General features: G+C 43.8%; 46 protein-coding genes and 1 tRNA gene (2 of these 47 cut by a window edge). 18 read left to right on the forward strand and 29 right to left on the reverse strand.

Annotated features, from left to right (window positions below):
* From thrS to VQ048_RS03005, 4 genes are all read right to left on the reverse strand, one after another.
* Positions 1 to 248, reverse strand: the beginning of a protein-coding gene (thrS, locus tag VQ048_RS02990) for a threonine--tRNA ligase (protein WP_327610201.1). It extends 1,699 nt beyond the left edge of the window; only the first 248 of its 1,947 coding nucleotides appear in the window; its start codon is at positions 246 to 248; its stop codon lies off the left edge, out of view.
* Positions 249 to 326: 78 nt separating this feature from the next.
* A complete protein-coding gene (locus VQ048_RS02995) occupies positions 327 to 2,072 on the reverse strand; it encodes a DUF4153 domain-containing protein (RefSeq protein WP_327610202.1) in 1,746 nt (581 codons plus the stop codon).
* A gap of 3 nt (positions 2,073 to 2,075) precedes the next feature.
* Complete coding sequence (locus VQ048_RS03000) at positions 2,076 to 2,561, reverse strand: BlaI/MecI/CopY family transcriptional regulator (RefSeq protein ID WP_327610203.1); 486 nt, start codon at positions 2,559 to 2,561, stop codon at positions 2,076 to 2,078.
* A 3-nt stretch (positions 2,562 to 2,564) separates the two neighbouring features.
* Entirely contained in the window at positions 2,565 to 3,197 is a 633-nt protein-coding gene (locus VQ048_RS03005) for a phosphatase PAP2 family protein (protein WP_327610204.1), read from the reverse strand.
* A gap of 96 nt (positions 3,198 to 3,293) precedes the next feature.
* Between VQ048_RS03005 and pdhA the strand changes: the two genes are divergently transcribed.
* The 5 genes from pdhA (at position 3,294) to VQ048_RS03030 (ending at position 12,981) form a co-directional block, all read left to right on the forward strand.
* Entirely contained in the window at positions 3,294 to 4,295 is a 1,002-nt protein-coding gene (pdhA, locus tag VQ048_RS03010) for a pyruvate dehydrogenase (acetyl-transferring) E1 component subunit alpha (protein ID WP_327610205.1), read from the forward strand.
* Between the two features lie 93 nt (positions 4,296 to 4,388).
* A complete protein-coding gene (locus VQ048_RS03015) occupies positions 4,389 to 5,996 on the forward strand; it encodes a dihydrolipoyl dehydrogenase family protein (protein ID WP_327610206.1) in 1,608 nt (535 codons plus the stop codon).
* 203 nt (positions 5,997 to 6,199) lie between these two features.
* Positions 6,200 to 10,609 carry a T9SS-dependent choice-of-anchor J family protein gene (locus VQ048_RS03020; RefSeq protein ID WP_327610207.1) on the forward strand — a complete coding sequence of 1,470 codons (4,410 nt, stop codon included), beginning with the start codon at positions 6,200 to 6,202 and terminating at the stop codon, positions 10,607 to 10,609.
* Between the two features lie 136 nt (positions 10,610 to 10,745).
* Positions 10,746 to 12,137: a dihydrolipoyl dehydrogenase gene (lpdA, locus tag VQ048_RS03025; protein ID WP_327610208.1), complete on the forward strand. Its 1,392-nt coding sequence runs from the start codon at positions 10,746 to 10,748 to the stop codon at positions 12,135 to 12,137.
* A gap of 73 nt (positions 12,138 to 12,210) precedes the next feature.
* Positions 12,211 to 12,981 (forward strand): patatin-like phospholipase family protein, encoded by a 771-nt coding sequence (locus VQ048_RS03030; protein WP_327610209.1) that lies wholly within the window; start codon positions 12,211 to 12,213, stop codon positions 12,979 to 12,981.
* Between the two features lie 10 nt (positions 12,982 to 12,991).
* Here VQ048_RS03030 and VQ048_RS03035 read toward each other — a convergent pair whose 3' ends face one another.
* Positions 12,992 to 13,825: an ion transporter gene (locus tag VQ048_RS03035; RefSeq protein WP_327610210.1), complete on the reverse strand. Its 834-nt coding sequence runs from the start codon at positions 13,823 to 13,825 to the stop codon at positions 12,992 to 12,994.
* 64 nt (positions 13,826 to 13,889) lie between these two features.
* On the opposite strand from VQ048_RS03035, the gene VQ048_RS03040 reads away from it, so the two are divergent.
* Together VQ048_RS03040 and VQ048_RS03045 are read left to right on the forward strand one after the other, a co-directional pair.
* On the forward strand, positions 13,890 to 14,987 hold the full coding sequence (locus VQ048_RS03040) for a Nif3-like dinuclear metal center hexameric protein (protein ID WP_327610211.1): 1,098 nt from the start codon (positions 13,890 to 13,892) through the stop codon (positions 14,985 to 14,987).
* Between the two features lie 3 nt (positions 14,988 to 14,990).
* The gene (locus VQ048_RS03045; RefSeq protein WP_327610212.1) at positions 14,991 to 15,770 is read left to right on the forward strand and encodes a zinc ribbon domain-containing protein; all 780 of its coding nucleotides are present in this window, start codon (positions 14,991 to 14,993) and stop codon (positions 15,768 to 15,770) included.
* 92 nt (positions 15,771 to 15,862) lie between these two features.
* Here VQ048_RS03045 and VQ048_RS03050 read toward each other — a convergent pair whose 3' ends face one another.
* The 4 genes from VQ048_RS03050 to VQ048_RS03065 all read right to left on the reverse strand — a co-directional run bounded on the left by VQ048_RS03050 (position 15,863) and on the right by VQ048_RS03065 (position 18,751).
* Positions 15,863 to 16,477, reverse strand: coding sequence for a DUF4230 domain-containing protein (locus VQ048_RS03050; protein ID WP_327610213.1), 615 nt, complete (start codon positions 16,475 to 16,477; stop codon positions 15,863 to 15,865).
* 9 nt (positions 16,478 to 16,486) lie between these two features.
* Entirely contained in the window at positions 16,487 to 17,050 is a 564-nt protein-coding gene (locus VQ048_RS03055) for a TlpA family protein disulfide reductase (RefSeq protein ID WP_327610214.1), read from the reverse strand.
* A 4-nt stretch (positions 17,051 to 17,054) separates the two neighbouring features.
* Positions 17,055 to 17,522 carry a pyrophosphohydrolase domain-containing protein gene (locus tag VQ048_RS03060; RefSeq protein WP_327610215.1) on the reverse strand — a complete coding sequence of 156 codons (468 nt, stop codon included), beginning with the start codon at positions 17,520 to 17,522 and terminating at the stop codon, positions 17,055 to 17,057.
* An 86-nt stretch (positions 17,523 to 17,608) separates the two neighbouring features.
* The gene (locus VQ048_RS03065; RefSeq protein WP_327610216.1) at positions 17,609 to 18,751 is read right to left on the reverse strand and encodes an acyl-CoA dehydrogenase family protein; all 1,143 of its coding nucleotides are present in this window, start codon (positions 18,749 to 18,751) and stop codon (positions 17,609 to 17,611) included.
* Positions 18,752 to 18,957: 206 nt separating this feature from the next.
* On the opposite strand from VQ048_RS03065, the gene VQ048_RS03070 reads away from it, so the two are divergent.
* From VQ048_RS03070 to pheT, 7 genes are all read left to right on the forward strand, one after another.
* Positions 18,958 to 20,211 (forward strand): pyridoxal phosphate-dependent aminotransferase, encoded by a 1,254-nt coding sequence (locus VQ048_RS03070; protein WP_327610217.1) that lies wholly within the window; start codon positions 18,958 to 18,960, stop codon positions 20,209 to 20,211.
* 19 nt (positions 20,212 to 20,230) lie between these two features.
* Positions 20,231 to 20,980 (forward strand): 3-deoxy-manno-octulosonate cytidylyltransferase, encoded by a 750-nt coding sequence (gene kdsB / locus VQ048_RS03075; protein WP_327610218.1) that lies wholly within the window; start codon positions 20,231 to 20,233, stop codon positions 20,978 to 20,980.
* A 96-nt stretch (positions 20,981 to 21,076) separates the two neighbouring features.
* Positions 21,077 to 21,739, forward strand: coding sequence for a histidine kinase (locus VQ048_RS03080; RefSeq protein ID WP_327610219.1), 663 nt, complete (start codon positions 21,077 to 21,079; stop codon positions 21,737 to 21,739).
* Between the two features lie 19 nt (positions 21,740 to 21,758).
* Complete coding sequence (locus tag VQ048_RS03085) at positions 21,759 to 22,334, forward strand: glutathione peroxidase (RefSeq protein ID WP_327610220.1); 576 nt, start codon at positions 21,759 to 21,761, stop codon at positions 22,332 to 22,334.
* Positions 22,335 to 22,359: 25 nt separating this feature from the next.
* A complete protein-coding gene (locus tag VQ048_RS03090; protein WP_327610221.1) occupies positions 22,360 to 23,250 on the forward strand; it encodes a 3-hydroxybutyryl-CoA dehydrogenase in 891 nt (296 codons plus the stop codon).
* Between the two features lie 217 nt (positions 23,251 to 23,467).
* Positions 23,468 to 24,595 carry a DNA polymerase III subunit beta gene (gene dnaN, locus VQ048_RS03095; RefSeq protein ID WP_327610222.1) on the forward strand — a complete coding sequence of 376 codons (1,128 nt, stop codon included), beginning with the start codon at positions 23,468 to 23,470 and terminating at the stop codon, positions 24,593 to 24,595.
* A gap of 233 nt (positions 24,596 to 24,828) precedes the next feature.
* Entirely contained in the window at positions 24,829 to 27,231 is a 2,403-nt protein-coding gene (gene pheT, locus VQ048_RS03100) for a phenylalanine--tRNA ligase subunit beta (protein ID WP_327610223.1), read from the forward strand.
* 62 nt (positions 27,232 to 27,293) lie between these two features.
* Here the strand turns inward: pheT and VQ048_RS03105 are convergent, their stop codons facing one another.
* The 6 genes from VQ048_RS03105 to VQ048_RS03130 form a co-directional block, all read right to left on the reverse strand.
* Entirely contained in the window at positions 27,294 to 27,797 is a 504-nt protein-coding gene (locus VQ048_RS03105) for a hypothetical protein (RefSeq protein ID WP_327610224.1), read from the reverse strand.
* Positions 27,798 to 28,102: 305 nt separating this feature from the next.
* Positions 28,103 to 28,345 (reverse strand): DUF8828 family protein, encoded by a 243-nt coding sequence (locus VQ048_RS03110; protein WP_327610225.1) that lies wholly within the window; start codon positions 28,343 to 28,345, stop codon positions 28,103 to 28,105.
* 166 nt (positions 28,346 to 28,511) lie between these two features.
* Positions 28,512 to 28,583: transfer RNA gene (locus tag VQ048_RS03115), tRNA-Arg, on the reverse strand.
* A gap of 19 nt (positions 28,584 to 28,602) precedes the next feature.
* Positions 28,603 to 30,378 carry a TonB-dependent receptor gene (locus VQ048_RS03120; protein ID WP_327610226.1) on the reverse strand — a complete coding sequence of 592 codons (1,776 nt, stop codon included), beginning with the start codon at positions 30,376 to 30,378 and terminating at the stop codon, positions 28,603 to 28,605.
* 60 nt (positions 30,379 to 30,438) lie between these two features.
* Entirely contained in the window at positions 30,439 to 33,402 is a 2,964-nt protein-coding gene (locus VQ048_RS03125; RefSeq protein ID WP_327610227.1) for a tetratricopeptide repeat protein, read from the reverse strand.
* A gap of 208 nt (positions 33,403 to 33,610) precedes the next feature.
* Positions 33,611 to 37,174, reverse strand: a complete 3,564-nt coding sequence (locus VQ048_RS03130) for an FIDD domain-containing protein (protein WP_327610228.1) — start codon at positions 37,172 to 37,174, stop codon at positions 33,611 to 33,613.
* A 269-nt stretch (positions 37,175 to 37,443) separates the two neighbouring features.
* On the opposite strand from VQ048_RS03130, the gene VQ048_RS03135 reads away from it, so the two are divergent.
* Positions 37,444 to 39,114 carry an APC family permease gene (locus tag VQ048_RS03135; protein ID WP_327610229.1) on the forward strand — a complete coding sequence of 557 codons (1,671 nt, stop codon included), beginning with the start codon at positions 37,444 to 37,446 and terminating at the stop codon, positions 39,112 to 39,114.
* A gap of 137 nt (positions 39,115 to 39,251) precedes the next feature.
* Entirely contained in the window at positions 39,252 to 39,410 is a 159-nt protein-coding gene (locus tag VQ048_RS03140; protein ID WP_327610230.1) for an RNA-binding protein, read from the forward strand.
* 116 nt (positions 39,411 to 39,526) lie between these two features.
* Here the strand turns inward: VQ048_RS03140 and VQ048_RS03145 are convergent, their stop codons facing one another.
* From VQ048_RS03145 to era, 4 genes are all read right to left on the reverse strand, one after another.
* Positions 39,527 to 40,882 carry an MATE family efflux transporter gene (locus VQ048_RS03145; protein WP_327610231.1) on the reverse strand — a complete coding sequence of 452 codons (1,356 nt, stop codon included), beginning with the start codon at positions 40,880 to 40,882 and terminating at the stop codon, positions 39,527 to 39,529.
* Positions 40,883 to 41,001: 119 nt separating this feature from the next.
* Complete coding sequence (locus tag VQ048_RS03150) at positions 41,002 to 41,439, reverse strand: hypothetical protein (RefSeq protein WP_327610232.1); 438 nt, start codon at positions 41,437 to 41,439, stop codon at positions 41,002 to 41,004.
* A gap of 181 nt (positions 41,440 to 41,620) precedes the next feature.
* Positions 41,621 to 42,052: a DoxX family protein gene (locus tag VQ048_RS03155; protein ID WP_327610233.1), complete on the reverse strand. Its 432-nt coding sequence runs from the start codon at positions 42,050 to 42,052 to the stop codon at positions 41,621 to 41,623.
* A gap of 64 nt (positions 42,053 to 42,116) precedes the next feature.
* A complete protein-coding gene (gene era / locus VQ048_RS03160; protein WP_327610234.1) occupies positions 42,117 to 42,992 on the reverse strand; it encodes a GTPase Era in 876 nt (291 codons plus the stop codon).
* A gap of 243 nt (positions 42,993 to 43,235) precedes the next feature.
* Between era and dgt the strand changes: the two genes are divergently transcribed.
* Together dgt and VQ048_RS03170 are read left to right on the forward strand one after the other, a co-directional pair.
* Positions 43,236 to 44,585, forward strand: coding sequence for a dGTP triphosphohydrolase (gene dgt / locus VQ048_RS03165; protein ID WP_327610235.1), 1,350 nt, complete (start codon positions 43,236 to 43,238; stop codon positions 44,583 to 44,585).
* Positions 44,586 to 44,640: 55 nt separating this feature from the next.
* Positions 44,641 to 45,540, forward strand: a complete 900-nt coding sequence (locus VQ048_RS03170) for an SPFH domain-containing protein (protein WP_327610236.1) — start codon at positions 44,641 to 44,643, stop codon at positions 45,538 to 45,540.
* A 71-nt stretch (positions 45,541 to 45,611) separates the two neighbouring features.
* Here VQ048_RS03170 and VQ048_RS03175 read toward each other — a convergent pair whose 3' ends face one another.
* The 10 genes from VQ048_RS03175 to glgB all read right to left on the reverse strand — a co-directional run.
* On the reverse strand, positions 45,612 to 46,112 hold the full coding sequence (locus VQ048_RS03175) for a hypothetical protein (protein ID WP_327610237.1): 501 nt from the start codon (positions 46,110 to 46,112) through the stop codon (positions 45,612 to 45,614).
* A 136-nt stretch (positions 46,113 to 46,248) separates the two neighbouring features.
* Positions 46,249 to 47,349, reverse strand: coding sequence for a glycosyltransferase family 4 protein (locus VQ048_RS03180; protein WP_327610238.1), 1,101 nt, complete (start codon positions 47,347 to 47,349; stop codon positions 46,249 to 46,251).
* A 28-nt stretch (positions 47,350 to 47,377) separates the two neighbouring features.
* Entirely contained in the window at positions 47,378 to 48,043 is a 666-nt protein-coding gene (locus tag VQ048_RS03185) for a glycosyltransferase family 32 protein (protein ID WP_327610239.1), read from the reverse strand.
* 26 nt (positions 48,044 to 48,069) lie between these two features.
* Positions 48,070 to 48,882: a 2,3,4,5-tetrahydropyridine-2,6-dicarboxylate N-succinyltransferase gene (locus VQ048_RS03190; protein ID WP_327610240.1), complete on the reverse strand. Its 813-nt coding sequence runs from the start codon at positions 48,880 to 48,882 to the stop codon at positions 48,070 to 48,072.
* A 178-nt stretch (positions 48,883 to 49,060) separates the two neighbouring features.
* Entirely contained in the window at positions 49,061 to 50,293 is a 1,233-nt protein-coding gene (gene odhB, locus VQ048_RS03195; RefSeq protein ID WP_327610241.1) for a 2-oxoglutarate dehydrogenase complex dihydrolipoyllysine-residue succinyltransferase, read from the reverse strand.
* Between the two features lie 45 nt (positions 50,294 to 50,338).
* Complete coding sequence (locus VQ048_RS03200; RefSeq protein WP_327610242.1) at positions 50,339 to 53,110, reverse strand: 2-oxoglutarate dehydrogenase E1 component; 2,772 nt, start codon at positions 53,108 to 53,110, stop codon at positions 50,339 to 50,341.
* A 113-nt stretch (positions 53,111 to 53,223) separates the two neighbouring features.
* Entirely contained in the window at positions 53,224 to 54,261 is a 1,038-nt protein-coding gene (locus VQ048_RS03205) for an SRPBCC family protein (protein ID WP_327610243.1), read from the reverse strand.
* Positions 54,262 to 54,345: 84 nt separating this feature from the next.
* On the reverse strand, positions 54,346 to 55,617 hold the full coding sequence (locus VQ048_RS03210; protein WP_327610244.1) for a glucose-1-phosphate adenylyltransferase: 1,272 nt from the start codon (positions 55,615 to 55,617) through the stop codon (positions 54,346 to 54,348).
* A 27-nt stretch (positions 55,618 to 55,644) separates the two neighbouring features.
* A complete protein-coding gene (locus VQ048_RS03215; protein WP_327610245.1) occupies positions 55,645 to 57,054 on the reverse strand; it encodes a glycogen synthase in 1,410 nt (469 codons plus the stop codon).
* 71 nt (positions 57,055 to 57,125) lie between these two features.
* Positions 57,126 to 57,671, reverse strand: partial view of a 1,4-alpha-glucan branching protein GlgB gene (gene glgB, locus VQ048_RS03220; protein WP_327610246.1) — the 3' end only. The gene runs 1,377 nt beyond the window's last position; only the last 546 of its 1,923 coding nucleotides appear in the window; its start codon lies off the right edge, out of view; its stop codon occupies positions 57,126 to 57,128.

Genomic DNA, 57,671 nt, shown 5'->3' on the forward strand with positions numbered 1-57,671 from the left:
ATGGATTGAGCCAAAAGGTGGGCGGAAGAATGCCAAAAGGCCTTTTTTCCAAGATCGTCATTCCAGGTTAGCAGTTGCACCGTTGCATCTTGGGTGATAGGCGTAGTGACTTCGACCTGATTGCCGTTGACCACGGCAGAAATCGTGTTTCTGGCCAAACCATCGCTGATGGATTTAGCCACATCCATCGCTGTGATGGGTCCCTCAAATGTCTTGATGCTTCCGTCCGGAAGAGTGATCTTAATCATAGGTTGTTAAGTGAAAATTATAAAGTGCAAAAATAATAATTTTTTCGTTTCGATGCCATGCTGTAAAGCGATGGATTTTTACTCCACCAAAATATAACTTACGCTAATGCTAAAGTCTGGATCCACGTTTCTGCCGTCTGCCGCCTCGAAGTAAGATAGGCGACTCAATCCTACTTTTATTTTTCGGTTATTGGAACGAAGAATCTCTAAAAAGAGGTTTTCGGCGATTTGGTCTTCGTTTCGACGGCGGTACAAATCTTCTAAATAAGGCTTGAGAGCAATGGTTTCTTTACCGTCAATGAGGATGACTTTGGCGGTATCATCCAATACGAAAACTTCAGAGCCTACCGTGATGGGAGTGTTTATATCCATCGGAGACAGAAAATAGCGGTAATTCTTTATTTCGACGGCGAGTTGAGTGCTATAAATAGATTTGTAAACTTTGGACGGAGTGCTTTCTTCGTTCATGAAAAACTCTTCTACGAAGGCATAGGAACTAAAATAAGGGTCGTTTTTTATTTGGTTATATTTTTGGGCTTGGCTATTTGGAAGGATTTCAAGAAGGGGTTCATGGAAAGAACGGTCTCTGAAAAAAACTATTTTTTCAGCAAGGGCGGACGAAGTTTCGTAGTCGATGGTTTTGTGGGGGATAAGTTTGCCGTTTTTTACTAATCTTTCTTCTGATAAAAAACGTTGAAATGCTTCTTTTTGGCTTCTTTTTGTTACACTGAAAGCATTAAGATAGGGGAACGAGACGGCGAAAAGTCCTCCGGCAAGCAGCGTTATGGGAATGAGTTTTATCGAAGGATTGGAAGACAAGAGATGGTAGCCCGTTATGAATGCAAGCCAAATCGCCAATACTAATGTGAAATAACGCATTTCGGTATAGCCGTAGGCATACAATCGGGTTGAAATGGCAATGAAAAGAAGAATAAGTAAAGGAATTAGTGAAAAGTAAAAAACGCGATTGAACAGTTTGACCCAGGCGGTTGTTTGAGTTTTGGTGAGAGGGTAAATCAATAGTTGGGCAAAAATACCAAGGGTTCCGTAGGTTAAAATAAGGACGGAAACCCAGCCTTTGGGCAAGCGCCATGCAAATAAAATTTTTGCTGCATAGAAGTAAAGGATAGCGCCGTAAACTAAGAGAAGAGGAATGAGCACAAACTGGGTGAAAAATTTCAGATATTGAGGATAGGATGTCTTTTTTTTCAGGTCGGAAAGCCCTTGTCCACAAAGCAGAAGAAAAGCATAGCAGCTTCCCAATATGGAGAAAGTACAAAAGGTACGGATAAAGATGGAGTTCTCCAGACGGGCATTGAACAGTTGGTCGATGGTTAAAAGTGCAAACAGCACGCCGACGGTAAGAATCCCGGTGAATACCAGCGCTGAGATAAATCGTAGGAATAGGGAGATGTTATAGTTCCAAAAGGTGTTTTTGTCGCTTTTTCCAATAAAAGGCAGTACTACGACCAAGAGGTTGCAAAGGATAAAACAAGGAATTAAAACTAAGGCGTGTATTTTGAGGTAGCTCTCTTTGTCTTCAGGCAAGAGGTTCCATAATAGTCCCAGTAGAAGTAAACTGGCAATTTGGATGGGGATCTCTTTACCTATTCTTTGGGATAGCATTTTGGCGGCGAAGGTCAGAGGGATGCCGAAAAAAGCCGTGAGCAGGGAGTTGTAGATTTTAAGATCTTTGGTGCCGAAGCTGTTGCCGCTGACCAAAATCATGGCAAAGGTGGCTATAAGGGCAAAGGCTAAGACCATTGGATAGCGTTGAAATACGCGTCCAAAGTTTTCCGAAATGGCTTTGAATTTTTGAGGCATGGGTTATTTCTTCTTTTTCTTTTTTTTGTTTTTTTTCTTTTCTTTTTTGGTTTTGGGTTGAATGATTTTTTCGATGAATTTCGCAATATCCGAAGGTTCGGAGATAGGAGTTTTTACCGAAACCAAGGGGGTGTCGGAGGAAATTTTGAGGCTTTGGATTGCTTCTTCGGGGGTTAGGAGTTTTTCCTTGATCATCATTTGGATCAGGCAGGAAGGTGAATTTTCGAAGTATTTAGAAATTAAATCTTTAAGTGTTTTTTTTCTGAAATCTTCTGCGGAGATGGCAATGTGGTATTGGAATATTCGTCCGACTTTGACGGGGGAAAGAAATTCTTTTTCGGTTAGAATTTTCAGATAGGTCGATACGGTATTTTGATGGGGTTTAGGTTCGGGTAGGGCTTCCATGATGTCTTTCATGAAAGGGGTTTGGAGGGTCCATAAGACCTGCATGAGCTGTTCCTCTGCGGGAGTGAGGGTGTTAATTTTCATAAGTTACAATATTGGAGTATTGAAATGGATGTAAAGGTAAATAAATGAAATTACCCCTGCAATCAGCGTGCCTGCACCTACTTCCTGCGGGGTGTGTCTTTTTAGCAGAATTCTCGAAACGGCGACCAAAAGGGCAATCCCCAGCCAAAAGAGGCCAATGGAGGGGGTAATGGCGAAAAAAAGAGCGGCGGTAAAAATATTCAATGCGGTATGCATGGAACTTTTGATGGTGTAGTTGCTGATCTGAAGAGCGATGAGGAGCAGAAGCAGAAAGAGGATGGGGCGATCTCCGTTTCCGTTTTTCCAATAGGTGAAAATCCAATAAAGTGAAAGTACGACCTCCACAAACACATACAGGGATTTTCTTTGGTGCCGGTCGGAGACGTCCATGTTGCTGTAACGTCTTTTTTTAACGTTCCACGTGATCCATGCAACAATGGGCAGAACCACGATTAAAAGCAGAGGGGAAAGTTCGGCTGCGATTTCTTTACGGGTGTAGTGGGTGTAACAGAAATAAAGGTAATAGGCCAACAGAGAAACGATGGGATTGAAAAGATTGGACAAGACTCTCGCACCGCTTAGGACGAATGATTTTTGAGGGGTTGTTTGGGGCATATTTAGGAATATCAATTTCAAAAATAAGCTATTTTTGGGACAAAATGGTCAAAATGATTTTTGCTTCATCGGGAAACCAAGTTTTTTTTCTATTTTTGCATCATAATTTCAAGGAAAATGAAGGAATTTAATAAAGAGGTTTACCTGAAGTGGTATGCTGATATGACGATGTGGAGAAGGTTTGAAGACAAATGCCGTTCTCTTTATCTGAAACAGAAAATCAGAGGTTTTTTGCATCTTTACAATGGTCAGGAGGCTATTCCTGCGGGGTTCACGCACGCGATGGATTTAACGAAAGACAGTATGATTACGGCTTACCGTTGTCATATTCATCCTATGGCGATGGGGGTTGATCCTAAGCGAATCATGGCGGAACTTTGCGGTAAGGCTACGGGAACTTCCGGTGGTATGGGAGGGTCTATGCACATTTTTAGCAAAGAGCACCGTTTTTATGGTGGACACGGTATTGTTGGAGGGCAGATTCCTTTGGGCGCGGGGATTGCGTTCGCGGATAAATATTTTGACAGAAAAGCGGTTAATATTTGCTTTTTTGGCGATGGGGCGGCGAGACAAGGGTCGCTTCATGAAACCTTTAATATGGCGATGAACTGGAAGCTTCCCGTTGTTTTTGTGGTGGAAAACAACCAGTATGCGATGGGAACTTCGGTGGAAAGAACGGCTAACCATGAAGACATCTATAAGTTGGGGCTTGGTTACGAAATGCCATGCATGCCGGTGGATGCTATGGATCCGGAAAAGGTAGCGGAAGCTGCTTACGAAGCGATTGAGAGGGCAAGACGAGGGGATGGGCCTACGTTTATAGAAGCGCGGACTTACCGTTACAGGGGGCATTCTATGTCGGATGCGGAGCCTTACCGAACAAAAGAGGAGGTGGAACTTCATAAGAAGGATGACCCGATCGAATTGGTGAAACAAAGAATTTTGGCGAACCAGTGGGCTACGGAGCAGGAGTTGGAGGAATTGGACAACCGTTCTCGTGCTTTTGTGGAAGAATGCGTGGAGTTCATGGAGAATTCACCGTATCCTGATGCGGAGAAAATTTACGAGTATGTTTATGCTCAAGAAGATTATCCGTTCCTTGATAAATTAGAAAATTAAAAATGATTCCGTTTGGTAGTTTGAGATTTTGCTGTTGAGTTTTTTAACGTTGCTTAAGGGATTTCAAAATACCAAATTTCAAAAGAAATATTTATGGCAGAAGTAATTACAATGCCCCGTTTATCGGACACCATGACCGAGGGGAAAGTGGCCGTGTGGCACAAGAGAGTTGGTGATGTAGTCAACGAAGGCGATGTCATTGCGGAAATTGAAACCGATAAGGCGGTTCAGGATTTCGAATCCGAGATTAAAGGGGTTCTTTTGTACATTGGTGTAGAAGAAGGAAATGCTGCACCTGTGGATAGTGTTTTGGCGATTATTGGCGAGCAGGGAGAGGATATTTCATCCCTTACGGGGGGGGCTTCAATCAAAGAAACTTCTTCAAGCGAGAAACCTGCGGTAACCGAGGGTGAAACGGTACAAACTCCCGTTTCGGCGGAACTTCCTGAAGGAGTGGAGGTAATTAATATGCCTCGTCTTTCCGACACGATGACGGAAGGTAAAGTGGCCAAATGGAATAAAAATGTGGGCGACAGCGTTAAGGAGGGAGATATTATTGCCGAGATCGAAACCGATAAGGCGGTTCAGGATTTTGAGTCCGAATTTAACGGGACACTCCTTTACCAAGGGGTTGCCGAGGGTGATGCGGCGCTTGTGGACACCATTTTAGCGATTATAGGCCCTGCGGGAACGGATGTTTCTGCGGTGGTAGCAGGTGGAGGTAAACCGACGCCAAAAGCGGCTTCTGAGGCTCCGACTTCGAAGGCAACCGAGGTGGCGGTCGTTGTTCGTGAGGCCGAAGTGAAGGCCTCGACTTCGGACGAGCGGATTGCCATTTCGCCATTGGCTAGAAAGATGGCCGAAGAAAAAGGCATTGACATTGCTCGTCTTCAGGGGAGTGGCGAGAATGGCCGTATCGTGAAGAAGGATGTGGAGAATTATACACCGGTAGCATCGAAGTCCGAGTCCAAAGTGGCTGTTATGCCAGCTGCGGCTCAGCAGGCCCTTCATTTTGTAGCTGGAGAAACCACGGAGACCCCAAACTCTCAAGTCCGGAATGTCATTGCCAAAAGGCTTTCTGAAAGCAAGTTTTCTGCGCCTCATTACTACCTTATGGTGGAAATTAATATGGATAAGGCCATTGCAGCCAGAAAAGAAATTAATTCGCTTCCGGATACGAAGGTTTCTTTCAACGATATGGTGATCAAAGCGACGGCAATGGCGCTTCGCAAGCACCCTCAAGTTAATTCATCTTGGGCTGGCGATAAGATTGTTCATCACGGAAATATTAATATCGGGGTGGCTGTGGCTATTCCGGACGGATTGGTGGTTCCGGTGCTTAAAAATACCGATTATATGACCTACAATCAGATTTCGGCTTCGGTTAAGGATTTGGCTTCCAGAGCGAAATCTAAAGGGCTTAAAGCCAACGAGATGGAAGGTTCTACTTTCTCTATTTCCAATTTGGGAATGTTTGGGATAGAAACGTTCACTTCGATTATTAACCAGCCAAATTCGGCTATTCTTTCGGTTGGAGCCATTGTGGAAAAACCGGTGGTTAAAGAAGGACAGATTGTTGTTGGAAACACCATGAAGCTTTCCTTGGCTTGCGACCATAGGGTTATTGACGGCGCTACGGGAGCCGAATTTTTACAAACTTTAAGGACCTATTTGGAGCAACCGTTGACACTGTTACTTTGAGTAAACCGTTCAACAGATAAATATTGGGCTTTTCTTTAAAGAAGAGCCTTTTTTATTGGGAGTGCATTGGTGAAAATTCATTGGTTTTTCGTTTGTTGTATTTGAATTTTTAACTATTTCGTTTTTTATTTGTTTTTTTTAAATAAAATGAATAAAATTGCTTTCAATTTTTAAAAGTAATATTTATGAAAAAAACTATTTTTTTGAAACAGATCTTTCGGCCTAAAAAATTATTCCCTGTTGCAGCAGGATTTTTGTTAGCGCCTCATTTTTTTGTATATGCACAGGATTCACAGCAAGTGGGTAAGATTAGGGCTTCTTCAGATTTGAGACAGCTAAATATACTTAAAAAAGGAATTTCTAAATCCACCATGAGTGTTAAGGAGCTTCAATCGAAGGCGAAGGCTTTGGATATTCCATTTTCGGGTGAGTTGGATGGAAAATATTATCAGCTTAAAGGATTTACGAAGAAAGGCCAGCCTCTATATTATGTAACTTATAACTCTGATGCTGCTAAAGGGACGGGAACAAATAAATTGAATCCTGAATCAGGCTTTTTCAATTTGGAGGGAGAAGGAATGCAAGTTTACGAATGGGATGGTGGCGCTGTGCGTGTCGGCCATCAGGAATTTGGAGGACGGGTCACACAGCGGGATACGCCTTCTGGATATAGTGATCATGCGACGCATGTGGCGGGAACAATGGTGGCTTCTGGAGTGAATGCTTTGGCTAAGGGGATGGCGCCAAAGGCTTTGTTAAATGCTTACGATTGGACGGATGATGAGAGCGAGATGATTTCTGCTGCTTTGGAGGGAGCGTTATTATCCAATCATTCTTACGGTTACGTGGGAGGCTATGCTTGGGGAAATTGGTCAGGCAAGGCCGGCTGGCATTGGATGGGAAATGATGAAGACACAGAGTATAAGGGGTATGGAGTTTACTCACCATACGACCAATCATGGGATTTAGTGGCACTGAATGCTCCGTATTATTTACCTGTTAAGGCGGCAGGTAATCCGCGTGGAGGAGGTCCCGAGCCGGGAGGGCTTCACTATGTGAATTCTGGTGGAAAGTGGATAGAATCCAAAAAAATAAGGCAAAAAAATGGTGGGGTTTACGGCTTTGATTGCATTATTTTTGGAGCGACGGCCAAAAATATATTAGCGGTTGGAGCAGCAGGCAAGTTGCCGAATGGTTATCGTAGAGCTTCGGATGTTGAAATGGGGAGCTTCAGCGCGTTTGGTCCTACAGACGATGGGAGGATAAAGCCGGATATATCGGGTGTAGGTGTAGGATTGTATTCTGCGTTGACGGGATCGGATAATGCTTATGGTTCTATGAGTGGGACTTCTATGGCTTCGCCTAATGTAACGGGATCATTGGTGCTTTTGCAAGAGCATTATTCCAAGTTAAATAACAAAAAAATGATGAAAGCGGCAACTCTGAAAGCGCTGGTTATTGCCACAGCGAATGAAGCAGGAGCAGCTTCAGGACCGGATTATAGTTCGGGCTGGGGGTTGCTTAACGCTTTTGAGGCGGCCAAGACCATTTCATCAGAAGGAAAATACAGCCTGATTCAAGAAGAAGTTTTATCCAATGGTCAGGAAAAACGTTATGAAGTTACAGCTTCAGGAAAATCTCCTCTGAAAGTAACAATTGCTTGGACGGATCCTGCACCCGAAAAAGTAACGGATTGGAATATTCTTAATGATCGGACGAAGATGCTGGTTAATGATTTGGATGTCAGAGTTTTTAAAGGAGGAGAGGAATTCTTTCCTTGGAAACTAAATCCCGCTTCCCCCGCTTCCCCCGCAGCCAAAGTAGATAATGATGTGGATAATGTGGAGCAAGTGCTTATTGAATCTCCCGAAGCAGGGGCGGTTTACACCATTGTAGTTAAACATAAGGGAGAATTGAAAAAAAATACAGTAACTACGGATGCCGATGGTAATGTTCAGGTGGGTTTGGTGCCTGCTTCAGAGCAGGCGTACTCGATGGTTGTGACGGGAATTAATCATGGGGTTAACGTGGATTTATCCGTTGAGAAAGTGGAAATTAAAGCGGGGGTTGCAGATTATACCGAATCTACTCCGGTTGAAATTACGGTAGTAAATCAAGGAAAAGAGCAGGTGGATGGAGCAAAAGTGGTTTATAAGTTGATTAATAAGGATGAAGCGGGAAAAGTGGAATTTATGGGAGAGCTTCCTGTCTCTAAAATTGAAGCGGGGCAATCGGAAGTCGTTAAAGCTACGGTGAATTTATCGAAGTCGTTTATAAATTACGGAGTCTTGGCAGAAGTGGTTTATGATCGGGATGAAGTGGAGGCAAATAATAAGGCTGGTGCGGAGGCTTATGGCGTTGTTGCGAATCTTTATCCCGACCAAGCATCTCATGAGTTTGGCTTTGAGGCGGATTTGATTAAAAATGGATGGACAACGGAGGATGCCGATAAAAATGGGAGCACTTGGTTGAGGTACGATGAGGCAGTGCTAGCGAGGACAGGCAATAGTTTTGCCTTGAATTTCCCTTATAATAAGATGAATATCAATGATTGGTTGTTTTCTAATCCTTTAAAACTTAAGGCTAATGTAAAGTATCGGGTTGTCTTTCATGCTCGAAAATTCGAAAAGATTACCGAAACCCTTGGAGTTTACTTGGGGAATTTGGCTAAAAGTACAGCAATGTCGAAAGTCATTGCCCCCTCTATCACGGCTGACGCCGACGGTCAGTACCATCGTTATGCTTATGAGTTTACAGTGGATACGGATCAGGTGGCCTATTTGGGATTCAACCATAAGGTTACAGGTAAGAATTTAGCATATGCATTTGCCATTGATGATGTGAGAGTTGAGTATGCCGTGACCAAACCCGATCCTTCCTTTAAAGCAAGTAAACTAAGGATTAATTCGTACGAAGTGATTGATTTGATTAACGAAACGGATGCGCCTGAAGCTTATCCTGTGACGTCTTGGGAATGGAGTTTTACACCGAGTACTGTAACGTTTAAGGAAGGGGATGCAACAGCCAAGTCTCCGAAGGTTACTTTCGACAAAAATGGGAAGTATAGTATTACGTTGAAGGCTGTTAATGTTTTGGGAGAGAGAAGTTACACTAGAACAAACTATGTAGATGTGCTTAATGTTCCTACCGTAGCAGATTTTAGAACCAGTACGCCAAAGATATATGAAGGGGAAGCAGTGGTGTTTACTAATTCGTCTTCGGGGTATCCGGCTCCTACAGCGTTTTCGTGGGAGGTTACGCCCAGCGACGGGGTGGAGTTTTTATCACCTGAGGGTTCTTTGGCTCGAAATCCGAATGTAAGGTTTGGTAAGCCGGGGAAATACCAGGTGGCTTTAACGGCGAAATCTGTACATAACGAGCATACGGAAACGAAAGCGAATTATATTGAGGTGGTTTCTTATCATCCGGAGGTCAAGAATTTGAAAGGGTACTTTGATGAAGTTTCAAGAAAAAATCAGTTGGTATGGGAGCGGCCGAGTATGAATCCTACATATGCGGAAGGGTTTGAGGCCAATGGTAGCATACCGGGGGATATAACCACGGTGGATCATAATAGTGACGGTTATCGTTGGCTGCTGACTGGTTATGAGAAAAATTCGGGGCAGTATGCCATGATGAGTTATTCTTATCCTTACGGAACACGGGGAGTGGATGTGGATGACTGGTTAATCACCCCGAGATTGAGAAAAGGAGCAGAAGTCTTAAAGTTTGCCTATAAGAATGATTATCCTGAGCGATTTGATGTGTATGTGGTGGAGGCACCGGCGGATGGTAGTGTTCCTACGGTGGAACAGATTAGGATGGGGGCCAAGGTTTACACCAATGAACTTAAGGGCGCTCAGCCCAGATTCGCGACTGTTTCCAATAATGTGAAAGAGTTAGTAGCGGATAAGGACTTTTTTGTAGCCTTCCATCACAGGACAACTAAGGCGGATATGGGCTTTGCCCTTTATTTGGATGATATTGAATTAGGATATGAGAATAAGGAGTCTAAAAAAACGACCTCTCTTGTAAATGAGGAGGTTAAAGATTCGTCAGAAGTGCTTTTGAAGAGTGCCGAACGATTGGCTCATGCGGTTTCGGATGTGGAAAAGAGCATGACGACGGCAGAGCCTTCCCCGATAAACTTTGGCATTACGTCTTATCCTCGTTTGGTTGGATATGAAGTTTTTAGGGATGGTCAGTTGTTAGGAAGCATATCAGACTATAATTCATTGTCTTATAGGGATGGGGTTACTGAGAATGGACGTTTTGTTTATGACGTTTACGCGGTTTATTCGGACGGGTTAAAATCAGATAAAAAGACGGTGGAGATTGATATTACGACTCTTTCTTCTTCTGATTTGGCCTCGAGTGGTGTATTGAAGGTTTATCCTAATCCTTCCAATGGACATTTTACGGTTGAGCTTCCTTCCAGTGTGTCTGCTTTGAAGGCCGGGGTTTATGATATGTCGGGGCGTCAGATTTTATCCAAGTCTTATGATGGGCATAAATTTGATTTGGACTTAACACCTTACGCTAAAGGCGTTTACCTACTGAATTTAGTAGACAATCAGGGAGGTAAATATACTGTGAAACTGATTGTTCGTTAGAGGTAGCGTATTGAGTTTTTGGGATGGCCGATTCAAGCATTGCTTTGAATCGGCTATTTTTTTGGAAAAGATAGTGTTGGGTAAAGCCGTTATACTTCCAAAAAAAAACGTAAATTTGCTACAAAATATAAAATCAATGAACTACGATATTATTGTCATCGGTAGTGGTCCCGGAGGATATGTTACGGCGATCAGAGCGGCGCAGCTGGGTTTTAAGACGGCAGTTGTGGAAAAAGAGAACTTAGGCGGTATTTGCTTAAACTGGGGGTGTATTCCTACTAAAGCCTTATTGAAATCGGCACATGTGTTTCATTATCTTCAGCATGCGGAAGACTATGGGCTCAACAAAGTGGAAAATCCGGGGTTTGACTTTTCCAAGGTAATTCAGCGTAGCCGCGGTGTGGCTCAGAAGATGAGCGGGGGCATTCAGTTTTTGATGAAGAAAAACAAAATTGATGTCATCATGGGAACCGCAAAGGTTAAACCAGGGAAGAAGATTGAGGTAACGACTGCAGAGGGGCAAACCACCGAGTATTCGGCTCAGCATATTATTTTGGCAACAGGGGCTCGTTCTCGAGAGCTTCCTAATCTTCCGCAGGATGGCAAGAAGGTTATCGGGTACCGTCAGGCTTTGGCGATGCCACAGCAGCCCAAATCTATGATTGTTGTTGGTTCGGGAGCGATAGGTGTGGAGTTTGCCGATTTTTACAATACGATGGGCACTAAGGTAACGGTAGTCGAATTTATGCCGAATATCGTTCCGGTGGAAGACGAGGAAGTTTCTAAACATTTGGAAAAATCTTTGAAGAAAGCGGGAATTGAGATCATGACCGGTGCTTCTGTGGAATCGGTGGATACTTCGGGAGAAGGCGTTAAGGCTAAGGTGAAAACCAAGGACGGCTATGTGACTTTGGAAGCAGAGGTATTGCTTTCGGCGGTTGGAATTACGGCTAATATTGAAAACATAGGCTTGGAGGAAGTTGGTATTCAGACGGATAAGGGGCGTGTTTTGGTTAACGAATGGTATGAGACTTCGGTGCCGGGGTATTATGCGATAGGGGATATTATCCCGACTCAGGCCTTGGCTCACGTGGCGTCGGCGGAAGGAATTACCTGTGTAGAAAAAATCAGAGGACTTCATGTGGAACCGATTGACTACGGAAACATTCCTGGATGTACGTATTGTTCTCCGGAGATTGCTTCGGTGGGACTTACGGAGAAGCAGGCGAAAGAGCAGGGGTATGCCATTAAGGTGGGTAAATTTCCTTTGTCGGCTTCGGGTAAAGCTACGGCGAATGGAAATACCGACGGTTTCATCAAAGTTATTTTTGATGCGAAATATGGCGAATGGTTGGGATGCCATATGATTGGTGAAGGGGTTACCGATATGGTAGCCGAAGCTGTGGTAGCGAGAAAATTGGAAACGACAGGGCATGAAATCATCAAGTCCATCCACCCGCACCCGACGGTATCTGAAGCTATAATGGAAGCTGTGGCTGCGGCTTACGGTGAAGTGATTCATATTTAAGGGGATTCAGATAAATATTGAAAAACCACACTGAATTAGTGTGGTTTTTTTATTTTTACACAAAATAAATTCAATGTATGATTTAGGATTGGCCTTGTCCGGAGGAGGCTCTAAAGGTATTGCTCATGCGGGAGTGCTTAAGTTTTTGAACGAAAAAAATATTGTTCCGGATGTATTGGCCGGGACTAGTGCGGGGGCTATTGTGGCGGCATTGTATGTTAGAGGAAAGACGCCGGAGGAAATTGTATCGTTCTTCAAGTCGGTTTATTTTTTTAGATGGACGCATTTTGCATTGACTAAACCGGGCGGGTTTATCCATTCGGATGTTTTTAAGAAATACCTTCTTCCTGTGTTTGGGGATATGGTTTTGGACGATTTGGAAAAACGGGTTTATATTACGGCAACCAATATGATTAGCGGGAAATTGGAGATTTTTGGAGGGGGGATTAAGGTGGTGGATGCTATTATCGCTTCGTGTGCAGTGCCTATGGTGGCTACTCCTTACAAAATCGGGACGCAGTTGTATAGTGACGGGGGGATTCTTAATAATTTTCCTGCGGATGTTCTGAAATACCGTAGCCGAAAAATTATCGGGGTTTATTTTTCTCCGCAGAAGAAGGTTCAGGCTTCGGAACTTAAAAACATGGTGGATATTACTTCTCGGGCGTACGATTTAATGACCACACAGGCGGAAATTGGTAAGTCAATTTATTGCGATTGGTTTATCAATCCTAAAGATTTGGCCAAATACAACCTTTTTGAAACGCGGAAAACGCGGATGGATGAAATTTTTAATATTGGTTATCAGACGGCGGCTCAATCGTTTCGAGAGGGGATTGTTTAATTTGGTAAGGTTAATAATTTTCCAAACGTTCGCCACAAGTTTTGCAGTAGCGGGCATCGGAGTCGTTTTCGCTGTTCCCGCAGCGTTTGCAGATTCTTGTTTTGCTATTGGAGCGTTTCATTTGGGAGGTGACGATGCCGGTGGGGACGGCGATAATGCTATAACCGCAGAGCATGAGCATCACGGAGATAAATTTCCCCAAAGGGGTTACGGGAGAAATATCGCCGTAGCCTACGGTGGTGATGGTTACTACGGCCCAGTAGATGGAGGTGGGAATGTCGGTGAAGCCGTTCTGCCCGTGCTCTACGACGTACATTAGTGAGCCCAAAATGGTCACGAGAATCATGATGAAGAGCAGGAAAATATAGATTTTTCGGGAACTGTTTTTTAGTGCTTGTACAATGAACTGGCCGTCATTCATATAATCCATCAGGTTGAGGATGCGAAATACGCGCAGGATTCTCAGCAATCGGATGATGCTTAGGAACTTGGTGAATGGGAATAAAAGGCTTAAAAAGAAAGGAAGGATGGACAGAAAGTCGATAATCCCCATAAAACTGAAGATGTAATCCTTTTTGTTTTTGACGATGGCGATCCGCACGGCGTATTCGATTGTGAAGAGGATGGTGATGAGCCATTCGATGTGCACCAGTGTTTTATGGTAACGCACATCGACCTTGGGCATGCTTTCCATCATCACGAGCAAGGTGCTCATGGTAATTAAGCCTAAAAGTGAGATGTCAAAGAGTCTTCCGGCGGGGGTGTCAGCGAAATAGATGATGCGAAAAAGTTTTCTTTTCCAAGGGGCTTTTTCGGGGATCAGGTTGTGTTCTCTTTGTGGCATACTCGGGGTTATGGAGGCGACAAAATTAAATAAAAATTACTAATTTGCCCGAAATTTTGATTTTATGATTCTTAAAGATTTCGTGCAGGGGATCGAGGGGTGTTGGGCGATGGCTCAGGCGGAGGATTTTGATAATGTGGGGTTGTTATGCGGTAATCCGGAACGGGAAGTGACGGGGGTTTTGGTTTGTCATGATGCTTTGGAAACGGTGGTGGACGAGGCTGTGGCGAAAGGAGCGAATGTGATTATTTGCTTTCATCCGATTATTTTTTCGGGGCTTAAGAAACTGACCGGAAAAACCTATGTGGAGAGGGCGGTAATGAAGGCTATTGAAAATAAAATTGCCATTTATGCGGTGCATACGGCGTTGGATAACGATTATTTTGGGGTTAATTACCGTATTTGTGAAGCGTTGGGGCTTAAGGATCAAAAGGTGTTGATGCCCAAGCGGAATAATTTGCTTCAATTGGCGGTTTATGTTCCGGGGTCGCATTTGGAGGCGGTTCGGGAGGCCTTGTTTTCGGCGGGAGCAGGGCGGATTGGCTTTTACGACGAGTGTGGCTTTTCGGTGACCGGAGAGGGAACGTTTCGTCCGTTGGAGGGTTCTTCTCCTTTTTTGGGGCGTCAGGATGAGCGGACGGCTGCGGAGGAAGTTATGTTGACGGTTGTTTTTGAGGCTTACCGTCAAAATTCCGTGGTGGCAGCGATGAAGCAGGCGCATCCTTATGAGGAGGTGGCTTATCAGGTGGTGCGTTTGGAGAACGACCATGCTTATTCGGGATTGGGGCGTTACGGCGAACTGCCCGAACCTATGGCGGAGCAGGACTTTTTGGCTTTTGTGAAGTCGGTTTTCGGTTTGGCGGTGATTCGTCATTCGGGACAAGAGGGGCGGATGATCCGTCGGGTCGGGGTTTTGGGCGGAAGTGGGGCGAGTGGCATTGCGGCGGCAAAATCGGTTGGTTGCGAGGCTTATCTTACGGGGGACCTCAAGTACCACGATTTTTTTCAGGCGGAGGGGCGTATGCTTCTTTGCGATATCGGACACTTTGAATCCGAGCGGTTTGTGGTGGAACAAATGTTTGAAGTTTTGTCGGAAAAATTTACTAACTTTGCAGTCTTGAAATCCGAGGTAAATACTAATCCTGTAAATTATTTTATTTAAAATATGTCCAAAATAGCAACCGAAATCTCAGTTGAAGAAAAACTAAGAGCCCTTTACGATCTTCAAATTATTGACTCCCGATTGGATGAAATCCGTAACACCCGAGGCGAATTGCCAATTGAGGTGGAAGATTTGGAAATCGAAATCGAAGGTTTGGAGAAAAGAGCATCTAAATTCGAAAACGAAATCAAAGAGCAAAATGCAGAGATTAACACCAAAAACGAGGTGATTAACCATGCTAAATCTCTTATCGAGAAGTATAAATCCCAGCAGGATAACGTTCGCAACAACAAAGAGTTTGAAGCGTTGGGGAAAGAAATCGAGTTTCAGGAGCTTGAGATTCAGCTTGCTGAGAAGCGCATTCGTGAATTTAACGCCAAGATTGCTCATAAAAACGAGGCTTTGGATGAATTGAATTTGAAGATAGAGGAACTTCGCCAGCACCTTAAATTCAAAAAAGAGGAATTGGAAGGGCTGATTGCCGAAACTCAAAAAGAAGAGGAGTATTTGGTGGAAAAATCTCAGGAGTTTGCTTCCAAAATCGACGAGAGGTTGTTAAAGTCTTACCGTCGCATTCGTGAGAATTCGGTGAATGGTTTGGCGGTTGTAGGTTTGGAAAGAGGAGCGCCTAAGGGATCGTTCTTTACCATTCCGCCGCAGAAGCAAATGGAGATTGCACAGCGCAAGAAAATCATCATTGACGAGCATAGTGGGAAGATTTTGGTGGACGACGAGTTGGTGAATGAAGAGAATGAAAAAATGAAAGAGGTGATTAAGTTCTAATCAATTTCTTTTCTGAAAATAAAAAACTCAGCGGTTCGGTTCGAGCCGCTGAGTTTTTTTTATAAGATTTTTTTTAGAATTTTTTGGTTTAGTTAAAGCCGAGAGGGATCCAGTTGTCCCGTTTGATCTTCAATGGTGTAGTTTAAGGCCTTCGCTAAAACGAAAATTTGATTTAGGTTTTCCAGAAGCTGCTTTTTACCTTCGTTTTGCAGTCGATTTTTATCCACTTGTTGGATGGCGTAGTCTTTGGCTTTGTTTTGAATTTTACGGAGATCGTTTTCGTCGATTCGGTTGAAAAAAGAATCGTCCATCGATTGGATTTCCACGCTGGGGGTGATTTTGATTTCAGGGGTGGGAAGCTCGGTGATGACCAGTTTTTTATTGAGGCTGTCGACTTGGATTTTCATCTTTGTCAGGTCGTAGGAAACCTGAGCATTGGTTTTGGTAAAAGTAACAATTTGCTTATCCATGGATGGCAGAAAACGACTGCCTAAAAATTCGGATGTGATTTTTGTTTTGTGCAAAACCGAGAAATCCTGTTCCATCACAACCATTTTGTTCATTTTTTGAATTTGGTTGGTAATGACGTAGTAGTCGTTTTGAGTTTTGGCTTCTTTCCCCTGAGTTAATTTTTGGACTGCCATCACGGCTAAAAGAGTGAAGGCAATGCCGGCAGCGAAAACGAAAAGGTAGCGTAAAGTTTTCATAAGAGGCTTTTATTTTTTCAATAGATCGCCTATGGAGGTGTCTTGTTTGTTTAGAATTTCCAGGAGGTCTTTTTCTATGAAACCGCTTTTGGGGAATTCGATGATTCGGCCGAGTTCTTTGCCGTATTTTTTCACGATGAAGGTTGGCACTTTTTGGATGTTGTGCAGGCCTTCTTCTCCGCTGGGCGATTCTTTTTTTCGGTTAACGCCTACGATGAGCATTTTTTCTTTCGGGTATTTTAGCTGATCCAATAATTTCATTAAACGAGGAAACTCTCTGTGGCTGTCTTCGCACCAAGTCCCCACGAAAATCACCAGTTGGTAAGACCCCAATTTTTTCTTTCGCAATTGGGAAAGGGTTGGCTCGTCGATTTCGTAATTGCTGTATTCTTCGTTGTGCCAGGAGGCATAGGGTTCGCGTAAAAATTGAGAGGCGGTTTGGGGGCCTAGCAGCATTTTTCCGTCGTTTTGACTTTCGACCTCGCGGTTAACAACTACCTTTCGGCTTTCGCAAGACTGAAGGGCAAGAATGCAAACGGCTGAGAATAAGAGGGCTTTGGTTAATTTTTTCATAGGGTTATTTTTCGATGATGGATTTTAGGTCGGCGGGAGAGTAGCGGATGCTTTTTAAGACTTTGTCGTCGGAGCAGCGGTGGACGTTTATTTTGGTTCCGCGGGGCTTGGCGTAGGCTTCTTCTCCTTTGGCTTTGTAGTGCGCTATGGTTTCGTCGGCTTCCTGTTGGGTATTGCAGGCTTTGGACATGTTGGAACGTTGCACTTCGTTGAAGAGTTCTACGAAGCGTTCGCCCAGTCCAAATTCTAAGACGGCGCCGCTTAGCACGTATTGCAAATCGCAAAGGGCATCGGCTATACCTACCAAATCGTGGTCGTTTATGGCGGCTTTCAGTTCGTCCAGTTCTTCCTGAAGAAGAGCGACTCTAAGCTCGCAACGTTCTTTGGATGGGATTTGCGGTGTTTTTAATATGGGGGCGTCGAAGGTTTTGTGGAACTCGGCCACTTGATTTAAGCTGTCTAACTTTTCCATAAGGGTTTAAAATGAGGGACAAAGATAAAAAAAGCATCGTCAAAAAACGATGCTTTTGCAGGGTGGTTTTACGCTCTGCGTTGGAATTATTTGGATATTTCTCTTCCGATGACCAATCTTTGAATTTCGGAAGTTCCTTCTCCGATGGTGCAGAGTTTGGCATCGCGATAGAATTTTTCCACTGGAAAGTCTTTGGTATAGCCGTATCCTCCGAAAATTTGAACGGCGTTATTGGCTATTCTTACGCAGGCTTCGGAGGCATAGAGTTTGGCCATGGCTCCTTCCTTGGTCATTTTTTCTTTTCGGTCTTTCATGTCGGCGGCGCGACGGATGAGCAGCTCGGCGGCGTCAATTTCCGTAGCCATGTCGGCAAGCATGAAATTAACCGCTTGAAACTCGTTGATGGCTTTACCGAATTGATGACGCTCTTTGGAGTATTTTAAGGCGGCTTTGTAGGCGCCTCGGGCGATGCCTAGGCTCAGGGCGGCAATGGAAATTCGGCCTCCATCCAAAATTTTCATGGCTTGTTTAAAGCCTTCTCCCACTTCACCCAAGCGGTGAGAGTCCGGTACGCGGACGTTATCGAAGATTAGTTCGGCGGTTTCGGAAGCCCGCATTCCCAGTTTGTTTTCTTTTTTTCCGGAGCTGAATCCCGGCATGCCTTTTTCCAAAACAAAGGCGGTGGAATTGTTCCGGGTGCCTTTTTCTCCCGTGCGGGTCATCACCACGGCGACATCCCCCGAAATTGCGTGGGTGATGAAGTTTTTGGCACCGTTGATGATCCATTCGTCTCCGTCTTTTACGGCGGTAGTGCTCATTCCTCCGGAGTCGGAGCCGGTGTTGTGTTCGGTTAGCCCCCATGCGCCGATGATTTGTCCCGAAGCCAGCTTAGGAAGCCATCGGTTTCGTTGTTCTTCGTTTCCGAATTCGTAGATGTGGTTGGTACATAGGGAATTGTGTGCCGCAACGGAAAGCCCGATGGAGGGATCAACTTGGGAAATTTCGTCCAAGATGGTAACGTATTCTTGGTAGCCTAGCCCAGAGCCGCCGTATTTTTCAGGAATGACAATGCCCATAAAGCCCATTTCGCCCAATTGGTGGAAAAGTTCGACCGGGAAAGTCTGGCTTTCATCCCAGGTCATAATGTTTGGGCGGATATTTTTTTCTGCAAAATCTTTTGCGGTGTCTGCGATGAGTTGCAGGTTGTTCGAGGTGTTATTAGTGTTCATTGAATATAGTTTGCTCAAATATAATTAAAATTTATTTTATTCGGAAAGGGGAGTTTTTATGTCGGCTTTATTTTAACATTTTTTAGGATGGGCGGGTTTTTATTTCTTTGCCGAGGTTTAGTATCTTTGGAATCTTAATGATGCGGCTTCGGATTACTGGACGAGTGACGCGGAGCCATTACTAACCTCAAAAACATAATATAAAAGTGAAAGTATCCAAACTCGCCGCTAACCTTATAGGTTCGGAAATCGTCAAGATAGGGAATGAAGTCAATGACCTGAAAGCCAAAGGGGCAGAAATAGCTAATCTTACGATTGGGGATCTTAACTCCCGACTTTATCCGATTCCTTCGGAACTGAAGCAGGAAATTCAAAATGCCTACGAAGATAATCAGACCAATTACCCGCCGGCTAATGGGCTTTTGGCTTTGCGTCAGACGGTTTCTGAGGATTTGAAAAAACGTTGGAAACTGGATTACGAGCCGGAAGATATTTTGATTACGGCGGGGGCTAGGCCACTTATCTATGCGATATACAAGGTGATTGTCGATGAGGGGGATAAGGTCATTTACCCGACGCCTTCGTGGAACAATAACCATTATGCTTATCTGACTTCGGCTAAAGCGGTAGAGGTGGAGACCGGGGTTTCCAATAATTTTTTGCCTACGGCGGCGGAATTGAAGCCGCATTTGGAAGGGGCTGTGTTGCTTTCGCTTTGTTCTCCGCTTAATCCTACGGGGACGATGTTTACCAAGGCTCAGCTTTCGGAAATATGCGAAATGGTCATTGAGGAGAATGCTCGCCGAAAGGAAGGCGAAAAACCGCTTTATCTGCTGTATGATCAGATTTACTCTAACCTTACGTTTGAAGCGGAACATTATAGCCCCGTGGCTTTATTTCCGGAGATGAAAGACTATACGATTTATGTTGACGGGATCTCCAAAAGTTTGGCTGCGACGGGGGTTCGGGTCGGCTGGGGCTTTGGTCCTTCGGAGGTGATTTCTAAAATGAAGGCTTTGCTGACCCATGTGGGGGCTTGGGCTCCGAAGCCTGAGCAGGCTGCTGTTGCAAACTATTATGCCGACGAAGCGAAGGTGGAAGGTTTCATTAGCGATTTTAAGGCCAAACTTCAGGCGAATCTCCAAGCGCTTCATCATGGGGTTCAAGCCATGAAAAGCAAGGGTTTTTCTGTGGAAAGCATTCAGCCGATGGGGGCAATGTACCTTACGATAAAATTGGATTATGTCGGGAAGCAAAAACCGGATGGAAGCTGTATTTCGGATACTTCGGATTTGGTGTTTTACCTTATTCAGGAGGCGGGGGTGGCCTTGGTGCCTTTTTCGGCGTTTGGTAATGAACGGTCCATGCCTTGGTTCCGCGCTTCGGTGGGAGGGGTGAGTCTTGGTGAAATCGAAGCTTTATTCCCTCGGTTGGAAGCGGCGCTGGCCAAATTGTCTTAATTCAAAAAACAGCGAAACGATGAAGATTATAGCGGTAATTCCTGCTCGGTATGAAGCGAGCCGGTTTCCGGGTAAGCTCATGCAGGATTTGGGCGGAAGAACGGTGATTGCTACTACGTATCGCAACGTGGTGGAGACCGGGTTGTTTGATGAAGTTTTTGTAGCCACGGATTCCGATGTTATTTTTGAGGAAATTTTAAACAGTGGCGGAAAGGCCGTTCGCACGGGGCCGCATGAAACGGGGAGCGACCGCATAGCGGAAGCGGTGCGGGGGATTGAATGCGATGTTGTGGTAAATGTTCAGGGGGACGAACCTTTTCTTAAGACTGAACCTCTTTTGCAGCTGATTTCCGTGTTTCATCAGGATCGGGAGAAAATGGTTTCCTTGGCTTCACTCAAAATAAAATTAAAAGAGCCCACGGAAATTGAAAACCCCAATAATGTGAAGGTTATTACCGATAAGCAAGGTTTTGCGATGTATTTTAGTCGTTCGGTGCTTCCTTTTCATCGGGAGCAATCGTTGGCGGTGGATTATTTTAAACATATCGGCGTTTATGCTTTTCGGCGGGAGGCACTGCTCAAATTTGCTTCGTTGCCAATGACCCCGCTTGAACAGGCGGAAAAGATAGAGTGTTTGCGCTATTTGGAACATGGCATGAAGATCAAAATGATTGAAACCGACTTTGTCGGTGTGGGGATTGACGTTCCGGAGGACTTGGAAAAAGCCCGACAGATTCTTTCGACCGAGAGTGGGGAGAAGAGCCTTTAGGTGCACTTAAATATAAAATTTTTATATTTGGTTGCTTTTTTGAAGCAGAGATTCGCTTTCAGGGTGGAGACGGTTTAGTTTAAATCAAATCATTTAATGAAGAAAATCATCATTGTTTTTTCCTTTCTTTTATCCCTTTGGCTTTCGGCGCAGAGCGGAAAGGAAATCATCGAAAAAAATATCGAACTTTCTGGGGGGCTGATTAACTGGAAATTGCTTAATTCGGTTATCCTTCAGGGCAAGGTAACGCTGGGGATTAAAGACGAATACCCTATAAAAATCTATCAGCAACGTCCTAATTTGACCAAGACCACCATTACGATTAATAAAAAAGAAACGGCGGTGGAAGGGTACGACGGAAAAAAAGGGTATGCGATGAATTATGCGGTTAATCGCTTGCAGGAGTATCCGAACTATGTGCCTGAAAATTTCGATAACGACTTTATTGATTTTGAAAATAAAGGGTTTACGGCAAAATTTTTGGGAAAGGAAAAACTGGGAGTAAACGAGGTTCTGAAGGTGGAGTTGACGAAAAACGTCAATAAAACGCTCTATTATTTCGATGCTAAAACGTACATGCTGTTGAGGGAGGACAAAAAAGACGAAACGTTGATTTATTCGGACTATCGCAAGGTGGGGAATTTGTTTTTCCCTTTTCGTATCGAGGGGTCCAGTCCCAAGAAGGAAAGCGATTACGTTATGCTGATTCAAAAGATAGAAACCAACAAAGTGCTTCCGGAAAACACTTTTAAATTCTAATTACGAAAACGAACCGAAAATGAAAAAACTATTTTTGTGGCTTTTATCGGTAGCGGCTTTGGTTCAGAGCTGTACGAGTAAAAAAAGCGAAACGGCCAAAGCCGAGTTGGAGGCCAATAAAGGAAAAACCCTTTACGATTACAAAGTTGAAGCGCTTGAGGGCGGGACGATTGATTTTGCGGACTTCAAGGGAAAAAAGGTCCTGATCGTGAATACGGCTTCCGAATGCGGGTTTACCCCGCAGTATGCCGAACTTCAAGCCCTTTACGACCAATACAAGGATCGTTTGGTGATTGTTGGTTTTCCGGCTAATAATTTTGGCGGTCAAGAGCCCGGGAGCAATACGGAGATTGCAACCTTTTGCCAGCGGAATTACGGTGTGAGCTTTCCCATGGCGGCTAAGGTTTCCGTTAAAGGGGATGATATGGCGCCTATTTTCCGCTATTTGACGGAGAAGGAACTCAACGGGGTTAAAAGCAGTGCGGTGCTTTGGAATTTCACCAAATTTTTGTTGGACGAAAACGGTAAGTTGATCGACAGTTTCAACAGTGCTACCAAACCGACCAGTGAAGCCATTACTCGGTATTTGAACTAATGTTTTAAAAATTAAACGGATTATTATGAATACTATCGTTGTCATTGGAGCGGGAACCATGGGGAATGGAATTGCCCATGCGTTTGCTCAATCGGGATTCTCTGTTAAATTGGTGGATGTTTCTCAAAGTGCTTTGGATAGGGGATTGAAGACTATTTCTTCCAATTTGGATCGAATGATAGCCAAAGGGCATCTTACCGAGGAACAGAAGACGGCGACCTTGGGCAATATTGTTACTTTTACGGAGTTAAAGGAAGCGGTTGGTCAGGCTGATCTTATCGTGGAGGCGGCGACGGAAAATTTGGAATTGAAGCTTAAAATTTTTGCTCAAATGGACGAATTTTCGCCTTCAGATTGTATTTTGGCTACTAATACGTCTTCGATATCCATCACTAAAATTGCTTCGGCCACCCGCCGGCCGGACAAAGTCATCGGGATGCACTTTATGAATCCGGTGCCTATTATGAAATTGGTCGAAATCATCAAAGGGTATTCCACTTCTCAGGATACATTTGAGGCGGTTTATGCCATGAGTAAGACTTTGGGGAAAGTTCCCGTGGAAGTGAACGATTATCCGGGGTTTGTGGCTAATAGGATTTTGATGCCCATGATTAACGAGGCGATTGAGACGCTTCATCACGGGGTTGCGGGAGTGGAAGAGATTGATACGGTGATGAAACTCGGGATGGCACATCCTATGGGACCGTTGCAGTTGGCCGATTTTATCGGGCTGGACGTATGTCTTGCGATTTTAGAGGTGATGTATGCCGGATTCCGAAATCCGAAATATGCTCCGAATCCGCTTTTGGTCAATATGGTAACGGCCGGAAAACTCGGCGTAAAATCCGGTGAGGGCTTCTACGACTATTCGGAGAGTAAGAAGGCGGAAAAGGTTTCGGCCATGTTCCGAAAATAAATCGTTGGAGAGTCATAATCTTTTGGATTAAAAAACTAAAAAACACAGGCTTATCGTTTGTGTTTTTTTAATTTGTTGGCGATAGGAAATGGTGACGTTGGATTTTAGCATTGTTTGGTTTTTCGACGGTTATTGTTGATAACTTGGGCGGTTGGTGGGGTTTATTTTTTCGGTATTGTATTTCAAATTTCCCTATATTTGTAAAAATAATTTTTTTATGAAATTTATTGTTTCGAGTGGAGAATTGCAGAAGGCTCTGCAAACGGTGAGTGGCGTGATTTCGAATTCGCAGTCACGGCCGATACTGGAAAATTATCTTTTTGACTTGGAGGAAAACAATCTGACCATAACGGCTTCGGACGGGGAAACCACTTTGATAACATCGTTGGAAGTAAAAGCCGATGATTCGGGGAAATTTGCTGTTCCGGCGAAGATTTTTCAAGATTTCATAAAGACTTATGGCGAGCAGCCTTTGACGCTTTCGGTGAAAGAGAATGAGGAGGGGGTCGGAAGTCTTTTGGAGATTTTGGATGAAAAGGACAATTTTGCGGTGGCTTTGGATAATGCGGAGGATTATCCGGAATTGCCGGAGTTTGATGCGTCGCAAAGCGTAACTATCCCTGCGGGGGTGCTTTCGGAAGCGCTTACCAATACACTTTTTGCTACTTCCAATGATTCGCTTAGACCGGTGATGACGGGGGTTTTGTTCCAGTTTAAGGAGGATGAGACCAACTTTGTTTCCACCGACTCCCACCGTTTGGTGGTTTATAAGAGAACCGATCTTATTGCCGAACCGATGGAATTCATCATGCCGAAAAAACCGTTGAATATCTTCAAGAATATTTTAGCGAATTCGGGAGAGGATGTGGTTATCGAGTTTAATGAGAATATGGCTAAATTCAAATTCGGAAACAATGTTTGGATTTGTCGTTTGATTGATGGGAAGTACCCGAATTATAGTGCTGTGATTCCGAAGGAAAATCCTAACGTTTTGACCATTAATCGGAATTTGTTGCTTAATGCTATCCGGAGGGCTTCCATTATGTCTAATAAATCGACTAATCAGGTGCGCTTTAAGCTTTCGGGCAACGTGCTTCATCTTCATGCCGAAGATACGGAATTCGCCAACAAAGCGGATATGCAGGTGCCTTGCGACTATAATGGGGAAGACATCAATATCGGATTTTCGTCTAAGTTTTTAACGGAAATGCTTTCGGTTTTGGCTTCGGACGACGTAACGATGAAGATGTCCCAGCCGAACCGTCCGGGGATTTTGGAGCCGGTGGATGGCTTGGAGGATCATGAGCATCTTTTGATGTTATCAATGCCGGTTATCGGAATGTAAAATTTCTGCAACCCTAAATAACACAGCGAAATAACACAGAGGGATTTGAGCATTTCAAATCTCTCTTTTTTATGATGGAATAATTCCTTTTTTGTAGGCATAACGAAGGGAAATCATTTTAAAATCTCTCAAAAAATCCCGATATTTGCAGCTTTGAGAAAAAGACAAAAACCAATAATTTTCTCCGTAAACCTAACGGAAACAGGCGGAGGCACTATTTCAAATTTAGAAGAATGAAAATTTCGAACAACTGGTTAAAAGAATACCTTCAGACCGATTTGAGGTCCGAAAAAATCGGCGAATATCTTACCGATATAGGATTGGAAGTGGAGGGCATCGAACCCTTTGAAAACATTAAAGGCGGCTTAGAAGGCATTGTGGTAGGGAAAGTTCTTACCTGCGAAAAGCACCCCAACGCGGATAAATTAAAAATCACCACGGTGGATATCGGGGAGGGGCGAATCCTAAATATTGTGTGCGGAGCACCCAATGTGGCGGCCGGGCAGACAGTTCCCGTGGCGACGGTCGGAACAAAAATTTATACGAAAGAAGGGGATTTTTTCGAGATAAAGGAAGCCAAAATCCGTGGGGAAAAATCTCAGGGGATGATTTGTGCGGAGGACGAGCTCGGTTTAAGCGACGATCACGGTGGGATTATGGTTTTGGACGAAACCCGTTACACGGTAGGTGCTCCTTTTGCACAATATTTCGATATTGTGAAGGATGAAGTTTATGAAATCGGACTCACGCCTAACCGAACCGATGCAATGTCGCATTATGGGGTTGCAAGAGATTTGCACGCTTTTCTTTCTTCCAACCAATTGAAATCCGAATTTGAAAAAATGGCGTCTCAGCCGGTTTCGTCTCAGGGAACGCATGAATTCCGTTTGGAAGTGGAAGACTCGGAACTCTGTCCCCGATACATCGGAGCCGTCATTGACAACGTAAGGGTGGGAGAGTCCCCCGAATGGCTGAAAAACAGACTAAAAGCCATTGGATTGAGTCCTATTAACAATGTGGTAGACATTACCAACTATATTCTTCATGGTTTTGGCCAGCCGCTTCATGCGTTCGATGCGGATAAAATCGCAGGACAGACCGTAAGGGTAGGCGTAAGTCAGGAAGGAGAGACTTTCACTACTTTGGATGGCGTTAAGAGAACGCTGAAAGGAACGGAAATCATGATTAAAGACGGCAACAACCGTCCGCTTTGTTTGGCTGGCGTTTTCGGTGGAGAAGATTTTGGAGTTGGGGCACAGACCCGTAAGGTTTTTTTAGAGAGTGCTTATTTCAATCCGGTTGCCATTAGGAAAGGAGCGAAGCTCCATGGGCTGAATACGGATGCTTCTTTCCGTTTTGAACGCGGGGTGGATCCTAATACGACCAAAACGGCTTTGACCCATGCGATTAAGCTGCTGGAAGAGCTTGCGGGCGGAACCTTGGTGGGAGCGTTTTTGGAGCATTATCCTAAAAAAATAGAAGACCATTATATTATCCTTCGTTTTTCTAAGATTGAGCAGATTTTGGGGCTTAAGATTCATAAGGAAAAAGTGAGGGAAATTCTTAAGTCTTTGGAGATAGATGTGTTGAATGATATTCCGAACGGATTTGAAATTTCCGTACCGGCATACCGTGCGGATGTAACGCGTGAAATTGACGTTATCGAGGAAATCCTTCGTATTTACGGATACAACAAAATTGATGCACCGCAAAAGATCGCTTTCACACCGGTTAAACTCAGCTTTAACGATCAGGACGAGCTGGAGAATTCATGGGCGAGACTGCTTCAAGGCAATGGATTTTACGAAGTTATGAATAACTCTCTGACTTCGGTAAAGGACGAAACCGATGCTGTAAAGCTTCTTAATCCGTTAAGTGGGGATTTGGCTTTTATGAGAAAATCCCTTTTGGAAGGTCTTTTGGATAATGCGGTTTATAATATTAACCGTAGGAATTCCGACATCAAATTTTTCGAATACGGAAAAATTTACCATAAACGCGATCAGTACGAAGAGCGAAAGCAAATGGCGATTTTGGTTTCCGGACGGGATCAGGCTGAAAACTGGCTCCAGCCAAAATCGGCTACCGATTTTTATCATTTGAAGGGGTATGTGAGTCTTTTGTTTGAACGATTGGATTTGAACGTGACAGAATCCGCTTTGGAGGACGAGCGTTTTTCGGATGCTTTGGAATGGACTTTTGATGGAAAACCCCTTGCCCGTATAGGGAAAGTGAGTGAATCTCTATTGAAAACCAAGGGAATAGAGCAGGAGTGCTACTATGCTGAAATCGAATTGGAAACGGTACAAAAACTTCGTCGTAAAGACAACTTCAAATTTGCCGATATTCCGAAGTTCAACAAAATCCGAAGAGATTTGGCATTGTTGGTGGATAAAAACATAACTTATGCCGAATTGTATGATGCCGCAAGGAAGCAGCCTTCGCCTTATTTGAGGCAGATTAATTTGTTCGATGTTTATGAAGGAAAAAATCTTCCTGAAGGGAAAAAATCTTATGCGTTGAGTTTTGAATTGCTCAATGAAGAAAAAACATTGGAAGAAAAAGAAATCAGTGAAGTGATGAATGCTTTAATCCGAACGTTTGAAAAATCGTTTGGAGCGGAATTACGAGGTTAAAGCCATTGCTTTTTGTTAAAAAAACTCCCGATAAGATTCGGGAGTTTTTTTATTGAATGATTTTATGGTTTTGTCGTAAAATGCGTTTGAATTTCTTCGCAGCGAACGGGGGCTAAAGTTTGTCCTTCAAATTTTACGGTTTTGGGATCGGCGTAACGCAGGTTGGCGTCGTATTTTCCGGTGCCTTCCCGCAAGCGGTCGTTTTGTTTCAGAAACCATATTTCTTTCAGTATTTCCTGGCCATCGGATTGATAACTGCAGTCAACCTTTATTGTGTCACCATGGCTGGTTCCGACAATGTCGCCCGAAAGATTTTGTGTTCCGGCATACCGAATTTTACCGGTTATGGTTCCCAAATTGTCGTCCATCTGAAGGTAGAGAGAATCTTTGGTTCCGGTATAAGCGTAGCAGTCGGTCGTGGCAGCCAATGTACTGTCGGCTACGCTGATTTGGTCTTTGAAAACACCTGTGGAATCAGGTGTTTCGCTAACCGTTATTTCATTTTTTTTATTGCAGGCCGTCAACAAAAGAGCCGTACCAATACCCATGAATAGATGTTTTTTCATTTTGGTTTATTGTTTTCAGGATTTTTATAAAGTTTAAAAATACGAAAAACGAATAAAATAAGCAAAATACTAAAAAGTCCTATAATTTATATTATGTTAAATTGTAATAGTTTTTTACTTTTGTTGGTTTAAAAATCAATTATCTTGAGGCTGAGACGTTCTCCTTTCTTTAAATTAAAGCATGCTATATAATAATTTCAAATGAAAAAATGTTTAGATAGCATCATTCATCTTGTATCCAAAAAAAAGAACTCCAAAAGTTTGGAGTTCTTTTGAGCTGTAATAGCGATTATTTTCGATCACACTTAGGCTTCGTCTTCTTCTTCATCGTATTTGGCAAGCTCGTCATCGCACCATTTGAAAGCCGCTTCAACCACTTTAGTAGCTTCATCTGCGATGGTTTCCTCGTCGTCGCCTTCCAAATCGTCCAGCCATTCCACTTCTTCTTCCTCTACATTAAGAATGAACCGAGGGTACTCCGTATGTACGACGAACAAATCTTCTGGCATTTCGGAATTGTCTGCCAATAAAAACTTAGGTAATTTCATTGTTTTAAGGTTTTAATCGTACCAAAGATAAAAAAAATATCAATACGGTTGGGGAAATTTCCAAAAATCGGACGAAATAGGCTTTGGATTTAGTGAAAAAAGCCGGACGACTTAAAAATGGGTAAAAAACAAAAAGAGCTCTTCTGAAAAGAAGAACTCTTTTGTGTAGGCCCATGAGGAATCGAACCTCAACCTAAAGAACCGGAATCTTTAATTCTATCCATTAAACTATGGGCCCAATCGGGATTGCCGAAGAGTTAAAACGTAATTTTAACCCCTCCTAAAACCTGAGCGCCTAAAACCTTATAACCTTTATAGGTTTGGTATTTGGCAGCCATCAGATTATTCCCGAGTGCAAAAATACTGAAATTTTTGTGAATTTTATACTCTGCCGAAAGATTTATATCCACATACCCTCCTACTTTAGCGTTGAACTGCTCGGTTGAAGCAAATGTTCGGTTGCCTAATCCGTCTTGCAATTCGTTGATGGAAAATGAATTAGTTGTACGATCTGTAACAAAAAAGACTTTTGCTCCCAAACCTAATTTTTTTTCTAAAAGGGTGTATTTTCCACCAAAAGAAAGGTTCAAAAGCGGAACATTATAGATGTTTTCATAGTTTTTCAAGTCGTATTTGGTAAAAGCCAGTTCGGCATCCAATGCCAAATTCTGAAGCGGAAAATACTGGAGGCTTCCCTTAATCGTACTGATGTTGCCGTCATCGTATACCGCCGAAAATGTATTGGCGTAATTATAAGCCGAGCGGTTAAGCGTAAAAACATCGTCAAACAAAGGATTGGCACGGAAGAACATAATGTTTCGCATTTTGCCATAGCCTGCTTTGACATCGTATTTAAAATCTCTGGAAATATCCCCTTTCAATCCAAAATAAAAATGGTATTTCGTTTCCGTAGGCCTCAGAAGCTGATCGGAAACCAGGAAGGGATTGCTTTCAAGAAGAGAAGCGTACGAGTGATCGGTCAAGCCACCGTCCACTCCGGCATAAAACTTAAATTCGTCCGAGGCTGCGAACAAGGCTTCGGCCTGAGGAAACCAATAAAATTTGTTTGTGGTTTCGGCCTGGGTTAAATCCCGATGATTAATCCGATAATTCATCAAGGCAAACCCCGAGCCCAATCTCAAATAAGAATCTCCTTTATAAAAAGTTATTTTCGGAGCGGCTTCCATGCTAAACAGATTGCTCGTATTACGGTTGAGCAGGGAAAAAGTCGTATTTCTTGCATTCATTCCTAATCCCAAATCGGCATTCAGGGTGATTTCATCCCAAGGCCATTGGATGGCGTGTTTGGAAAGGTTAACCGAGGCTGAAAATTGATTTTCTCTGGCGTCGTAATGATCCGCCAGGAAATGAGAATTAACCCGAATATCGTTCAGAATATCGTTGGAATAAAAATCATAATAACCGTTAACCCGGATTTGGTTGGTTTTCTGTTTCAAATCCACGTCGGACGACGGAGCCAAAGCGTAAATGCCGTAATAATTGTAATCGTTTCTTTCGTACTGGGCCGTAACATTGAATTTACCTTTTTCGCCATAATGGTTTACAAAAGCATCTAAAGTGGCGTTGGCGGTTCTGGACGACCAAGGGTAGTCTTTTTTAAGCCCTTCGGTGGAGTAATAGTGAAAGTCTGTCCCTACTTCCATTTTGTTGTCCAATAAGGTGGACAGATGCCCATCTGCCAAAAAACGCCCGTAATTCCCGTAGCCTGCCCGAACGTAGTTATTTTGATGGGTGGTTTCTATCTTTGGGGAAATATCTTCTCCTTGCAGAGTCGAGGTCTTAAAATCGGATACGGCAGGAACGTTCGTGATAATGTATTTGACGGGATTTTGCGTTTTTTCTTCCGGCGGATAGTTCTTAATGCTCGCAACGGAGGTTTTCTTTTTTTCGATCGCTTTTACCTCGGGAACGCGTTGGCGTTCGAGGACGAGTCTTTCCTCTTGAATTTGCCCCCAAAGCGTTTGGGAAATCCCTAATAAAAAAAGAGGCAAGAGTTGGATGTTTCTGTTCATGATGATAGAGCGGTTCGATTGGCTTAGAGTTTTTTTAGGAACTTCTGGAGCCGTTTGTTTTTACTTGATTTGTTTTTTTACTTCTTTGGCTTCGGCGATCACATCGGGGAAGTCCTGATAATTGGCAAGAATTTGATCCACCGTATAGCTGGCCTGATACTTATCTTTTAGTCCCAAATAATTTTTGGCCATTACCACCAATGCTTTTGCGCCCCAGTAATCTTCAGAGGCATAATTATTCGCCAAGCGGAAAATGGTTTCGTTGGACGATTTAAAAGCTTTGGCTCGGTTTTGATAATAGGCTTTGGCGTATAGAGCTTCTGCGGTTACCGTAGGATTGGAAGCCTTTTCCAAAGCAAGGTATGCCGATTGGGCTTCCTGATCTTTCCCTCGTTTCATCAGGCTTCGGGCCTTGATGACTTTGGCATTTTCAATCACGCTAGCCGGGTTTTTGGCATAAGCCATAACCAAATCAGCATACTTTTCGGCCTGAGGGAGGTTCTGTTCCTCGGCAAATAATTTCATCAACTCGATATGGGAAAAATTTCTTAATGTGGCATTGGAAGAAGCCGCCAGAGCTTCCAAATATTTTTGGGCTTCTTTCAGTGTCCCTTGAGCCAAATGAATTTGAGCCAAACGCGTTTGGGCTTCCTGTTGATAATCGTTTTGAACGGCAGCCACTTCCTGAAGAACCAGTAGGGCTTTCGTTGTATTTTTCATTTGGTAGAGGCTCTCTCCTAGTTCGTATTGAGCTTGGTAGAGGGTTTCCCCTGTGGGGTTTTGGGTTAAATATTTTTCGTAAAGCGGTATGGCGTTCTTATACTCCTTTTTGGCGTAGAACTGTCTGGCAGAGGCCAAATGAATTTCGTCAATATCCGAAGCATTCACCCGAATTCCGATGTTTTGGGCAAAGGTTTGGTACCCCGATACGTCTCCGTTTTTGATGAAAATCGGTTTGGCGGTTTGGGCGATGCGGGAAGCATACGCGGTATTTTTGTATTGATTGCCTAATGAGCGCAGTTCGGCCAGGGCCTTGCTTTCCTGGTTTTGGTCGATGTAGTTTTGTGCTCTGTAAATTTGCGCATTGGCAACCAAGTCTTTATCCGTACTGCTTTTAACCACTTTTGTGAAGTAGTCGTTGGCAGAGGTGTAATCCTCGTTGGAGGCATAAGCCACGCCGATTTCGTAAAGGGCGTCGTCGGCATAATCCGATGTCGGATGCTGTGTCACCAAGCGTTTTAATGTTTCAATTTTAGCCAAAGAATCGCCTTTAAATCCTAAAGCCAATCCCTTTTGAAAGAGGGTGTAATCGTTGGCTCCTTCGGTCTTGTCGTAAATCGCTATGGCTTCGTTTAGTTGGTTGCTAGCATAGTAGGTGTCGGCTAAACGCAGTTCGGCGTCTTTTTTAAATTCCGGATCGGGATCGGCAAGGTAAGCCTTAAAATAAGTTTGGGCTTCCCCAAATTTCCCCGATTTGAAATAAGCGTACCCTAAATCATAGTTCAATTGTTTTTTCTCCTCGAAGGTTTCGTTTTTGAGCTTTTCAAAACGGACGATGGCCGAAGGGTAATTTCCTTTTTGATAGTACGTCTGCGCCAACCAGTAGAGAGCCCTAGGATAAAACGATTGATTGATGCGGGTTTCCAAACTGCGTAGAAAATAGCGTTCGGCTTCATCGTAATTTCCTTTATTGAACTCCTCTGTTCCTAAAAGGAAAGAAACTTCCTGGTCGACTTGATCGATTTCCGGGGTGGAATCAGGCAGCTTATCTATGGCGGCCAAGGTCTCTTTGTAATTCCCCGAATAAAGATAAGATTTGACGAGCAGGGATTTCATCTCGTTATTTTTTTCGCTCTGAGGGTAGCGCTGGAGATATTCCTGGATGGTTGCCGGAGCCGACTCAAAAGGATTGCCGATATCGTAGCTTAGTTTGGCGTATTGTTCGTGGGCTAATTTCTGAACTCCCGTATCGTAAGTCATTTGGTAGGCAGAACGAAAAGCCGACAGGGCTTCTTGCTTTTTACCCGTCAGAAGATAGGCGTTGCCCAGCTGATAATATGCATTTTGGGACATGGCCGAGCGGCTGTTGGTTAGACGGTTATAATAAGTGACCGCCTCGTCGTATTTTTGCAATTGGGAAGCGACAAATCCCATTTCGTACAAATCGCTTTCGGAAGGTTCTTGTTGCGATTGCAAATAGACCTTAAGATGAGGATAAGCCGACGCATAATCCTCTTTCATAAAATAGCTCTCGCCTATGATTTTGTGAACTTCGGCTCGATAAGTTTCGGGAAGATTTTCATTTAGTAATGCACTTCCCTCTTCTATCGCTTTGTCGTAGTTTTTTTCGTTGTAATAGAGTTGGACGTAGTAAGGCTGAACCAGTTTGGTGTAACGAATGTCGCTTTTTATTGTGTCAAAAAAACCGAAAGCCTTGTCGTTTTGACCATCGGCGTAATAAAGATGCCCCAGCATATAGGAAAGGTCTGCACGAGTTTGTTCGTCGGCTTGTTTGTAGGCTTCTTCCAGGGCTTCTGTGGCTCCTTTAGTGTCTCCCGTCATGAATTTGGCGTACCCCAGTTTAAGGATGTATTCGGTGTTTTCTTCCCGGGACAGCTGGTATTGGTTAATGCTCTGAAGCGTTTGAAGAGCCAGGGCAAAATCTTTCTTAACCAAATAGTAATCCGCAAGCGGAAGGCTGGCTTGGGAAAAATAGGCCGATTGGGGGTAAGCTTTCATAAAGGCTTCGAGCCCTTCTTCAGCTTTGTTGCGTTGAAGAATTACGCCTATTACGTTGTCAAAAAATCGGGCGGCTTCTTTTCGAGATTCGGATAACGACCGATCGTAGAAATAATGTTGAGAATAGCCGTATTGCGCTGCGGCAAATACCCTTGTCTGATAGAGATTCTCCGCTAAATCATAGAGATAGTGGTTTTGTTTTTGGTAGTAGGCCGTCTGTTGGGCTTCGGTGTTACCGAAAAAGAGAACCGCCGCAGAGGCTATCCATATTTTTTTTGAATTCATACCTTGATTAAATGTTTTTAAGCTTAGGCCGTATGGTGGGCAGGCTTTTTCTGCGAGGAAACAAGGCGGATTTCCGCCTATGGTTCTGCGTTCTAAAACCATCCACAAATAATCAACGAAAATAGAGAAAACTTATTGTCTGTACAAGTTTTTCGGTGATTGTGGATTTGTGGAAAAATATCGGTTTCGTTTTTTCTTTTGGTTTTTCTTAATCTCTATTTTTCAGAAAAATCCACCCTTGTTTTTGTTCGTTTTTCAGGGTTCCGGGGTCATACCATTTTACCACATACCAATATGAAGCGGTGGGCAGAGGTCGACCTTGGATTTTTCCGTTCCATTCCAATCGCTTGGCGGAGGAAGAATCGAAGACAACTCTTCCGAAGCGGTCGAAAATCCAAATTTCCACTTGTTGCATTTTGTCTAAATTTTTGATGCTCCAAAGTTCATTAATGCCGTCGCCGTCAGGCGTGAAGGCATTGGGGATGCGAAGGGTGTAGAGTGAGCTTGGCGCTCCCAAACAATAAGTCCCGTCGGGCAAAACCGAGCGGACACTTACCGTATATTCGTCGGCTGTCGGCTGGAACAAAATATTGGAAGAACCGAAAGGACCTCCGTTGAAGGAATATTCAATGGGGTAATTGCCTTTGGCCAAGACTTCCAATTTATCGTTGTCCTGAAGAAGTTGAAGCACGACCGGTTGGTGTTCATCCGAAATTTCAAAATTATGGGTATAAGAACAGCCCATCGCATTGGTCATTGTTACCGAATAATACCCCGGAGCGTCAAATGTCGCCGTGCGTCCCGTTTGGCCGTTGCTCCATTGGAATGAACGGTTTTCTCCTCCGGCGTCTACGGTTACAATAGCGCCATGACAAATAAAGTAGGTGGTTTTTAAAGTTGAAGAGCGTGAAGGAGAAGTAATGTTAAGGTTAATCTTAGCATAAGAGGGGCAATAGCCCGCGGCTTCCACTTTAACATAAATGACTTCCGTAGCAGAAGTATTGGTGTAATTTTTGGGATTGTCAATCAGATGCGTTCTGGCTATATCACGATAATAGGTGAAAATTGCCGAAGAAGATCGGGTAAATAAAGCTTCTGCCGAGGTCAGATCCACCACCGTGATTCCGTCGAAACGTTCACCTTGCTCATCGCAGCGATTCAAGGGGACTTCATCGGTATCCAATGAAAAAGGTTCTTTGGAGATAAAGGAAACTTCCTGCAAAGCCGAAAGGCATCCCGTTTGATTATCCCGAAGGTAAAAACGAATTTTATAGGGTAAGGTCTCTAAAGAGAAATCGTCTGCCATTGGACTTCCGTCTTCTTTTAAAAAAGCGTATGCCGATGGGCGGTCGGTTACTAAGGCTTTAAAATCGGCAAGGGTGAAGCGTTTTTCTTCGCATACCGGAATGGATGCCACTAATGCCGAAGGTTCAGGGTTAAAGGTTAAACGATAACCGATCCGATCTGGGCATGCGCCATTGTAGCGGATTTCCATATAAGGGGAAAACCCTTGGTTTAGAGCATCGTATGTGGAGGCTTGTTGTTCGGATAACGCCGTTCCGTCGGGAGCAAAATAATGGACGGTGTAGGCTATCGAGGGATCAATCTGATTAAAGAACGAGCGGACGTCCTGAATTAAATTAAACGTTTTGTCTTTGCAAGCGGCCAACTCGGGCACCCTTCCGTTCGGACGAGGTTTGGCAAAAACATGGACTTCAAAAGAAGGAAACGCCTGAGCCACACAACCCGTGGACGGATCCTGCACGCGGATGAACAACCGAGTAGCGCCTACGGGAAAGACCTCTGAAGCCGAAACCGCTCTTGTATTGGATTGAGCATCGGCTTGGGAGCGGTGAAATGAAATTTTCATCCCTCCCGAAGGATTGATTTCGGGGGTTAAAACCGAAAGATCGAATACGGCTTCACTTTCGCATTTTGCGGGAAGTACCGTTGTAGGAGCATGAGCCTCGACCGAGGGCTGAAACCGAAAGTTTAACTTGTAAGAAGGTTGGCAGGAATAGCCCGGAAGAGAAAGTTTTACCCAAACCGAAGGGGAAAGCATGGGATTGACGGTATCGACGACTTCGGAAGCATCTGCTTCTAAGGCTAAGCTTATTTCATACTCCGAAAGTTCGGGGTAAGCGGCTTTGAAATGGTCCACCGTATAGGCTGAAGTGCCTTGGCAAAGCCGTTCGGATTCGTAGACCGTTCCTTCGGGCGGCCAAGCCTGATACCCCACCGTAAAGTGGCGAAGGTTGGAACGGCAGAAAGGAAGTCTACCGGGGTTGGTTTCCACTTGGACTTGAAGGTTTTTTACCTCTCCCGAAGAGAGGGAATAATTGGTATAATCGGAAATGGGCGTTCCATTCTCGAAAAAATTAACGGTATAATCGGTTCCCGAGTGGTAGCCGATGGCCTCCATTAGGTTTAGTGTTTTTTCGCGGGAGGGGTTTTGGTCGCAAAAAGGAAATACGGCTCCGTCAGCAAACGAGAATGCAGGGATAGAGGTTCCTACGGTTACTTCTACCCTCTCTGATTCTTCGTATAAAGAAGGGGTTCCTGTTTTTTCGACCCGAACGAAATACGCCCCCGAATTGTTTGCCAAAAAAGTGCGTCCCGTACCTAAAGGCTCCGAAGAGGCCCCCACACGGAACCATTTATAGGTCAAATCGGGATGGTTTTCAAAATTGTCGACCGAAAGAACGGCCGGATCTTCGCAATTTCCGTATTGAAGATGAACCAGCGGCTGGGCTACTCTTTTGAATTTAACGATGCCTTGCTTGGTGAGACTGCCGTCGGTGTCTTCCGCAAAAGTTATTTTAACCGAAACGGTTTCCTCATTTTCCGAAGGGGAAAAATCATAAAAACGGTTGATTGAATTTTGGGTGGTTCCGTTTCTTTTCCACTCGTAAGATGGGGTTCGGGTAAGTGCCGTAGAGAATTCAAAGGCGCCGTCGATGCCGCTGACCCACTCTCCGTTGTTGTACCTTTCGGAATAGACAATATGACGGGTGCCGTCGTCGTTCTGAAGCCCTAAGATGGCATTATAGTTCTTTGAAGTTTTATTTTCGACCAAGATCAGCACTTTGCCGTTTTCAAAAATCAGCACGTGGCTGTTCATTCTTCCGTTGGGAGTGACTATATTTTGGAACGAAAACATCATCCCCCGCACATTGTTATGCTGGATCGGTTTGTACTTGTATCGGGTAAGTGAGGCTTGGGAATTGATGAGGGTAAAACCTGCAAAAATTTGAGCCAAAGGGATTTTCCGATCTGTGGGTGCCGAGGCATAAACTTCATTGTATTTAGGGGAAGGCAGCTTTTCGACGGTTGGGTTTTGTGCAAAAGTACGGTCGATGAAAAGGTTTCGGTTCGAAAGCGACTCAAGTGTAGTGGACTCTTGGGAAAAAACCACCCGGCCGTTGGAGCCTACTACGGCTTGGGTGTATTCTTTTCCAAAAAAAGTGAAGGTAAACCCCAAATCAATCGGCAGGCTAAATTGACTCTCCGGATTCCCCGTTGAGAAACGGACATTCTGCTCGCCTACCGTCGTTTGAATGACGGATCTGTACGAAGCGGCCGAAACCGAATCTACCGAAGCGGCTCCATTTTGGGCGTAATCGCTTGTCTGAAGGTTCAAATGCTGGCCTGAGAAGTAATAATTTTCATCTTTGACCAAAGCCCCGTCGGTATATTTTATAACTTGGTTGCTTTGGCTTGAAAGCCAATTGAATAATCCCAAAAACAGAAAGCACAGTTTGTTTATTCTCATGTTACAAAGTTGCAAAATCCACGGAAATAATACGCTGAAAATAACTTTTTATTTTAGAATCAGGAAAATTTATGTTTTAAAAGAGTATTTTGAAAATAGCTTAGAGGATAGAAACGTTTAGAGCCTTTCGTCGTATCATAGCATTAGGCCGTGCATTCGTCTAAGTTTCAGAGCCGTAACCTTTCGGTCTTTTATGCCGATTCTTTTTATTGGGGAACTTATTGAGTGGCCAACATTTTTACTTACTTTTGCGGTTTCAAAAATGCGATATGAGTCAACTTTTCAGAAGAAAGTCCCATGACGAAAACGACCAAAGTACCCATTTAAAGAGGGTTCTTGGGGTTTGGGATATTATTTTTTTCGGGCTTGCGGCTATTATTGGAGCGGGAAGTTTCAGTAGTTTGGGGGAAGCCATTTTCAGGGGTGGTCCGGGGGTGCTTTCGCTGTATGTGATTTGCGGTGTAGCTTGTGGATTTACGGCCTTGTCGTATGCCGAGTTTGCCAGCCGTATTCCTAAAGCCGGTAGTGCTTACACGTACGCCTACGCCAGCTTTGGTGAGCTTGTGGCTTGGATTATCGGTTGGGCGCTTATCATGGAATACAGTTTCGGGAATATCTATGTGGCTTTTTCTTGGAGCGATTATTTTACCAGTTTTGTGGAGCGGTTGGGGTTTCATATTCCAGACTACCTTTCGACCAGCTATCCCGAGGCCAAAAAGGCTTTTGAATCCGGTTCGGTGAACAAAGAACTCCTTAATGCTTGGCAAACGGCGCCGTATGTTTTCGGGTGGAAGTTTATTGTGGATGTTCCTGCATTGGTTATTAATGGGATGATTACCTTTTTGGTATATATCGGGGTGCAGGAAAGTAAAAATTTCAACAATGCCCTTGTTATTTTGAAATTGGCGGTGATCTTCATTATTATTGCCGTGGGGGTGGCTTATATCAATACCGATTATTGGACTCCCACCAATGCTCAAGGGGTTAAAAGCATGATGCCGAACGGATTTTCGGGAGTTATGGCGGCGGTTTCGGGGGTATTTTTTGCTTACATTGGGTTTGATGCCCTAAGTGTACTTTCGGAGGAAACCAAAAACCCGCAGAAAAATCTTCCCCGTGGAATGATGGCTTCTTTGGTGTTGAGTACGGTGATTTACATGGCGCTGACTTTGGTTCTTACGGGGATTGTGGATTATCGGAAATTCGACGGTGTAGGCGACCCTTTGGCTTTTATTTTTTCGCCTGAAAATGCCAATCTCCCTTGGATGGAACTTATTGTTTCTATAACGGCAATTATTGCTATTACGACGGTTTTATTGGTGTTTCAGATGGGACAACCTCGAATTTGGTATTCCATGAGTCGGGACGGATTGCTCCCGCGTAAATTTTCCCAAGTTCATCCTAAATACCGTACTCCGGGATTTGCTACGATCATTACGGGCTTGGCTGTGGGGCTTCCCATTTTGTTCACGGATAAATCGTTCATCCTTGATTTTACCAGTATCGGTACCATCTTTGCTTTCGTTCTCGTTAACGGAGGGATTCTTCTGATGCCGCAAAAAGAAAAAATAAAAGGACGGTTTCATTTGCCCTTTATTAATGCGAAGTATTCGTTTCCCGTTCTTTTCTTAGGCGGTGTGGCTGGTTTTTATTATTGGCAGCCCGACTTTTTTCATCATCTTCTGCAGTGGGACGATCCCAATGAAGGCGAATTCCGTTTGTCGGTTTGTCTTTTCCTTTTGATTAACTTGGTGTTGGTGGTTTTGGCTTATGTTAAACGTCTGAATCTTATCCCGCTTTTAGGATTGAGTACTTGCCTTTATCTTTTGACCGGAATGACGCATGACAATTGGTTTTGGTTTGGTTTGTGGTTTGTCATCGGTTTGGGGATTTATTTTCTTTATGGAATTAAACACAGTCATCTGAGACGGACAAAATAAGCCGTAAATGTTTTTAATTCATCCAAAAGGGTTTCACTTCTTCGGGGAAATCCTTTTTGTTTTTTTGGATTAACACCTCTTTTCAGAAAGAGAGGCTTTGAGGAGAAAAATCGGGACGAAAATCTTATTTTTGCACAATGGAAAATTTAGAACAAAACGAAAATCAATCCAAATTGAAGAAATGGTTTAAAAGAGTCGGTTGGGCGGGACTGGCCTTTTTTACGATTAAAGGCTTGGTTTGGTTGGTGATTTTTTATTTCGGAGCCGATGCACTTCAAGGGTGCTTTCAGAAGTGATTTCAGGGTTGTTTGCAAATTGAAGAAAACCCTCATTCCGAGAGGTAAATCGGTCTGAGGGTTTTTAGTAAGCCACTCTCCTTTTGCCGTAAACGAAGGAGAAAAAAGATAGAAGGTTAGTTCGATTTAATACGTTTTCCGGTAAGTTTAAGGAAGCGGATCACCAAAAGAATGGCCGAGACCGTGAGGCCGAGTCCCAGAGCAATCCACATACCGTAGGCCCCCAAACCGGCCGTAACCGTAAGGTAGTATCCTAAAGGAATGGTAATAATCCAATATGCGATGAAGGTAATGTAGGAAGGGATTTTTACGTCCTGAATCCCGCGGAGAGTTCCTAAAGCCGTAACCTGAATTCCATCCGAGAGTTGGAAAAGTGCGGCGATAATTAGGAGTTTTGAGGCTAACTCGATAACGTCGGCATCTTCTTTTTGCGTGAAGAAAGTAGGCAGAATTTCTCTTCCGGCAATAAAAATTATCCCGCAGATAGACATATAAATGAACGTGATCTTGAGGTTATTCAGACCTATGGCGCGCACTTCCGAGAAGTTTCGTTTACCGAACTGGCGGCCCACCATGACCGTGGATGCCACACTGAAGCCAATGCAAAGATTAAAGGTGAACGAAGCCATGCTCAGGGCAATTTGATGCGAAGCGATGTCCCGTGCCGAAACCAGACCGCAAATGAAAGCCGCACCGGCAAAAGCCGTTACTTCAAAAAACATCTGAAAAGCTGTGGGAAGGCCTATTTTCAGCATTTTTACAAACATATTTTTCTTCCAAAGGCGGAGTTTCAGCGAAAAATCCTTGATGTAGCGGGAAGTGGTTTGGTGGCGTCTCATGACGAAATAAAGAAATACGAGCATGAAAAGCCGGGCAATAAGCGTTGCCAGGGCCGCTCCTTTAACTCCCATAGGGCTGATGCCAAATAAGCCCTGAATGAAAACATAGTTTAGTGCAATGTTCAGTACATTGGCAATAACGGTGGCTTTGGTCACCCCGATGGTGAAACCGAGTCCCTCCGAAACCTCACGTAAGGTTTGAAACATCATGAAAGGAAGAATGCTGGCTACCAATACCCAAAGGTAGGCCTTGGTATCGGGAATGATTTCCTTCGGTTGGTTCAGGTGTTCCAACAGTGGAATGGCTCCCAATAGAAGCAGCATTAACAAAACACCAACGACAAGGTTAAGGACAAAACCATGTCTGAAAACATCATTAATGCGGGAATGTTTTTGCCGGGAATGAGCCTGGGAAACCAACGGCGGGATGGCAAAGGAGATACCGATTCCGAAAATAAATACCGAAAAAAACAACGAGTTAGCCAAAGATACAGCAGCTAAGGCATTGGCACCCAAAAGATTACCGACAATAATATTGTCGAATAACTGAACCGAAACCTGTCCCAATTGGGTCAGCATGACGGGGAAAGCGAGTTTAAGACTTTCGCGGGTATAGGTTTTATTGAGAAACATAAGCGTTTTGAAAAAAATCGTGCAAAGGTACGGTATATTTTGGATATTCCTCCTTTTTTGAAAAAGAGCAATTAGGAATAAAGTCGAAAGTTGTGGTTGCAAGCAAAATAAGAGGCCTCTTATTCCGGCAAAGGCTTTTTTACCTTGGCGTTGTATTTCTGTTCGGTTTGTGTTTTAATTTTGTTGATGAAAACGGTATCGGCGGTTAATATTTTACCGGCTCCGACGTGCCGCCCGTAGGTGTAGATCTCTTTTCTCCTTTTGGGAATATTCAGAATGAAAATACGATCCTTTTCGATATGGTTCCAATCTCTTCCCGCTTCGTTTCCGTTTTTATTGCCTTTATAAATAAGCTCGTGCCGTTTAATTTCGGCGATGGAATTGTTTTCAAAAGTAATTAACTCTGTACAAGTGCTTAATTCGCTGTGGGTTTCAAGTTCTAAAAATTTTAGTTTTCCGTCGACAAAATAAGCCGTTTGAGGGCTAAATGCATCGTATTGATCAGTAAATTTTTCGGCTTTGCTTTTCCTGATTTCACTATGGAATTCCTTTCTCATTTTTTCAAACGCGTTATCCTGCCGTTTTTCGCAGAACTGTAGCGATAAAACAAGGCTGGCAACAAGAGTGAAATTTACAATTTTAAAGCCCATTTTTTGGAAGGAATCATTATTGAATCAATCCTATTGGTTTATCCGATGTTTTCTCCGCCAATCATCCGTAGACCTCGTTTTTTATTGGTTACCAGCGGGATGAATACGATTTTTTTCCTATCATGGCATCCACCGAAAATTTCCCCGGACCCAAAGCCCAAAGCATAAGGTACAGTGCCATGTAAAGCAAAGCGACTTCCTTTTCGGCAAAAGGAGCATCGCCGTGAGCGGCAAACGCTGCAACGGCCATGGTGAACATCAGGAAAAAGGAAGCCCATCGCGTAAATAATCCCAACATCAAAAAAACGGAGCAGAAAAATTCTGCAAAAACAGCCAAAATCAGAGAGAAAGAAGCCCCCATGCCTAAAAAATCAAAAAACTGAACGTCTCCGCCGTCCATGAGTTTTTGCAATTTGGGAAGCCCGTGGCTCATCATGGCTAGACCTACGAAGATACGGGTGAGAAGAAGTACGGTATTTCCGATGACCGGATGGGTTTTCGTTGATGTAAAATAATTCATCCGAGTAAGTTTTTCGTAAAATTATTAAAAATCCATTAAAAAAAACTCCCTGAAGGGAGTTTTTTTAGCGGTAGCCGAAGCTTTTTAGATCTCTTTCGTTTTTACGCCAGTCTTTTTTGACTTTGACGAAAAGGTTTAGGTGTATTTTCTTTGCGAAGAATTTTTCCAAATCTTCTCTTGCTTGTGTTCCTACCCTTTTGATGGCTTCGCCTTTATGCCCTATAAGAATCCCTTTTTGGGTTTCTCTTTCTACGTAAATGATGGAGTCGATAAAAATAATCCCTTCTTTTTCCTTGAAAAGTTCGGTAACCACTTCAACGGAGTAAGGAACTTCTTTTTCGTAGTTCAGAAGTATTTTCTCGCGGATGGCTTCATTGACGAAAAAACGTTCGGATTTATCCGTAAACTGGTCTTTGTCGTAATACGGAGGATTCTCGGGCAGAAGCGATTTTAATTTGGGGAGGATTAATTCCGTATTAATGCCATGGAGTGCCGATATGGGAAGGATTTCGGCTTTTGGAATCCGTTGGTGCCACTCTTCGATGACGGTTTCCATATTCTGCTGGTTCGATGCATCGATTTTGTTGATGAGAATCAAAACGGGAACCGGAATTTTGTTTAGTTTCTCGATAAGAAATTCGGAGGGCTCGCTGGTGTCTGTCAAATCCACGATGAGCAGGAATACATCGGCATCCTGTAGGGAGTCTTTCACGAAATCCATCATCTTTTCTTGCAGGCCGTATTTGGGTTCCAAAACGCCAGGGGTGTCAGAGAAGACGATTTGGTGTTCCTCGTCGTTGTATATTCCGAAAATACGGTGTCGGGTGGTTTGTGCTTTTTGGGTTACGATTGCCAGCTTCTCCCCCATCAACCGGTTGAGCAGTGTGGATTTTCCGGCATTGGGCTTACCCACGATATTAACAAATCCTGCTTTGTGCATGCTAATTGTTTTATATAGTTTTATTGTTGTCTTTTCCACAAAGGTAGGAAATAAATTGCACATCATCGTTTGGTAAGTAAAGTAGAGCCCATTGCCCCAAAAAGCAAATTGCCCTTAATTTGTTGCCAAGTAAGCCTTAAAACGTTTTACTTTTGGTTTAATTGGCTTATTTTTGCTCCCTGACGTGGGGAATTCGCTTTTAACGAATCCCGTGGCTTTAGTTTTTTTAATACCGGCTTGTTCATGGATGTCAATCAACTTTATACTAATCAAAGGACGGGCGATCATTCGCCTACCAAAGTGTCTCGTACGGATTTCCAAAGGGATTTCGATCGGATTATTTTTTCTTCGGCGTTTCGGCGTTTACAGAACAAAACTCAGGTTTTTCCCTTGCCCGGGAGCGTGTTCGTGCATAACCGTCTGACGCACTCTTTGGAAGTGTCTTCCGTGGGAAGGAGCTTGGGAAGCTTGGCGGGGGAAATGATTATTCGGCATTACCAATCGCATTTGACGGAAGAATCCAAACAATTTTATCTCCATAACTTGTCCAATGTCATCGCAGCGGCTTGCCTTTGTCATGATGTGGGGAATCCGGCTTTTGGGCATTCGGGGGAAGATGCCATTGCCAGCTATTTTGATAAAAACGAATCCGGATTAAAAGATAAATTTACTCCGAAAGAATGGGCGGATCTTGTAAATTTTGAAGGAAACGCTAATGCCATTCGGGTGCTGACTCATCAGCAGAACGGAAAAGATGAAGGCGGCACGCAACTGACGTATACGACTTTGGCCAGCATTGCGAAATACCCTTGCGAGGCGATTGCGAAGCAGAAAGGCATTATTCACCGCAAAAAATTCGGTTTTTTTCAAAACGAAAAACAGACTTTTACCGCCATAGCTTCCAAACTGAATATGATAAAGGAGCAAGACGAGCCGACGATTTATAAGCGGCATCCTTTTGTTTGGCTTGTGGAAGCGGCGGATGACATTTGCTACAATATTATTGATATGGAAGACGCCCACCGTTTGGGGATTGTTTCCACGGACGACTGTGAAGATCTTTTCATGGCGCTTATTGCGTCCGAAAGTCCCAATACGCAAAGGGTAAAAGACAAGTTGGCGGTTCTTTCCAATCGTAACGAAAGGATTTCTTATTTGAGGGCGAAAGTCATCAATGCCCTAATCAACAAAACATTGGCGATTTACGAAGAAGAGCTTTCCTCCATTATGGAAGGAAGGCAGACGCAGGCGTTGTTGGATCGGTATAAAAAGACCAATGTGGCCTTGCAAAAAATCGTTGATTTTTCGGTAGAAAAAATTTACGCTCATCGTTCGGTGGTCGAAATAGAAAACGCAGGCTATAATGTCATGTACGAATTATTGGATCATTTCATTCCTCCCGTGCTAAAATCAGCTCCCAAATCCTACGAAAAAAAGGCTCTTCAGTTGATGCCGCCCCAATTCCGTTACGATGAGGGGTCCGACTACCAAAAAGTGCTCGGGGTACTGGATTTTGTTTCCGGTATGACGGATAATTTCGCCACCGATCTTTACCGCAAAATCAAAGGAATCGATATCGGGATGACGGTTTGATTTTTTAACATTTTTCCGTATCTTTAGGCAGTTAAATTTTTAAAATAATAGATTTATGGGATTTGTAGGCGTTTTTGCTTTTTTGGCCGTTTTGTTATTGCTGGCCTCTTTTTTTATCGTAAAACAACAAACAGCAGCGATTATCGAGCGGTTTGGTAAGTTTCAATCGGTGCGCCATGCGGGCTTTCATTTGAAAATTCCGGTGATTGATCAGATTGCGAGGCGGATTAACCTGAGAATTCAGCAGTTGGATGTGATTATCGATACGAAAACTTTAGATAATGTTTTTGTGAAGATGAAAGTGTCTGTTCAGTATCAAGTGATTCGGGAGCAGGCGGCGGACGCTTTTTATAAATTGGAATACCCTGAAGGGCAGATTACTTCGTTTGTTTTCGACGTGGTTCGTGCCGAGGTACCTAAGATGCGTTTGGATGATGTTTTCGTTCGTAAAGATGATATTGCCGTGGCGGTGAAAGGCGAATTGCAGGAAGCGATGAACAGCTACGGTTACGATATCATTAAGGCTTTGGTAACCGATATTGATCCTGATGAACAAGTGAAACATGCCATGAACCGGATCAATGCTGCGGAGAGGGAAAAAACCGCTGCGGAGTATGAATCGGAGGCGCAAAGAATCCGTATCGTAGCTGTGGCAAAAGCCGAGGCCGAATCCAAAAAGCTTCAGGGGCAAGGGATTGCCGACCAACGTAGGGAAATCGCGAAAGGCTTGAAAGAGTCCGTGGAGATGTTGAATAACGTGAACATTAATGCCGCCGAGGCTTCGGCTCTTATCGTGGTAACACAACATTACGACACGCTTAATTCGGTAGGATCCAACAGTCGCAGCAACTTGGTTTTGCTTCCCAACTCTCCTACTGCGGCCAGCAATATGCTTAACGACCTTGTGGTGTCCATGGCGGCCACGCAGAAGTTGGAACAAGAAAACGAAAAATAAAACGAACTTTAATTTAATACGTTTAAAATCAATAAACAAGCCGTCTCTTTTTGAGACGGCTTGTTTTGCTATTAGTCTTTTGATCCCAAAGAATCCATCCGATGGGCTTTTCCTCGACTGTTTGGCGTATAGGTTCTGTTGCCGTGGAGAAAAAAGACGTTGTGTTTGGCTTTGGCGATAATTCTAGCTTCTTCTCTTTCGGAAAGGTCCTGCGCCGAATTGGAGGTGCGGTCTTCACAATCCTTGCGGTATTTTTGGATATCCACTGCCCCCATATTGTCCATTAGGGTCATTACGCGGCGGGCTTCTTCCAAATTGTCGGTATAGACCGTTAGGCTGTTATTGTCGATGCCTGCCTGCTGATAAGCGCTCCGCCATTGGGTTTGCCCGAAAAGGTAATCCCAAAAATTTTTAGTTTGTTCGTCTTCTTCCATTTCTTCGGTGCGTTCGCCTTCGATGGAGGTTTTGGATACATGGATGTTTTCGGACGAGATCCCGTTTTTGGTTAAATGTTCGATGAGTTTATCGGTATCGGTATCAACAGAAAATAAAGAAACTACGGTATAAGCCATAATAATAAATTTTAAGGTTAAAAATTGATTTTTCTTCCTTAAAACCATGCAATTAATGGGCTAAATAGGGCTAAAGTGAAGATTTTAAAACATTTCGAGTAAATACCGAAAGTTAAATTTTTAGAGTATAACGCAATCAGGATTCTAAAACCTCTCGGTACACCGCCATTAAATTACGGGCGATAGCTTCGTCGTTAAACTTTTTTACAAAGGCTAATCCCTTTTCCCGACGGCGGATTCTTTCGCTTTCGTTTTCCCAAAGGTACGCGATTTTGGCTCTCAGGTCCTCCACCGAATTAGGATGGACGTAAAGTGCAGCTTCGCCTCCGGCTTCGGGAAGGCAGCTCGTGTTGCTCGTAATTACGGGAGTTCCAGAAAATAATGCTTCAATCACCGGAATACCAAAGCCCTCAAAAATGCTGGGGTACACAAACACGTCGGCTAAGCGGTATAGTCCTGCCAATTCTTCCATGGTGACGCCTTGAAGAAAAAGAACGTCCACGGCGCCTTTCCGAATTTCTTTCTGAACCTTTTCAAAATATTTTTTTTGAGGTTTCCCAACCACTACCAGTGGAATGCCAGTCCCTTTTAGCGATTTGACAATATTAAGCAGGTTTTTTCTCGGTTCGATGGTTCCTACATTTAGAATGAAACGTTTAGGAAGAGGGTATTTTTCTCTAAGTCTGCTTAAAAATTCTTCGTTCAAAACCTCTTTAAAGGCCTGATGGCATCCTTGATACACCACGCGAATTTTGGATTCCGGAATTTGAAGGTAATGCATAATGTCCCGCTTGGTCTGTTCCGAGATGGCAATCACCAAATCGGCTTGCTGTGCCGCATTTCGGAATTTCCAAAAATGAATTTTCCGATCGAACCAACGGTAGTATTGCGGATATCGCATGAAAATCAAATCGTGGATGGTAACGATTTTTTTTATGGAACTACGGGACCAGCGAAGAGGTAGTTCTCCGGAAAGCCCGTGAAAAATAGTTGCTCCTAAATTTTGGGCATCAATGCCCATTTGCCTTTGCCGTGCCAAAAATCCGTTGGATGTTTCTTTAAAATCAACGTTCGGTAGTGCTAAAATAGCTTTTCCACGTTCGGAGGCTTTTTCACTTAAAAGAAGATAAGTGTTCTCGGGATAAAATGAGGCAAGAACCCGCACTAAATCCCGAGAATAGTTTCCTAACCCCGAAGCATTATGAAAGAAACGTTTGGCGTCAAAAGCAATCTTCATTGGCAATTGGATTTGAAGTCGTCGGGGATTAATCCTCTACCGGTTTGATGATGGGCTGAGACAATTGCTTCTTGTTCCAATGCTCTTTTCGATTGGAATAAAGAAAAAATTTGGCCAGTTTGTACTTGTCTTCCACGTGCCCTTCGTATTCCGTTTTCATTTCTCGATAATCTGTGTCGGGATTTTCATTGAGCGCCCAATGAATTCCTTCAGTAAAAGCAGGAGGCCCAGTTGTTTTGTGAACATCGTGAGGAAAACGGTGTTCTTGAATATTCCGGAGGCAAACTTGAAGCGTTTTTTTCAAAAAAGGATGGCCAGCCTCAAAAAACAAAGCCCATTGAACGTAAAAATGATCGTTGTTTTCAATGGAAATAACGGCCTGGTCTTCTGGTTTTAAAAAATCCCTAAAGCGGCTTACCACCTTACAGTCGATATCCAAATAGATTCCCCCTTTTTTATAGAGAATGGCATACCTGAAAAAATCGGCCTTTGCGGCTCCTATGGTAAGGCTTCGGTAAGCCCGTTCGTATTCGGCGGGCATTTCTTCCCTAAAGAATTGAAGGATTTTTTCATCGTCATAAAAATGCCACTGGTAGTCCGGATTTCGGCGGAGCATCCTCTTGATATGCCATCGGGTCAACCAAGGAAGTTCTTTGTTCTTAAACGTTTGGAAAATCTGCTTGGGGATTGCCATAAAACTCTAAAAATTAATACAAAATCTTAAACCGCCACGTTGTTTTCGCGAAGTGCGTCGTTTAGTGAGGTTTTTTTATCGGTGGATTCTTTTCGCTGACCGATGATTAATGCACAAGGCACCTGATATTCTCCCGCTGGAAACCTTTTGGTGTAGCTTCCGGGAATAACCACCGAACGAGCTGGTACGCGTCCTTTAAGTTCTACCGGAGTATCGCCCGTTACATCAATAATTTTGGTGGATGCAGTAAGCACGACATTGGCTCCGAGTACGGCTTCTTTCTCTACATGAACGCCTTCCACCACAATACAACGAGAGCCCACAAATACATCGTCTTCAATAATTACGGGAGCCGCTTGCAATGGTTCCAAAACGCCGCCGATGCCTACGCCTCCACTCAAATGGACATTTTTACCGATTTGAGCACAACTTCCTACCGTTGCCCAAGTATCCACCATGGTTCCCGAATCCACATAGGCCCCGATATTAACGTAAGAAGGCATCATGATAACCCCTGAGGCGACAAAAGCACCTTCTCTGGCAATGGCATGAGGAACCACTCTAACGCCTTTTTCAGCATAGTTTTTCTTCAAAGGAATTTTGTCGTGAAATTCAAAAGGACCTACTTCGATGGTTTCCATTTTTTGAATGGGAAAATACATCACCACGGCCTTTTTTACCCATTCGTTTACCTGCCATCCGTTAGCGGTAGGTTCGGCCACACGAAGCGTTCCTGCGTCCAGCTTAGCGATTACTTCTCTTACGGCTGCTTTATTTTCTTCAAGATTTAAAAGGTCTCTATTATCCCAAATAGCTTCGATCGTCTGTTGCAAACTCATTATGATATTGTTTTTTTTTAGGTTTCCTGCAAAAATACGCATTGATAACGGTATGGAGAAACAAAAAAACAATGATTTGCAAAATAGAAAATAACAATGGATTTTTTAATATTAAAAAGCCCTGCCTCTTAAAAGTTAAGAAGCAGGGCTCTATTGAAGTATTTGAACTTTTTTGATCTTAAAGTTCCAACGCTTTTCTTTCGTCGCCGTCCATAAGGAATTTTACCGGATTGTCGATGGCTTCTTTAATTGCAACCAAGAATCCTACCGATTCACGACCGTCAATGATTCGGTGGTCATAAGAAAGAGCCAAGTACATCATCGGACGAATTTCAACTTTCCCGTCAATAGCGACCGGACGCTGAATGATGTTGTGCATGCCCAAAATAGCCGATTGAGGAGGATTGATAATTGGGGTGGAAAGCATTGAACCGAAAACCCCGCCGTTGGTGATGGTAAACGTTCCTCCGGTCATTTCATCAACGCTGATATTGCCTTCCCTAACTTTGTCGGCTAAAGCCTTGATATTGGCTTCTACTCCACGAAGCGTCATGTTTTCTGCATTTCTCAATACAGGAACCATTAGTCCCTTCGGTCCAGATACCGCAATGGAAATATCGCAGAAATCGTAATTTACTTTAAAATCGCCATCAATGGAAGCGTTAACGTCAGGGTAAAGTTGCAATGCCCGTGTTACCGCCTTGGTGAAGAAAGACATAAAACCTAATCCTACGCCGTGCTTGGCCGCAAATTCTTCTTTATATTGTTTTCTGATTCTGAAAATTTCAGACATATCCACCTCGTTAAAAGTGGTTAGCATAGCAGTTTCATTTTTTACGGAAACGAGTCTTGCCGCCAATTTTCTTCTCAGCATGGAAAGTTTCGTGCTAGTCATTGCCCTTGAACCACTAGTGGATGAAACCGAACCGAACGAAGGCGTGGCCTTTACGGCATCCTCTTTGGTGATACGGCCGTCTCTTCCGGTACCCTGAACCTGAGCAGCTTCAATGCCTTTTTCATCCAAAACTTTCTTTGCTGCAGGCGAAGGTGTTCCCGTAGCATAAGTTGAAGCGGCTGCTTTAGGTTCTTCTTTCTTTTCTTCTTTTTTGGGTTCTTCAGCTTTTGGCTCTTCTTTTTTCTCTTCAGAAGAAGCTCCTGCTTCCGGTTTAGCGGCCGCCATGTCGATAAGACAAACCACTTGCCCTACCTGAACCACTTCGCCTTCTTCTGCCTTTAGCGTGATGATACCACTTTGCTCCGCAGGAAGTTCCAAAGTCGCTTTATCGGAATCGACTTCCGCAATTGGCTGATCTTTTTCAACATAATCGCCGTCTTGCACCAACCACGTTGCTATTTCAACCTCGGTGATGGACTCTCCCGGCGAAGGAACTTTCATTTCTAGAACTGACATATTTTTCTTATTTATTATTTCGTTGATGAATGATTTCTTTTTTAATTATAACTCGAATACGCGGTTGATGACATCGGTTTGGTTGCGTTCGAACATTTTGTGGCTTCCAGGGGCGGGTGCACCACTCGGAACCGGAGCAATTACCTGGATGCCCGTATCTCTGAAATTTCTCAGGATGTAAGTCCAAGCCCCCATGTTTTCAGGTTCTTCCTGAGCCCATACCAAGGATTCCCGATCGGAATATTTGGTTAGCACAGCGTCAATGGCTTCTTTTTGCAGAGGGTAAAGCTGTTCCAAACGAACAATTGCCAAGTCGTCCCGTCCTAATTCTTCTTGTTTAGCCAACAATTCGTAGTAGAGTTTGCCCGAACATAGCACCAAGCGTTTCACTTTAGCCGCTTGCGCATTGGCATCGTCAATCACAGGTTGGAATTGCCCTTCTGCCAACTCTCTGAAGTTTGAAATTACTTTCGGATGGCGAAGCAAGGATTTTGGCGACATGATGACCAAAGGCTTCCTGAAGTTGAATTTCAACTGTCTTCTAAGAATATGGAACATATTGGCAGGAGTCGTACAATTGGCCACGATCATATTTTCGTTGGCACAGAGCGCTAGGAATCGCTCCAATCTCGCCGAAGAGTGCTCCGCACCTTGTCCCTCGAATCCGTGAGGTAAAAGCATGACCAGCCCGTTTTGGATTTTCCATTTTTCTTCTGCTGCCACTAAATACTGATCGATAATGATTTGCGCCCCGTTGACAAAATCCCCAAACTGAGCTTCCCAAATCGTGAGTGTATTGGGCGATGCCATGGCGTAACCATAATCGAAGCCCAGTACCCCATACTCCGAAAGGTGAGAGTTGAAAATATCGAACCGTTGTGAGGTTAACTCCTTAAGAGGAGCATACTCTTCCTCATTATCCTCGGTTTTGACCACCGCATGGCGATGAGAGAAGGTTCCACGTTCGACATCTTCCCCGGAAATTCTAACATCATGCCCTTCGGATAGTAGTGTGGCATAAGCCAACCACTCTCCTATCGCCCAGTCGATTGTATCGCTTTCAATCATTTTTAATCTTTGATCGAATAAGCGTTTTATTTTATTGATGAATTTTTTATCCGAAGGTAAAGTGGACATTTTAACGGCTAAAGTCTTTAAGTCCTCCAGCGGAAAGGAGGTGTCATACTGTCCTTGTAGCGCTCCTTTTTTGCATAGAGGAAAATCCTTCCAATCGTCCTTCATGAAAATATCCAACGTATTTTTCTGAATTTCTTTGGAGGCATCAAAATTTTCATCCAATAGCGCTTTAAATTCGGCTTCCATGGATTTTAGCACCTCATTGGAAACGACTTTCTCCTTAATGAGCTTGTCTTTATAAATTTCTCTCGGATTTGGATGTTTTGCGATGGTTTTATACAAATTGGGCTGGGTGAATCGAGGTTCATCCCCTTCGTTATGACCATATTTGCGGTAGCCCAACAAATCGATATAGACATCTTTGTTAAATTTAGCACGGTATTCTGCCGCAAAACGGATGGCATGAACCACCGCCTCCACGTCATCCGCATTAACGTGCATTACCGGAGAATTGGTTACTTTAGCAATATCCGTGCAATAGGTTGACGAACGGGCATCCAAATAATTCGTGGTAAACGAAACCTGATTGTTCACTACAATATGAACGCTTCCTCCTGTTTTATACCCGTCCAAAGTCATCATCTGAGCCACCTCGTACACAATGCCTTGACCGGCAATGGCACCGTCTCCGTGAATCACAATCGGAAGTACTTTAGAGTAATCTCCCTGATACTGGTGGTCTACTTTGGAACGACAAATTCCCATGACCAAAGCCGCTACCGTTTCCAAATGCGAAGGGTTTGGCGTCAGGTTGATGGAAACCTCTTCACCAGATGCGGTTACTATTTTCTTTGAAGAGCCTAAGTGGTATTTTACGTCCCCGGAGAAAACATCTTCCTCAAACTCTTTGCCTTCAAATTCGGAGAAAATTTGTTTGTAAGATTTTCCAAAAATATTGGATAAAACGTTCAGTCGCCCACGGTGAGCCATCCCCAGGACGACTTCGTCCACACCGAGTTGGGAAGACCGTGTGATGAGTTGATCCAAAGCCGGAATTAAAGATTCGCCTCCCTCAAGGGAAAAACGCTTCTGACCCACAAATTTGGTATGCAGATAATTCTCGAAAGCTACCGCCTGATTAAGTTTTTGAAGAATTTCCGTCTTCTCCGCTGCCGACAAAGAAGGGTGATTTTCGTTTACCTGCAACCATTGGCGGATAAACTCCTTCTCCTCGACGTTTTCCATATGCATATATTCCACCCCGATGGAATCACAGTAGATATTTTCCAAATGGGTAATAATGGCTTGTAACGTTGCGGCTTCGGGCATCCCCGTTTCCACCGCACAATTGAACTTGGTGTTTAGATCGCTTTGACTCAAACCAAAATTTTCGATGTCCAGTGTGGGTTGGTAATGCCTCCGTTCTCTAACCGGATTGGTTCGGGTGAAAAGGTGCCCGCGATGGCGGTAGGCCTCAATAAGATTCAAAACCTTGAATTCCTTTTTGATATCCTCAGGAATTTGACCTTGAGCCGCTGCCTGGCCAACTTGAGCCGCAATGCCGGAAGAACCGGAAGTTGCCATTTCGACCGAGTCGTCATAATTTTCGAGTGCAAAGTCAAAGCCTTGAAAAAAGGCCTTCCACGAAGGCTCCAAAGAATCGGGATACTTTAAATACTGCTGGTATAAATCCTCAATAAATTGGGAATGCGCAGCATTTAGAAAGGAAAATCTGTCCATTATTTACAGTTTCTGTTCAATACTATATTGTTAATTCACAAATTTAAGAAAAATATGCCACTCGGAAAATTATTTTTAAACGAAAAATTTTATCCCGAATTAAACCTTAATCTTTAGCGGAAAACCGGCAAAGCCAACTTTAAATTAACCTCTCCGTTTTCTTTGGGAGGCTCGATGAAAACTTGTTGCAATTCCCCATACCTCATCGTATCTTTTTTAGCTTTCTGAAGCAGCTGCTGAATGGCTTGCCCCCTATTTTTGTAGGCCCCTTTGTAATACAGAACGTACCGGGTTCCCGCGTGGAGTGTGCGGAAGCTGAAATTATTGTCCGAAACCGAAGAACGTTTGGATAAAGGAACTCCGTAATAGTACGAAACTTCCTTATCTTTGGTATTGTTGGCATCCGTTAAAAGCACCGGTAGCCCAAACTCGTCCTCTTGCTTGGCTAAATCCACGGTGACGAAATTACAAACCTTATTATGATTCATAACGATGTTTTTTATCAGAGCATCTCCCTTGTTAGAGGTGCTTACATTAATGCCGAGAAGAAGCTCTCCTGGAGATTTTTCCACCATCAGACTATCGTATTTGATGGAGGCCAACATCTCATCCTTATTTACCTTATTGCCTAATAAAGCGGAAAGATTGGCCATACTCTTATCCAGAAGCCCTACAAAGTCGCTTTCGGACCAAAGGTTAGCCGTACGTTTCAACCACGGTTGTTTAGGCGTGTGCACCAGCCAGGTCATTTTGGTTTTTTGAGGCGATACGGCCTTGAATTTAACGTCAATCCGATACGGCATGGAATCGTCCCCTTCGAAAAGCTGGTATCTTAAGGTTTTGTAAGGGTTTTCGTAACGGATGTACATTTCGCCTTTTTCTCCGCTGCCTTTGCGACTGAATCCCATTGACGCTCCTTGGCCGATGTAGGGCGTATAATACACCAGTGAAGTTCCTTTATCCGAAATGAAATATTGGTTCCAACGGGTAAACTGCCGAAAGTCGTTAAATTGAGGGTAAACCTTATCCAAAGGATAGGCGATTTCTTTTTCGATGGTGAAGGTTTTGCTCTCGTCGACAAAGTACATCGAAGCAGCATAAACAGCAAGCAATAAGCCACCTGAAACAATAAAAAACTTGATCCAACGCATTGGGCAAAAATATAAAGAAAAAGAAGAGTGCGCAAAACTAAGCCCACCCTTCTTTTTGTTTTTTCGATGCGGTCTAAAACGCGCCTACTCGATATGGGTTCCGTTAGGAAGAACCGCATTTTTCTTGACCACGATAATGCCGTCCTTTATGGAATGGGTATCGTAGTCGCCATCGGGAAGATGATGCCCGCCGATGATGCGGACGTTGTCTCCAATGCGGCAGTTCTTGTCGATAATGGCCTTATCAATGTAAGAATATTTGCCTATCCCGATGTTCGGTAGTCCTTTTTGACGGTTTTCTTCTAAGGCCTCCGTGTCCTCGTAAAAATCGCTTCCCATGATATAGGTGTTGTTGATGGAGGCTCCTTTGTCGATTCGGGTACGGTTACCGATAATGGAACGCTCAATCTTATCTGCCAAGATGATGCAGCCGTCCGCAATGATGGCTTTGCTTACATAAGAGCCGTTAATTTTGGAAGGCGGAAGCATTCTTGCCCGCGTAAACACCGGCGCAGAAGAAAACAAATTAAATTTCGGAAGTTCGGAGGTCAAATCCAAATTCGCCTCGAAAAAAGACTCTATGGTTCCAATATCCGTCCAATACCCGTCGTATTGGTAACTCAAAGCATTGTAGCCTTTGGCAATCGCATTAGGGATGAGTTCTTTTCCGAAATCGTCTCCCGGGTCTTCTTCAAAAATACGCTTCAGTACCTTTTTATCGAAAACATAAATTCCCATGGAGGCTAAATATTCTTTTCCTTCGTTTTTGCTTTTTTCCGAAGTTTCGGACTTCCAATCCGGAAGAAGTTCTGCAGAAGGTTTTTCGATGAAAGACGCAATCCTTCCCTGATCATCGGATTTTAAAATCCCGAATCCCGTGGCGTCTTTTGCATTAACCGGAATGGTGGCAATGGTAATGTCGCCCTTGTTTTTTACATGAAAGTCAATCATTTCACGAAAATCCATTTGGTAAAGCTGATCGCCCGAAAGAATAAGCACATAATCGTAATCGTACTTGTCCATATGTTTCATGCTCTGCCGTACCGCATCTGCCGTGCCTTGATACCACTGGTCGTTTTCCACATTTTGTTCGGCCGCCAAAATATCCACAAACCCTTTGCTGAAAATATCAAAGTGATAAGAGTTCTTGATATGGGAATTAAGTGAAGCCGAATTAAATTGCGTCAACACCAAAATCTTATTGTAACCGGAATTCAGGCAGTTGGAAATCGGAATATCCACAAGCCTATACTTTCCGGCAATGGGAACAGCCGGCTTTGATCGAGAGTAAGTCAGCGGGGAGAGTCGAGTGCCTCGACCACCTCCCAAAACAATGGAAATAACGTTTGGTTTCATATACTAATTTACGCGTTAGACATCGGATTATTTTCTGTATAAATTTACGTAATTTTCGGCAGATTTTTCCCATGAAAAATCAAAATTCATATTGGATTCAATGAGTTTTGTCATTAAATCCGGATAACCGTAAATCTGCAAAGCCCGATGGATGGCATTAACGGCATCGTCCGCGCTTGCATAGGCAAAAGACAATCCCGCACCGCCCGTGGTAATATCCTCCACCGTATCCTTTAAACCTCCCGTATGGCGTACGATAGGAATGGTGCCGTAGCGCATGGCGTATATTTGGTTAAGGCCACAAGGCTCAACCCTAGAAGGCATCAAAAGAAAATCGCAAGAAGCATAAATCTTATGCGAAAGAGCTTCTTTATACCCCAAATCCAAAGCAAAATTTGGGAAATGATGGTTTAAATCCTTTAAGTAATCCTCCACGCGGGGATCTCCGGAGCCCAAAACCATAAGATTATGACCGTTATGGGTCTGTTGAAGGCTTTTCCATACAATCTCTGGAAGCAAATCGGCTCCCTTCTCCCCTGCAAACCGTCCGATAAATCCAAATAAGGGAAGGTCAGGGTTTAAGCCGTACTCGCTGCAAAGTTGTTCCTTGTTTTTTCGTTTGCCTTCCCTGGCGTTTTCTTTGGTGTACTGAAACGGAATCATCGGATCCGTGGCAGGATTCCAAACTGCGGTGTCAATCCCGTTGATAATTCCGTGGGCTTTTTCGTATTCCTGACTTACTAAGGATTCCAGCCCCTGAAACTGGTGGAACAACTCGTCCATATAGCCTCCCGAAACCGTATTGAACGCATGACAGCATTTAATCATGGCCGCCAAAGGATTGATAAAACCGTCCCAATCCAAAAGTCCGAGATAGCGGGCGTCGTCCACCCACGGAAAGTAACGCAACATTTCCCAGTCCATTCTCCCCTGGTATTCGCCGTTATGAATGGTTCCGATGGTTTTTATTCCTTTCAGAAAACTGAATTCCACGCAATGCTCCACCATAAAAGGAATCAAACCGGTATGGTAATCGTGGCAGTGCAAAACTTCCGGACGGATTTCCATGGCGCTGAGCCAATGCAGGGCCCCGTGCTGGAACGAAAGAAACTGTTGTTGCTCGTCCCAATAACCGTAGGGTCTTTCTCTATCCAATAATCCGGGAATTCGAACCATGAAGAGTTCAAACCCCAATACGTTCTGTTTTTCCCGAAGGACCTGAACCTGATACATCCCGTTATTCTGATGAATAAAACCGTCGAATACCATCTCGAAATCGTGTTGTCGGGTGAATGCGCAATCGTACCAAGGCATTACCACTTTTGCTTCGACGTCGGGAATTTTGTTTTGGTATTTAGGCAGAGCTCCTACCACATCCGCCAATCCGCCCACTTTTGCCACGGGATAGCATTCTGCCGAAAAATGATAAACAGTCATATCTTATTGTTTGGGTTTCTATGGTTTTGAAAGTAGCTAATTTGCTTTTTTTAGTCGTTTTTCTTTTTTTTCTATTCGGCAGACCGATCCATCTTTCGTTTTAAAACCACTCCGGCCAACGGAGGGAGTCTCAGCACCAAGGCATTGGGACGGAACATCCATGGATGGTCTTCCTCGTCTAAGATTTTGGCTTTAACGCCGCTTCCTCCATAGAGCGTGTCGTCCGAATTGAGAATGACTTCCCAACGGGTCCCCTCGTCCACGCCGATTTTATAGTCAAACACTCGGGGCGTGAGGTTTAGCACCACCATTATAACCTCCTCCTGCGTCTTATTTTTTCTTAAATAAACATAAACGGAATTATTATCGTCATTTGCCTCTACCCATTCGAATCCTTCGGGTTTAAACTGGCTTTCGTGCAACGAGGTTTCCGTACGATAGAGGGCATTGAGGGCTTTTACATAGCGGCGAAGCCCTTCGTGAACCGGATATTGCAGTAAATGCCAATCCAAAGAAGCCCCGAAACGCCATTCGTTGGTTTGTCCGAATTCGTTCCCCATAAATAAAAGTTTGGCTCCTGGATGCGTGAACATATAAGTGTAAAGCGCCCGAAGATT

This window comes from Bergeyella anatis (genome assembly GCF_036016955.1).
Classification (GTDB): domain Bacteria; phylum Bacteroidota; class Bacteroidia; order Flavobacteriales; family Weeksellaceae; genus JAYWXI01.

What these genes read in the sequence shown, in the direction of transcription:
- VQ048_RS03050 (WP_327610213.1), bottom strand. Translation starts at nt 16,477, where the DNA reads ATGAAAACTTTACGCTACCTTTTCGTTTTCGCTGCCGGCATTGCCTTC.
- VQ048_RS03140 (WP_327610230.1), top strand. Translation starts at nt 39,252, where the DNA reads ATGGAAAATTTAGAACAAAACGAAAATCAATCCAAATTGAAGAAATGG.
- VQ048_RS03155 (WP_327610233.1), bottom strand. Translation starts at nt 42,052, where the DNA reads ATGAATTATTTTACATCAACGAAAACCCATCCGGTCATCGGAAATACC.
- VQ048_RS03030 (WP_327610209.1), top strand. Translation starts at nt 12,211, where the DNA reads ATGTATGATTTAGGATTGGCCTTGTCCGGAGGAGGCTCTAAAGGTATT.
- kdsB (WP_327610218.1), top strand. Translation starts at nt 20,231, where the DNA reads ATGAAGATTATAGCGGTAATTCCTGCTCGGTATGAAGCGAGCCGGTTT.
- VQ048_RS03170 (WP_327610236.1), top strand. Translation starts at nt 44,641, where the DNA reads ATGGGATTTGTAGGCGTTTTTGCTTTTTTGGCCGTTTTGTTATTGCTG.
- VQ048_RS03145 (WP_327610231.1), bottom strand. Translation starts at nt 40,882, where the DNA reads ATGTTTCTCAATAAAACCTATACCCGCGAAAGTCTTAAACTCGCTTTC.
- VQ048_RS03060 (WP_327610215.1), bottom strand. Translation starts at nt 17,522, where the DNA reads ATGGAAAAGTTAGACAGCTTAAATCAAGTGGCCGAGTTCCACAAAACC.
- VQ048_RS03080 (WP_327610219.1), top strand. Translation starts at nt 21,077, where the DNA reads ATGAAGAAAATCATCATTGTTTTTTCCTTTCTTTTATCCCTTTGGCTT.
- VQ048_RS03105 (WP_327610224.1), bottom strand. Translation starts at nt 27,797, where the DNA reads ATGAAAAAACATCTATTCATGGGTATTGGTACGGCTCTTTTGTTGACG.
- VQ048_RS03175 (WP_327610237.1), bottom strand. Translation starts at nt 46,112, where the DNA reads ATGGCTTATACCGTAGTTTCTTTATTTTCTGTTGATACCGATACCGAT.
- odhB (WP_327610241.1), bottom strand. Translation starts at nt 50,293, where the DNA reads ATGTCAGTTCTAGAAATGAAAGTTCCTTCGCCGGGAGAGTCCATCACC.
- VQ048_RS03205 (WP_327610243.1), bottom strand. Translation starts at nt 54,261, where the DNA reads ATGCGTTGGATCAAGTTTTTTATTGTTTCAGGTGGCTTATTGCTTGCT.
- VQ048_RS03190 (WP_327610240.1), bottom strand. Translation starts at nt 48,882, where the DNA reads ATGAGTTTGCAACAGACGATCGAAGCTATTTGGGATAATAGAGACCTT.
- VQ048_RS02995 (WP_327610202.1), bottom strand. Translation starts at nt 2,072, where the DNA reads ATGCCTCAAAAATTCAAAGCCATTTCGGAAAACTTTGGACGCGTATTT.
- VQ048_RS03135 (WP_327610229.1), top strand. Translation starts at nt 37,444, where the DNA reads ATGAGTCAACTTTTCAGAAGAAAGTCCCATGACGAAAACGACCAAAGT.
- VQ048_RS03185 (WP_327610239.1), bottom strand. Translation starts at nt 48,043, where the DNA reads ATGGCAATCCCCAAGCAGATTTTCCAAACGTTTAAGAACAAAGAACTT.
- VQ048_RS03040 (WP_327610211.1), top strand. Translation starts at nt 13,890, where the DNA reads ATGATTCTTAAAGATTTCGTGCAGGGGATCGAGGGGTGTTGGGCGATG.
- VQ048_RS03215 (WP_327610245.1), bottom strand. Translation starts at nt 57,054, where the DNA reads ATGACTGTTTATCATTTTTCGGCAGAATGCTATCCCGTGGCAAAAGTG.
- VQ048_RS03200 (WP_327610242.1), bottom strand. Translation starts at nt 53,110, where the DNA reads ATGGACAGATTTTCCTTTCTAAATGCTGCGCATTCCCAATTTATTGAG.
- dnaN (WP_327610222.1), top strand. Translation starts at nt 23,468, where the DNA reads ATGAAATTTATTGTTTCGAGTGGAGAATTGCAGAAGGCTCTGCAAACG.
- VQ048_RS03085 (WP_327610220.1), top strand. Translation starts at nt 21,759, where the DNA reads ATGAAAAAACTATTTTTGTGGCTTTTATCGGTAGCGGCTTTGGTTCAG.
- VQ048_RS03125 (WP_327610227.1), bottom strand. Translation starts at nt 33,402, where the DNA reads ATGAATTCAAAAAAAATATGGATAGCCTCTGCGGCGGTTCTCTTTTTC.
- VQ048_RS03130 (WP_327610228.1), bottom strand. Translation starts at nt 37,174, where the DNA reads ATGAGAATAAACAAACTGTGCTTTCTGTTTTTGGGATTATTCAATTGG.
- VQ048_RS03210 (WP_327610244.1), bottom strand. Translation starts at nt 55,617, where the DNA reads ATGAAACCAAACGTTATTTCCATTGTTTTGGGAGGTGGTCGAGGCACT.
- lpdA (WP_327610208.1), top strand. Translation starts at nt 10,746, where the DNA reads ATGAACTACGATATTATTGTCATCGGTAGTGGTCCCGGAGGATATGTT.
- pdhA (WP_327610205.1), top strand. Translation starts at nt 3,294, where the DNA reads ATGAAGGAATTTAATAAAGAGGTTTACCTGAAGTGGTATGCTGATATG.
- pheT (WP_327610223.1), top strand. Translation starts at nt 24,829, where the DNA reads ATGAAAATTTCGAACAACTGGTTAAAAGAATACCTTCAGACCGATTTG.
- VQ048_RS03000 (WP_327610203.1), bottom strand. Translation starts at nt 2,561, where the DNA reads ATGAAAATTAACACCCTCACTCCCGCAGAGGAACAGCTCATGCAGGTC.
- VQ048_RS03150 (WP_327610232.1), bottom strand. Translation starts at nt 41,439, where the DNA reads ATGAGAAAGGAATTCCATAGTGAAATCAGGAAAAGCAAAGCCGAAAAA.
- VQ048_RS03090 (WP_327610221.1), top strand. Translation starts at nt 22,360, where the DNA reads ATGAATACTATCGTTGTCATTGGAGCGGGAACCATGGGGAATGGAATT.
- era (WP_327610234.1), bottom strand. Translation starts at nt 42,992, where the DNA reads ATGCACAAAGCAGGATTTGTTAATATCGTGGGTAAGCCCAATGCCGGA.
- dgt (WP_327610235.1), top strand. Translation starts at nt 43,236, where the DNA reads ATGGATGTCAATCAACTTTATACTAATCAAAGGACGGGCGATCATTCG.
- VQ048_RS03110 (WP_327610225.1), bottom strand. Translation starts at nt 28,345, where the DNA reads ATGAAATTACCTAAGTTTTTATTGGCAGACAATTCCGAAATGCCAGAA.
- VQ048_RS03055 (WP_327610214.1), bottom strand. Translation starts at nt 17,050, where the DNA reads ATGAAAAAATTAACCAAAGCCCTCTTATTCTCAGCCGTTTGCATTCTT.
- VQ048_RS03035 (WP_327610210.1), bottom strand. Translation starts at nt 13,825, where the DNA reads ATGCCACAAAGAGAACACAACCTGATCCCCGAAAAAGCCCCTTGGAAA.
- VQ048_RS03120 (WP_327610226.1), bottom strand. Translation starts at nt 30,378, where the DNA reads ATGAACAGAAACATCCAACTCTTGCCTCTTTTTTTATTAGGGATTTCC.
- VQ048_RS03180 (WP_327610238.1), bottom strand. Translation starts at nt 47,349, where the DNA reads ATGAAGATTGCTTTTGACGCCAAACGTTTCTTTCATAATGCTTCGGGG.
- VQ048_RS03065 (WP_327610216.1), bottom strand. Translation starts at nt 18,751, where the DNA reads ATGAACACTAATAACACCTCGAACAACCTGCAACTCATCGCAGACACC.
- VQ048_RS03015 (WP_327610206.1), top strand. Translation starts at nt 4,389, where the DNA reads ATGGCAGAAGTAATTACAATGCCCCGTTTATCGGACACCATGACCGAG.
- VQ048_RS03045 (WP_327610212.1), top strand. Translation starts at nt 14,991, where the DNA reads ATGTCCAAAATAGCAACCGAAATCTCAGTTGAAGAAAAACTAAGAGCC.